At 65.3% G+C, this 57,671-nt stretch carries 51 protein-coding genes and 1 riboswitch (1 of these 52 cut by a window edge); of the genes, 24 read left to right on the forward strand and 27 right to left on the reverse strand.

Annotation, left to right across the window (positions count from 1 at the left end; genetic code table 11):
• A protein-coding gene (locus OK352_RS12905) for a mechanosensitive ion channel family protein (protein ID WP_265141893.1) crosses the window boundary here: on the reverse strand, positions 1 to 727 show its 5' portion. 701 nt of this gene lie to the left of the window's left edge; 727 of the gene's 1,428 nt are visible here — the first part of the coding sequence; the start codon lies at positions 725 to 727; the stop codon falls past the left edge of the window.
• 63 nt (positions 728 to 790) lie between these two features.
• On the reverse strand, positions 791 to 1,411 hold the full coding sequence (locus OK352_RS12910) for a TetR/AcrR family transcriptional regulator (RefSeq protein WP_265141894.1): 621 nt from the start codon (positions 1,409 to 1,411) through the stop codon (positions 791 to 793).
• Positions 1,412 to 1,564: 153 nt separating this feature from the next.
• Here OK352_RS12910 and OK352_RS12915 point away from each other — a divergent pair, with 153 nt between their 5' ends.
• The 7 genes from OK352_RS12915 to OK352_RS12945 all read left to right on the forward strand — a co-directional run bounded on the left by OK352_RS12915 (position 1,565) and on the right by OK352_RS12945 (position 12,736).
• Positions 1,565 to 2,905 carry an ABC transporter substrate-binding protein gene (locus tag OK352_RS12915; RefSeq protein ID WP_265141896.1) on the forward strand — a complete coding sequence of 447 codons (1,341 nt, stop codon included), beginning with the start codon at positions 1,565 to 1,567 and terminating at the stop codon, positions 2,903 to 2,905.
• Entirely contained in the window at positions 2,902 to 3,846 is a 945-nt protein-coding gene (locus OK352_RS12920; protein ID WP_265141897.1) for a carbohydrate ABC transporter permease, read from the forward strand. The genes OK352_RS12915 and OK352_RS12920 overlap by 4 nt, the downstream gene beginning before the upstream one ends.
• A complete protein-coding gene (locus tag OK352_RS12925; protein WP_372338109.1) occupies positions 3,843 to 4,754 on the forward strand; it encodes a carbohydrate ABC transporter permease in 912 nt (303 codons plus the stop codon). Before OK352_RS12920 ends, OK352_RS12925 begins: the two co-directional genes overlap by 4 nt.
• Entirely contained in the window at positions 4,754 to 7,828 is a 3,075-nt protein-coding gene (locus OK352_RS12930) for a glycoside hydrolase family 2 TIM barrel-domain containing protein (protein WP_265141898.1), read from the forward strand. The genes OK352_RS12925 and OK352_RS12930 overlap by 1 nt, the downstream gene beginning before the upstream one ends.
• A 206-nt stretch (positions 7,829 to 8,034) precedes the next feature.
• Entirely contained in the window at positions 8,035 to 8,868 is an 834-nt protein-coding gene (locus tag OK352_RS12935; RefSeq protein WP_265141899.1) for an MBL fold metallo-hydrolase, read from the forward strand.
• Between the two features lie 234 nt (positions 8,869 to 9,102).
• Positions 9,103 to 10,782, forward strand: coding sequence for an HNH endonuclease signature motif containing protein (locus tag OK352_RS12940; RefSeq protein WP_265141900.1), 1,680 nt, complete (start codon positions 9,103 to 9,105; stop codon positions 10,780 to 10,782).
• A 154-nt stretch (positions 10,783 to 10,936) separates the two neighbouring features.
• Positions 10,937 to 12,736 (forward strand): DEAD/DEAH box helicase, encoded by a 1,800-nt coding sequence (locus tag OK352_RS12945; protein ID WP_265141901.1) that lies wholly within the window; start codon positions 10,937 to 10,939, stop codon positions 12,734 to 12,736.
• Between the two features lie 67 nt (positions 12,737 to 12,803).
• Here OK352_RS12945 and OK352_RS12950 read toward each other — a convergent pair whose 3' ends face one another.
• The 9 genes from OK352_RS12950 to OK352_RS12990 all read right to left on the reverse strand — a co-directional run bounded on the left by OK352_RS12950 (position 12,804) and on the right by OK352_RS12990 (position 22,862).
• Positions 12,804 to 14,186, reverse strand: a complete 1,383-nt coding sequence (locus tag OK352_RS12950) for an LLM class flavin-dependent oxidoreductase (RefSeq protein WP_265141902.1) — start codon at positions 14,184 to 14,186, stop codon at positions 12,804 to 12,806.
• A 50-nt stretch (positions 14,187 to 14,236) separates the two neighbouring features.
• Positions 14,237 to 15,967: a dipeptide ABC transporter ATP-binding protein gene (locus OK352_RS12955; protein ID WP_265141903.1), complete on the reverse strand. Its 1,731-nt coding sequence runs from the start codon at positions 15,965 to 15,967 to the stop codon at positions 14,237 to 14,239.
• Entirely contained in the window at positions 15,964 to 16,857 is an 894-nt protein-coding gene (locus OK352_RS12960; RefSeq protein ID WP_265141904.1) for an ABC transporter permease, read from the reverse strand. The genes OK352_RS12955 and OK352_RS12960 overlap by 4 nt, the downstream gene beginning before the upstream one ends.
• Positions 16,854 to 17,897: an ABC transporter permease gene (locus OK352_RS12965; RefSeq protein ID WP_265141905.1), complete on the reverse strand. Its 1,044-nt coding sequence runs from the start codon at positions 17,895 to 17,897 to the stop codon at positions 16,854 to 16,856. The genes OK352_RS12960 and OK352_RS12965 overlap by 4 nt, the downstream gene beginning before the upstream one ends.
• Positions 17,875 to 19,497, reverse strand: coding sequence for an ABC transporter substrate-binding protein (locus tag OK352_RS12970; protein WP_265141906.1), 1,623 nt, complete (start codon positions 19,495 to 19,497; stop codon positions 17,875 to 17,877). The genes OK352_RS12965 and OK352_RS12970 overlap by 23 nt, the downstream gene beginning before the upstream one ends.
• A 177-nt stretch (positions 19,498 to 19,674) precedes the next feature.
• On the reverse strand, positions 19,675 to 21,213 hold the full coding sequence (locus OK352_RS12975) for a carboxylesterase/lipase family protein (protein ID WP_265141907.1): 1,539 nt from the start codon (positions 21,211 to 21,213) through the stop codon (positions 19,675 to 19,677).
• Positions 21,210 to 21,776 carry a DnaJ family domain-containing protein gene (locus OK352_RS12980; RefSeq protein WP_265141908.1) on the reverse strand — a complete coding sequence of 189 codons (567 nt, stop codon included), beginning with the start codon at positions 21,774 to 21,776 and terminating at the stop codon, positions 21,210 to 21,212. The genes OK352_RS12975 and OK352_RS12980 overlap by 4 nt, the downstream gene beginning before the upstream one ends.
• A gap of 61 nt (positions 21,777 to 21,837) precedes the next feature.
• Positions 21,838 to 22,476 (reverse strand): transcriptional regulator, encoded by a 639-nt coding sequence (locus OK352_RS12985; protein ID WP_265141909.1) that lies wholly within the window; start codon positions 22,474 to 22,476, stop codon positions 21,838 to 21,840.
• Complete coding sequence (locus OK352_RS12990) at positions 22,473 to 22,862, reverse strand: SANT/Myb-like DNA-binding domain-containing protein (RefSeq protein WP_265141910.1); 390 nt, start codon at positions 22,860 to 22,862, stop codon at positions 22,473 to 22,475. Before OK352_RS12990 ends, OK352_RS12985 begins: the two co-directional genes overlap by 4 nt.
• Positions 22,863 to 22,945: 83 nt before the next feature.
• Between OK352_RS12990 and OK352_RS12995 the strand changes: the two genes are divergently transcribed.
• The 3 genes from OK352_RS12995 (at position 22,946) to OK352_RS13005 (ending at position 25,944) form a co-directional block, all read left to right on the forward strand.
• Positions 22,946 to 24,076: a PEP/pyruvate-binding domain-containing protein gene (locus OK352_RS12995; RefSeq protein ID WP_265141911.1), complete on the forward strand. Its 1,131-nt coding sequence runs from the start codon at positions 22,946 to 22,948 to the stop codon at positions 24,074 to 24,076.
• Positions 24,077 to 24,100: 24 nt separating this feature from the next.
• Positions 24,101 to 24,700: a histidine phosphatase family protein gene (locus OK352_RS13000; RefSeq protein ID WP_265141912.1), complete on the forward strand. Its 600-nt coding sequence runs from the start codon at positions 24,101 to 24,103 to the stop codon at positions 24,698 to 24,700.
• A gap of 371 nt (positions 24,701 to 25,071) precedes the next feature.
• Positions 25,072 to 25,944, forward strand: coding sequence for an aggregation-promoting factor C-terminal-like domain-containing protein (locus tag OK352_RS13005; RefSeq protein WP_265141913.1), 873 nt, complete (start codon positions 25,072 to 25,074; stop codon positions 25,942 to 25,944).
• 143 nt (positions 25,945 to 26,087) lie between these two features.
• Here OK352_RS13005 and OK352_RS13010 read toward each other — a convergent pair whose 3' ends face one another.
• A complete protein-coding gene (locus OK352_RS13010) occupies positions 26,088 to 28,355 on the reverse strand; it encodes a glycoside hydrolase family 3 C-terminal domain-containing protein (RefSeq protein WP_265141914.1) in 2,268 nt (755 codons plus the stop codon).
• A 120-nt stretch (positions 28,356 to 28,475) separates the two neighbouring features.
• On the opposite strand from OK352_RS13010, the gene OK352_RS13015 reads away from it, so the two are divergent.
• Positions 28,476 to 29,060, forward strand: coding sequence for a TetR/AcrR family transcriptional regulator (locus OK352_RS13015; RefSeq protein ID WP_265141915.1), 585 nt, complete (start codon positions 28,476 to 28,478; stop codon positions 29,058 to 29,060).
• Positions 29,061 to 29,072: 12 nt separating this feature from the next.
• On the opposite strand, the gene OK352_RS13020 is transcribed toward OK352_RS13015, so the two are convergent.
• From OK352_RS13020 to OK352_RS13035, 4 genes are read right to left on the reverse strand one after another with little or no spacing between them, the layout of a single operon-like run.
• The gene (locus OK352_RS13020; RefSeq protein WP_265141916.1) at positions 29,073 to 30,605 is read right to left on the reverse strand and encodes a deoxyguanosinetriphosphate triphosphohydrolase family protein; all 1,533 of its coding nucleotides are present in this window, start codon (positions 30,603 to 30,605) and stop codon (positions 29,073 to 29,075) included.
• 47 nt (positions 30,606 to 30,652) lie between these two features.
• Positions 30,653 to 31,750 carry an AI-2E family transporter gene (locus tag OK352_RS13025; RefSeq protein WP_265141917.1) on the reverse strand — a complete coding sequence of 366 codons (1,098 nt, stop codon included), beginning with the start codon at positions 31,748 to 31,750 and terminating at the stop codon, positions 30,653 to 30,655.
• Between the two features lie 38 nt (positions 31,751 to 31,788).
• Complete coding sequence (locus tag OK352_RS13030; RefSeq protein ID WP_265141918.1) at positions 31,789 to 32,457, reverse strand: NAD(P)H-hydrate epimerase; 669 nt, start codon at positions 32,455 to 32,457, stop codon at positions 31,789 to 31,791.
• Positions 32,458 to 32,490: 33 nt separating this feature from the next.
• The gene (locus OK352_RS13035; RefSeq protein ID WP_265141919.1) at positions 32,491 to 32,994 is read right to left on the reverse strand and encodes a hypothetical protein; all 504 of its coding nucleotides are present in this window, start codon (positions 32,992 to 32,994) and stop codon (positions 32,491 to 32,493) included.
• A gap of 259 nt (positions 32,995 to 33,253) precedes the next feature.
• Here OK352_RS13035 and OK352_RS13040 point away from each other — a divergent pair, with 259 nt between their 5' ends.
• Positions 33,254 to 33,994 (forward strand): SDR family oxidoreductase, encoded by a 741-nt coding sequence (locus tag OK352_RS13040; RefSeq protein WP_265141920.1) that lies wholly within the window; start codon positions 33,254 to 33,256, stop codon positions 33,992 to 33,994.
• Here the strand turns inward: OK352_RS13040 and OK352_RS13045 are convergent.
• Together OK352_RS13045 and OK352_RS13050 are read right to left on the reverse strand one after the other, a co-directional pair.
• Complete coding sequence (locus OK352_RS13045; protein WP_265141921.1) at positions 33,985 to 34,374, reverse strand: DMT family transporter; 390 nt, start codon at positions 34,372 to 34,374, stop codon at positions 33,985 to 33,987. The two genes, OK352_RS13040 and OK352_RS13045, sit on opposite strands and share 10 nt — an antisense overlap.
• A gap of 3 nt (positions 34,375 to 34,377) precedes the next feature.
• Positions 34,378 to 34,692: a DMT family transporter gene (locus OK352_RS13050; RefSeq protein ID WP_265141922.1), complete on the reverse strand. Its 315-nt coding sequence runs from the start codon at positions 34,690 to 34,692 to the stop codon at positions 34,378 to 34,380.
• 16 nt (positions 34,693 to 34,708) lie between these two features.
• Positions 34,709 to 34,772, reverse strand: a riboswitch (guanidine-III (ykkC-III) riboswitch).
• 65 nt (positions 34,773 to 34,837) lie between these two features.
• On the opposite strand from OK352_RS13050, the gene OK352_RS13055 reads away from it, so the two are divergent.
• Entirely contained in the window at positions 34,838 to 36,166 is a 1,329-nt protein-coding gene (locus OK352_RS13055) for an MFS transporter (protein WP_265141923.1), read from the forward strand.
• Between the two features lie 7 nt (positions 36,167 to 36,173).
• Here OK352_RS13055 and OK352_RS13060 read toward each other — a convergent pair whose 3' ends face one another.
• On the reverse strand, positions 36,174 to 36,974 hold the full coding sequence (locus OK352_RS13060) for an alpha/beta fold hydrolase (protein WP_265141924.1): 801 nt from the start codon (positions 36,972 to 36,974) through the stop codon (positions 36,174 to 36,176).
• A gap of 212 nt (positions 36,975 to 37,186) precedes the next feature.
• On the opposite strand from OK352_RS13060, the gene OK352_RS13065 reads away from it, so the two are divergent.
• The 3 genes from OK352_RS13065 to OK352_RS13075 all read left to right on the forward strand — a co-directional run bounded on the left by OK352_RS13065 (position 37,187) and on the right by OK352_RS13075 (position 40,579).
• Entirely contained in the window at positions 37,187 to 38,218 is a 1,032-nt protein-coding gene (locus tag OK352_RS13065; RefSeq protein ID WP_265141925.1) for an LLM class flavin-dependent oxidoreductase, read from the forward strand.
• 201 nt (positions 38,219 to 38,419) lie between these two features.
• Entirely contained in the window at positions 38,420 to 38,818 is a 399-nt protein-coding gene (locus tag OK352_RS13070) for a transferase (RefSeq protein ID WP_265141927.1), read from the forward strand.
• 171 nt (positions 38,819 to 38,989) lie between these two features.
• Positions 38,990 to 40,579 (forward strand): multicopper oxidase family protein, encoded by a 1,590-nt coding sequence (locus OK352_RS13075; protein WP_265141928.1) that lies wholly within the window; start codon positions 38,990 to 38,992, stop codon positions 40,577 to 40,579.
• A 48-nt stretch (positions 40,580 to 40,627) separates the two neighbouring features.
• Here OK352_RS13075 and OK352_RS13080 read toward each other — a convergent pair whose 3' ends face one another.
• The 3 genes from OK352_RS13080 to OK352_RS13090 form a co-directional block, all read right to left on the reverse strand.
• Complete coding sequence (locus OK352_RS13080) at positions 40,628 to 40,918, reverse strand: hypothetical protein (protein ID WP_265141929.1); 291 nt, start codon at positions 40,916 to 40,918, stop codon at positions 40,628 to 40,630.
• Between the two features lie 195 nt (positions 40,919 to 41,113).
• Positions 41,114 to 42,391, reverse strand: a complete 1,278-nt coding sequence (locus OK352_RS13085; protein ID WP_265141930.1) for a M18 family aminopeptidase — start codon at positions 42,389 to 42,391, stop codon at positions 41,114 to 41,116.
• Positions 42,392 to 42,431: 40 nt separating this feature from the next.
• Entirely contained in the window at positions 42,432 to 44,606 is a 2,175-nt protein-coding gene (locus OK352_RS13090; RefSeq protein WP_265141931.1) for a GMC oxidoreductase, read from the reverse strand.
• Positions 44,607 to 44,716: 110 nt separating this feature from the next.
• Between OK352_RS13090 and OK352_RS13095 the strand changes: the two genes are divergently transcribed.
• The 3 genes from OK352_RS13095 to OK352_RS13105 all read left to right on the forward strand — a co-directional run bounded on the left by OK352_RS13095 (position 44,717) and on the right by OK352_RS13105 (position 47,139).
• Positions 44,717 to 44,896, forward strand: a complete 180-nt coding sequence (locus tag OK352_RS13095; protein ID WP_265141932.1) for a hypothetical protein — start codon at positions 44,717 to 44,719, stop codon at positions 44,894 to 44,896.
• Between the two features lie 73 nt (positions 44,897 to 44,969).
• Positions 44,970 to 46,187, forward strand: coding sequence for an MFS transporter (locus OK352_RS13100; protein WP_265141933.1), 1,218 nt, complete (start codon positions 44,970 to 44,972; stop codon positions 46,185 to 46,187).
• 28 nt (positions 46,188 to 46,215) lie between these two features.
• Positions 46,216 to 47,139 (forward strand): NADP-dependent oxidoreductase, encoded by a 924-nt coding sequence (locus OK352_RS13105; RefSeq protein WP_265141934.1) that lies wholly within the window; start codon positions 46,216 to 46,218, stop codon positions 47,137 to 47,139.
• Between the two features lie 30 nt (positions 47,140 to 47,169).
• On the opposite strand, the gene OK352_RS13110 is transcribed toward OK352_RS13105, so the two are convergent.
• Positions 47,170 to 49,398, reverse strand: a complete 2,229-nt coding sequence (locus tag OK352_RS13110) for a heavy metal translocating P-type ATPase (protein ID WP_265141935.1) — start codon at positions 49,396 to 49,398, stop codon at positions 47,170 to 47,172.
• 118 nt (positions 49,399 to 49,516) lie between these two features.
• Here OK352_RS13110 and OK352_RS13115 point away from each other — a divergent pair, with 118 nt between their 5' ends.
• The 3 genes from OK352_RS13115 to OK352_RS13125 all read left to right on the forward strand — a co-directional run bounded on the left by OK352_RS13115 (position 49,517) and on the right by OK352_RS13125 (position 50,699).
• Complete coding sequence (locus tag OK352_RS13115; RefSeq protein WP_265141936.1) at positions 49,517 to 49,819, forward strand: hypothetical protein; 303 nt, start codon at positions 49,517 to 49,519, stop codon at positions 49,817 to 49,819.
• Positions 49,820 to 50,033: 214 nt separating this feature from the next.
• Positions 50,034 to 50,315, forward strand: coding sequence for a metal-sensitive transcriptional regulator (locus OK352_RS13120; RefSeq protein WP_265141937.1), 282 nt, complete (start codon positions 50,034 to 50,036; stop codon positions 50,313 to 50,315).
• Positions 50,316 to 50,348: 33 nt separating this feature from the next.
• Positions 50,349 to 50,699 carry a heavy-metal-associated domain-containing protein gene (locus OK352_RS13125; protein ID WP_265141938.1) on the forward strand — a complete coding sequence of 117 codons (351 nt, stop codon included), beginning with the start codon at positions 50,349 to 50,351 and terminating at the stop codon, positions 50,697 to 50,699.
• Here OK352_RS13125 and OK352_RS13130 read toward each other — a convergent pair.
• Both OK352_RS13130 and OK352_RS13135 read right to left on the reverse strand, forming a co-directional pair.
• Positions 50,696 to 51,583 (reverse strand): alpha/beta hydrolase, encoded by an 888-nt coding sequence (locus tag OK352_RS13130; RefSeq protein WP_265141939.1) that lies wholly within the window; start codon positions 51,581 to 51,583, stop codon positions 50,696 to 50,698. The genes OK352_RS13125 and OK352_RS13130 overlap by 4 nt on opposite strands.
• Before the next feature lie 333 nt (positions 51,584 to 51,916).
• A complete protein-coding gene (locus OK352_RS13135) occupies positions 51,917 to 53,425 on the reverse strand; it encodes an HNH endonuclease signature motif containing protein (protein ID WP_265141940.1) in 1,509 nt (502 codons plus the stop codon).
• A 351-nt stretch (positions 53,426 to 53,776) separates the two neighbouring features.
• On the opposite strand from OK352_RS13135, the gene OK352_RS13140 reads away from it, so the two are divergent.
• Complete coding sequence (locus OK352_RS13140) at positions 53,777 to 54,925, forward strand: PheS-related mystery ligase SrmL (protein ID WP_265141941.1); 1,149 nt, start codon at positions 53,777 to 53,779, stop codon at positions 54,923 to 54,925.
• Positions 54,926 to 54,927: 2 nt separating this feature from the next.
• Here OK352_RS13140 and OK352_RS13145 read toward each other — a convergent pair whose 3' ends face one another.
• Positions 54,928 to 56,019, reverse strand: coding sequence for a VanZ family protein (locus OK352_RS13145; RefSeq protein WP_265141942.1), 1,092 nt, complete (start codon positions 56,017 to 56,019; stop codon positions 54,928 to 54,930).
• Between the two features lie 69 nt (positions 56,020 to 56,088).
• The gene (locus OK352_RS13150) at positions 56,089 to 56,724 is read right to left on the reverse strand and encodes a nucleoside/nucleotide kinase family protein (RefSeq protein ID WP_265141943.1); all 636 of its coding nucleotides are present in this window, start codon (positions 56,722 to 56,724) and stop codon (positions 56,089 to 56,091) included.
• A gap of 163 nt (positions 56,725 to 56,887) precedes the next feature.
• On the opposite strand from OK352_RS13150, the gene OK352_RS13155 reads away from it, so the two are divergent.
• Entirely contained in the window at positions 56,888 to 57,670 is a 783-nt protein-coding gene (locus OK352_RS13155; protein WP_265141944.1) for an SDR family NAD(P)-dependent oxidoreductase, read from the forward strand.
• Position 57,671: the final 1 nt, after the last annotated feature.

The following is a 57,671-nucleotide window of genomic DNA, read 5'->3' on the forward strand; positions in this document are numbered from 1 at the left end:
GCGTCCAGTTGGTGAACGGCTGCGACGTGAAGTAGGTGCACGGCACGATCAGGCGGCGCTGATCCCAGATGTCGACGACGACGTACGCCAGGGTGATCTCGCCGATCCGCCCCCACTCGCCTTCGACGACGACAACGTCGCCGACGCGAGCGGCGTCACTGAAGGCGAGTTGCACACCGGCGATCAGGTTGCCCAGCACGGTCTGCGCGGCGAGACCGGCGACAATGCTCGCAATCCCGGCTGACGCGAGAACACTCGCGCCGATCGTCCGGATGCCGGGGAAGGTCATCAGGATCGCCCCCAGGGCAATCACAACGATGATGACGATCAGTAGGCGCCGCACCATCGTCATCTGTGTACGCATACGGCGCGCGGCGATGGTGTCTTCGGCTCCCTGATACTTCGCGTTTGAGACATCCGCCAGCACGTAGACGCCGCTCACCAGCAGCCAGGCGACGATCCCGACCACGATGATCGAGAACAGGTGCACGAGCCCCGGAATCCAGTCGGTGAGCGGGAACGTGGCGGCAACAACGCCCCAGAGCGCAGCAACGGCGATGAGCGTGCGGAAGGGCAGCTTGCATCGCGCACGCAGGTGCACCACGAAGGGTTTACGGTTCTGCACCTGCGTCAGCACGAGAGCAACAACGATGAGAATGGCGGTGACCACGACGGCTGTCACCACGAAGGCAATGCCGAACGTCAGCCAGGACTGCAGAGGATCCATGCGTCGGACTCCTTTCCTCGAGTGCCCACGATGCCATAGTTTCGTGTGGTTTCGCGCGCTGGATCAGGATGCTGCCCCGCCGTCAGTGTCCGGAAGGATGATGCTGTCGAGGTAGTCCTTCAGACAGGCCGCCATGTCGACGCTGGGGTCAAGCAGCCACTGCAGCTGGATGCCGTCCCACAACGCCACGATCGATGAGGCCGCCCGCTCGGGGTCAACGCCTGGCTTCAGCCGCCCCTGCTCTCTCAGCGCGATGAGCTCCGTCGAGTACTCGTCGCGCAGGCGGGCGAATCGGGAGACGAAATAGTCGCGCCCCGGATAGTCGGTTGTCACAGCCTCGCCGCAGAGCACCGAATACAGCTCGACGAGCCCAGGCACGCCCTCGTTGTACTTCGCCTGTTCGACGAGCGTCGTCTCGAAGTCCGCGTCCATCTGTCCGATAGGCCCGGTGTCTGCCTCGGCGTCGCGCTTGTTCAGCACGGCGACAAGCAGATCGCGCTTGGACGGGAAGTAATGCAGAAGACTCGTCTGACTCAACCCGACTTTGTCTGCAACGTCCTGCAGCGATCCCCCACGATAACCGCGTGATGCGAAAACCTCGAACGCCGCATCCACGATGCTCCGACGGCGCTCAGCCGACTTCGCGTAGGGGCCGCGACGGCGAGAAGGATCCACATTGGTCATGCCGGAAGATTAGCGTGTCTGATCAGTTTCAACGAATTTCGAGTAGTTACTCGAAATTGTGTTATCTTTCCTGACGTCGCCGATTTCACCGCACTCGGCATCGACGAACTGAGTTCACGAACAGACGCTCCAACACAACGAAGTGGAGAACGCATGACACCAGTCACACGACGACAGCTGCTCAGCCTCGGGCTCGGCAGCGCCGCGGTCGGACTGTTGGCCGGCTGCGCGACGCCAGGCACGACCTCCGTCAACGCACAGCCGACTATCGCCCCGGCCGCGAACGGCGAGAAGATCACCCTCACGTACTGGGCCTGGCTCAAAGACCTGCAGAAGGTCGCCGATATCTGGAACGCCAAGAACCCGAACGTGCAGGTCGAAGCCGTATGGATTCCCGGTGGCAACAAGGGCGGATACCAGAAGATGTACTCCGCTCTCGCTGCGGGAGGCGGGCCGGATCTCGCACAGGTGGAGATGCGCACGATCCCCGAGTTCATGCTCGTGAACGGGCTCGTCGATCTCTCGCGATACGGGGCAGACCAGCACGCGTCGAAGTTCGATAAAACGCTGTGGGATCAGGTGACATTCACCGGGAGCGTGTACGGAATCCCCCAGGACTCCGGCCCCATGGCCACCTTCTATCAGCCGGCATTGTACGAATCCGTTGGTGCCGAACCACCGACAACCTGGGATGACTGGGCTGAGCTCGCGAAAGAGCTGCGCGGCCAGAATGTCTACCTCGACTGCTTCCCGATCTCTGATGCGAGCCCGTTCTGCTCGTTCGCCACGCAAGCAGGGGCGCAATGGTTCAGGCCAGGCGACGACGGGTGGGAGATCAACATGACGGACGAGGCGACGCTGAACGTCGCCCGGTTCTTCGACAAGGCGATCGACGACGACCTCGTCACCACAAGCTACATTCCGTTCTCCCCCGCCTGGTTCGCCGCGGCCGCCGATGAGAAGCTCGCCTCGGTGACGACGGCCAGCTGGGGTGACGCACTCGTGAAGGGCGTCGCGGGCGGCGAGGGCAAGTGGCGAGTGTCGCCGATGCCCACGTGGGGCGACACCGGTTACGGTTCCAGCTATCAGGGCGGATCGACGGCCGCGGTGCTCGCGAACAGCAAGCATCCCAAGGAGGCACTCGAGTTCGCCGTGTGGATGTGCACAGACAAGGAGGCGATCGACGCCCTCATCGAGCACTCCGGCATCGGTTGGTCGCCCGCGGCCGACTACATCGGCGCCGAGCGGCAGAAGCCCTCGGACTTCTTCGGCGGGCAGAACTACAACGAGGACGTCTTCGTTCCCGCAACCCAGCAGCAGAACCCCGACTGGTCGTGGTGGCCCGTGACGCAGCAGTCATTCAACATCCTCTCCGATGGCTTTCGTCGCAAGGCATCGGGCGGGACGCTCGTGGATGCTGTCGCATACGCCGAGAAAGAGATCATCGAGGCCTTCACACACAAGGGCCTCAACATCAGGAAGGCGAAGGCATGAGCACCACGACAGAACGCGTGACAACGCCAGAGGCAGCCTCGTCGCCGAAGGCCAGCCGTACCACCGCCACTGCGCGGGCTCCGTGGCTTCTGCTCAGCCCGTTCCTTCTGCTGTTCATCTTCACGTTCATCCTGCCGATCATCGTTGCCATCGGCTCCAGCTTTACGACGGTGAAGCGCAGCGGGCTCTTCGGCGAACAGGGTGTGACAAGCCAGTTCGCCTGGTTCGACAATTACGCCCTCGCGCTCGCCGATGGCAATTTCACCGCATCGATCGGGCGCATGTTCCTCTTCGGAATCGTGCAGGTACCGGTGATGATCGTGGCGGCGACCGTTCTCGCGCTGCTTCTGGAATCAGCATCCGCCCGCTGGCCCGCGCTCTTCCGAGCCGCCTACTTCATGCCCTATGGAGTGCCCGGCGTCATCGCGACGATCCTGTGGTCATTCCTGTACGTCCCCGGCCTCAGCCCGGTCGTTGATGTCGCCAGCTGGGTGGGCATAGACGTCGACTTCCTCGGCGCCGGCAGCGTGCTCTGGTCGATCGCGAACATCGTCACGTGGAGCTACACCGGCTACAACATGCTCATCATCATCGCGCAGCTCAAGGCGATCCCCGGCGAGCTGTATGAGGCGGCACGCGTGGACGGCGCCGGTGCCTGGCGCATCGCGCGCAGCATCCAAATTCCCCTCATCACCCCCGCACTGGTGCTGACTACCGTGTTCTCGATCATCGGAACCCTGCAGCTCTTCGCGGAGCCGCAGGTGCTGCAGACCGTCGCACCCGCGATCGACAGCCAATACACGCCGAACCTGTCGGCGTACACGACGGCATTCGCCTACAACGACTACAACGTCGCCGCTGCGCAGGCGGTGCTCATCGCGGTCGTCGCGTTCATTCTCTCGTTCGCGTTCCTCCGCCTTACGAACAGGAAGAGCAAATGACGACGACAGCTCCGAAGACATCACAGCTAACGGCAGCGAAGCCGGGCATGACCTCGAGCCGCGCAGCGGGCAGACGGCGTTCCTCGACGATCATCGTCACCGCGATTCTCGTGATCGTCGCCCTGTATTTCATTGTCCCGGTGTACTGGGTGCTCGTGGCGGCGACCAAGACGACGGAAGACCTCTTCTCGACGTATGGCTTCTGGTTCGCACCCACCTTTGCCCTGTGGGACAACCTGAGCCAAGTTCTCACCTATGACGGCGGGATCTTCGTTCGCTGGTTTGCCAACTCGATTCTGTACGCGGGTGTGGGCGCGCTGCTCGCCACCTACTTCGCTGCGGCAGGCGGGTACGCGCTGGCGAAGTACCGGTTCCGCGGGAACAACCTCGTGTTCGGAACGATTCTCGGCGGCGTGCTGGTCCCCGCGACGGCGACAGCGCTGCCGCTGTTCCTGCTGTTCAGCCAGCTGGGCATGGCGAACACGTACTGGAGTGTGCTCATCCCGTCCCTCGTGTCACCATTTGGGCTGTTCCTGTGTCGCATCTACGCGCAGGCGACGGTCGACGATGCACTGTTGGAGGCTGCGCGCATCGACGGCGCTGGTGAGATCCGCATCTTCCACACGGTGGGTCTGCGCATTCTGACCCCGGCGCTCGTGACGGTGTTTCTCTTTCAGCTCGTCGCGATCTGGAACAACTACTTCCTGCCGCTCGTGATGCTGTCAGACTCGAAGCTGTATCCCATCACCCTGGGACTCAACAACTGGCTGAGCCAGGTCGACCGCCTCCCGGAGTTCTACGAGCTCACAACGGGCGGCGTTCTGCTCTCGGTGATCCCTCTTGCCATTGCGATGATCGTGCTGCAGCGCTTCTGGCGCGGCGGCCTCACAGAAGGAGCTGTCAAGTAATGACGACGTATCTCACGGACACGGGTCCCGGATCCGGCACACGTTCGCCTGCGCGGTCGTGGCTGCACACGGATGCGCCGACGCTGTCGCTGAACGGCGACTGGCGCTTCCGCCTGTTGCCCGGAGCGCCCGGTGAGCCCGGCTCCGTGAGCGCACTGCCCGCGGGCGAAGGCGCAGACGATGTCGCGGCAGTCTCGTTCGATGATTCGTCGTGGGACAGCATCCGCGTGCCTTCTCACTGGGTGTTGCAGGGCGACGGACGCTACGGCGCTCCGATCTACACGAACGTGCAGTTTCCGTTTCCGATCGATGCTCCGAACGTGCCCGATGAGAACCCGACCGGCGACTACCGCCGCACGTTCGACGTGCCGGAGTCGTGGACGGATGCCGAGCGCATTCTGCTGCGGTTCGACGGCGTCGAGTCGCGCTACAAAGTATGGGTGAACGGTGTCGAGATCGGTGTCGGGAGCGGGTCACGGCTCGCGCAGGAATTCGACGTGACGGAAGCTGTTGCCGCGGGCGAGAACACCATAGCGGCGCGCGTGCACCAGTGGTCGGCCGCCAGCTACGTCGAAGACCAGGATCAGTGGTGGCTTCCGGGTATCTTCCGCGATGTCACGCTGCAGGCGCGTCCCGCGGGCGGCCTGGACGATGTGTGGCTGCGCGCCGGCTTCGGCGACGACGGTTCTGGCGTGATCACGCCGGAGCTGACGGCTCCCGATTCGGCGTTTCCGGTGCGGCTGAGCGTGCCCGAGCTGGGCGTCGACGTCGAGTGGACGAGTCACCGTGACGTCGCACCGGTGAACGTGGATGCTGTCGCGCCCTGGACCGCCGAGACCCCGCGCCTCTATGACGCGACCGTGTCGAGCGCGGCAGAGACCGTCTCGCTACGCCTCGGGTTCCGCACGGTGCGCATCGAGGGGGATCAGTTTCTCGTCAACGGCGAGCGCGTCGTGTTCCACGGGGTCAACCGGCACGAGACGCACCCCGACCGCGGTCGCGTCTTCGATGAGGAGTGGACGCGCGCCGACCTCGCCCTGATGAAGCAGTACAACGTCAATGCGATCCGCACGAGTCATTACCCGCCGCATCCACGTGTTCTCGACATCGCTGACGAGCTGGGCTTCTGGGTGATCCTCGAGTGCGACCTCGAGACGCACGGCTTTGAGCACGGCGGCTGGGTCGGCAACCCGAGCGATGACCCCGCATGGCGCGACGCGTACCTCGACCGCATCGAGCGCACAATCGAGCGCGACAAGAACCACCCGTCGATCATCATGTGGTCGCTCGGCAACGAATCGGGAACGGGCCAGAACCTCGCCGCCATGTCGGCGTGGGCGCATGACCGAGACCCAGAGCGGCCCGTGCACTACGAGGGCGATTACACCGGTGCGTACACCGACGTCTACTCGCGCATGTATTCGTCCGTGCCCGAGACCGATGCGATCGGACGCGATGATTCGCGCTCGCTGCTGCTCGGCTGCACAGCGCCGGAATCGGCGAGGCAGCGCACGAAGCCGTTCATCCTGTGCGAGTACATTCACGCGATGGGCAACGGTCCCGGCGCGATCGACCAGTACGAGGACCTCGTGTGGCAGCATCCGCGGCTGCATGGCGGCTTCGTGTGGGAGTGGCGCGATCACGGACTGCGGACTCAGGATGCTGACGGCACCGAGTACTTCGGCTACGGCGGAGACTTCGGCGAAGTGGTGCACGACGGCAACTTCGTCATGGATGGCATGGTGCTCTCGACGGGCACACCGTCGCCGGGGCTGCACGAGTACAAGCAGGTTGTTGCACCGGTGCAGCTCACGCTGACACGAGCGCACACGGGGGCGGATGCTGCCGCGAACTCCGTCGTGCTGACCGTCACGAACCGGCGGCACACGGCCGACACCGCGGACCTCGAGTTTCGCTGGCGCGTCGAGGCCGATGGCGTCGAGACCGCAGCGGGCACTGCCCAAGTGGAGCCGGTTGCAGCGGGGGCGGCGGAGTCTGTCGCACTGCCGGCGATCGACGTCCCCGCTGACGGCGAAGCGTGGCTGACCGCCTGGGCCGTGCTGCGCGACGATGCCGTGTGGGCGCCCGCGGGGCACAGCATCGTGTTCGCGCAACTCAACCTGGCGCCACAGCGCGCCGGTCTCGCGGCGCCGCGGCTGACAGCATCCAGTGCCGTTGTCGGCGATGAGCCGACCAACGTCGCCGACGTGCTCACCCTCGGGCCGGCTCGGTTCGAGCACGGCGAACTTGTCTCGATGGCCGGGCAGCAGGTGTCGAGCCCGCGACTGGAGCTCTGGCGCGGCCCGACGGACAACGATCGGGGGCAGGGGCGCGGGTCGTATGAGCGCATCGACCCGTGGCTGAACAATGGCAACGGCGAACCGGCACCCGCCTACGACACCATCTGGCGCGAGGCCGGTCTCGACCGACTGACGTCGCGTGTCGAGCTGGTTCGAACGGGCGAGGATGCTGTTCACGTACGCCGCCGCTGGGCTGCCGCGAACTCGCGCGACTCCGTCGTGACGGATGAGCGCTGGCAGCTCGTCGACGGTGAGCTGTGGCTGCGCGCTGACATCGTTCCGACAGCGGGCTGGGACCTCGTGTGGCCGCGCGTCGGGCTGCGCTTCGATCTGCCGGGCGACGTCGAGAGCGCGTCCTGGTTCGGCACGGGCCCACTCGAGTCGTATCCGGACAGCAGGCATGCGGCACGCGTTGGTCGCTTCGAGGCGGTGCTCGACGATCTGACTGTCGACTACTCGCGTCCGCAAGAGACCGGGCACCGCAGCGATCTGCGTTCGCTCACCGTGCAGCGTGATGACGGTGACTGGCTACGCATGGATGCTGCGGCAGACGCGAGCGGTCGGCGACCGGGCTTCACCCTCACGCGCAACACGGCGCAGCAGCTCGACGTTGCGCGACACCCGCACGAGCTGCCGGAGACGGGCGCGACGTACCTGTACGTCGACGCGGCGCAGAACGGCCTCGGCTCGCGCGCCTGCGGGCCGGACGTGTGGCCCGACTTCCTGCTGCGCCCGGAAGCCCGCACGATCACGCTCCGTTTCACGCAGGTGTAGCAGTGTGGGTGTGCAGGTTTGCACGGCGGAAAGCCTGCAGGCCTGCACACCCGAGGCCGTGCGTTCAACCGGAAAAATCCAGCGACACGCCGCCGAACAGGCTGTTTCGCACGGTGCGTCGCCCGGATCTCCGAATTTGTGCGCACCCGAGCCCGAGTTCTTGCCCGATGGGTGACAGCCCAAAGGTTGTGCGCGACACTGAGATCATGAGCGACCAGCATCCGCCTCTCTGGCTCTGCGCGACGTGCGGCGTCGAGTATTCCCCCGCCGTGACGCCTCCCGCGCAGTGCCCGATCTGCGAAGACGAACGCCAGTACGTCCCCGCGACCGGGCAGCGCTGGACGACGCTGGACAAACTGCGCGACACCGGCCACTCGGTTGAGATTACTCAGGTCGATGACCGGCTCTGGGGTATTCAGGCGCCCGGTGTCGGCATCGACCAGCAGGGCATGCTCGTGCAGACGGATGAGGGGAACCTGCTTTTTGACGTTCCGGGTCTCGTCGACGATGCAGCGATCGACACGGTGCGTGGCCTGGGTGGCATCCGGCATATTGTGGCGAGCCATCCGCATATGTACGGTGTGCAGTCGGCGTGGAGCGCCGCTTTCGATGACGCGGTGATCTGGGTCGCCGAGGCCGATGCCGGGTGGCTCGGGCATCGCCCGGATGCTGTCCGCACCTGGAGCCTGCCGTTCGACCTGCTTCCCGGCATCCACCTCGGTCAGATCGGCGGGCATTTCCCCGGCAGCACGATCGCGCATTGGGCAGACGGAGCGGCCGGGAAAGGCGTTCTTCTTGCGGGCGACGCCATCTTCCCCACGCCCGATGGAAACGTCACATTCCTGCGGAGCTACCCCAACCGCATCCCTCTCTCACCCGCTGTCATCCGGCGCATGGCCGACCACGTGCAGCATTACAGCTTCGACGTTCTGTTCAACAATTTCGGCGCGCAGGCGGGTCCGGATGCTGCCGCGATCGTTGCGCGTTCGGCGGACCGCTACATCGCGTGGACGAGTGGGGCGAACGACCATCTGACGTGACGCACGTCTTCGCTGGCGCAGACCTGCCCAGATGCGACCATGGGGACCGCACCGCACCGCACCGCACCGCACCGCACCGCACCGCACCGCACCGCACCGCACCGCACCGCACCGCACCGCACCGCACCGCACCGAGGATTTTGGCACATTCGGCCCGCTAAATACTCGTACATTTCTTCGAAAATTTTACTGTTAAGACTAGTTTTTATGTTCGACTTTCGGTATGCTTGACGCATGGATTCGCGGGACTGGTGTTCACTGACATCGAGTCCGTTGCCGATGGGAGACAGCGGCGACGGTCTCGGCAGTGAGTATTGGATGATCCGGGATGCTGTGGAGGCCGAGGACGAATCAGCATCCCCGGCACCTGAGTTCGGCGACGCGCTCGCAGCGGGCATTGACCTGCTGGGGGAAACCTACGATCGAGCACAGCGCGCCCAGGCGTTCTTCGTTGAGAATCTGTATCGGGCGCACGACACGTATGTGCGTTTGCGTGACGCAGTGTTGGCGCATTCCCCATCCGGGTCTTCTTCTGCCCGCATCACCGATGATCAGGCGATGGAACGTTCCTTCGCCGCAGAAGTGGCGACGAAGATCGGCGTGACCGATCGTGTTGCCGCGACGATGATTCACGAGGCCATCACACTGGTCGACGACCTTCCGCAGCTGATGGATGCTCTTCGCGTTGGGTTCACCAGCTACCAGCATGCTCGCACCGCCGCACGTCAGGCGTGGTCAGTTCCTGCGGAGGCACGGGCCGAGTTCGATTCGGCTCTGGTCGGAGCCGCGCGCACACAGACTCCGACCCGATTCACGCAGACGGCACGAAAGCTGCGAGAGAAGCTGCACCCCGAGTCCATCCAGATCCGCAAAGACGAGGCCTTCGCAGACCGGCGGGTTGAACACGACCCGGCAGAAGACGGCATGGCCTACCTCAGCCTCTATCACTCCGCCGATGTGACCACCTCGATCATGGAACAGTCAGCCACCCGCGCCCGTGCGCTTCGTGCCGCGGGGGATCCTCGGACACTGTCACAAATTCAGGCAGATCTCGTCGCCGATGCCGGGATCACCGGAATCCGCGCCACCAGCGCCACCGGCTCGCCAACGTGTCCGAGCGACGACACGCGCACGCCACTCGGTGATGTGACGGCGAGCACTCCCACCGACGACGTCACGGGCGAGTCCGACGACGTCACGGGCGAGACAGGCGACGTAGCGGCAGGCGGCATGACGGCAGACGAAGACTCCACCAAAGGCACAGCCGATGATGACGTCGTCACCGGAGCTCGCACTGCAACCGAGGTCGAGGCGGCAACTCCCGGCTCGGTTGACCGTTCCGACGATATCCGAACGACGAAAACTGCAGGCTCCGCTGACACCAAGGACCACACGGGCACGACGGACGACACGGGCACTGTGACGTTGTCGCGTGCGCAGCTTGCTGCGTTGCGTCCGGGTGTTGTGGTTACGGTTCCGGCTTTGTCGTTGATTGGGCGTAGTTCTGAACCGGCGGAGCTCGCCGGGTATGGGCCGATCGATCCGGAGACGGCGAATATGCTCGTCGGGCAGGCGACAAGCTTTACTCGTGTTCTTACGGACCCGGTCTCCGGCGCGTACCGGTACACGGATCCGAATAAGTACCGGTTGAGCGAGAAGATGAAACGCGCGATCCGGTTGCGTGATGTCACGTGCGACTTCCTCGAGTGCGATGCGCCCGTGACGTACTGCGATATCGACCACATTGTGGCGTGGGAAGACGGCGGAAAGTCCACAACACAGAACCTACACCTGCTGTGTAAACGACACCACACGCTGAAACACGCCACAAAGTGGACACCCACAAGACTCCCCGACGGACGCGTGCGATGGACATCACCCGCAGGATTCTCCTACATCGTCACCCGAGAATAGGGCCGTCTTCTCGACACCTGTTGCCCGTCTGGCATCAGGCCGCATGCACCGCTGACTGTGAATCTGCCTTGGATGACGCCGTTTTCCGCGCAAAACGGCCCCGCCAGCGGAATCTCGATAAGATCGTGACGATAAGGCGAGTACCGTGGATCTAATGACTTCCACTGACAGCTCTGTATCGCGCGCGGAAGATTCCGCGCAGCCCCAGACGACGTTCGCCGATCTCGGGCTCAGCGATGCTGTGCTGAAGGCCGTGCGCGACGTCGGCTATGAAACCCCCTCCGCCATTCAAGAGGCGACGATCCCCACGCTCCTCGAGGGCCGCGACGTCGTCGGCCTGGCCCAGACAGGAACGGGAAAGACCGCGGCGTTCGCACTGCCGATCCTGTCGCGCCTCGACAAGTCCCAGAAAGCGCCTCAGGCGCTCGTGCTCTCCCCCACACGCGAGCTCGCGCTCCAGGTGTGTGAGTCATTCGAGCAGTACGCGTCGCATCTCGCCGGTGTGCACGTCCTCCCCGTTTACGGCGGGCAAGCATATGGCGTGCAGCTCTCCGCCCTGCGCCGCGGCGTTCACGTCGTCGTCGGAACACCTGGGCGCATCATGGACCACATTGCCAAGGGCACCCTTGACCTCTCCGAACTCAAGTACCTCGTGCTCGACGAAGCTGACGAGATGCTCAAGATGGGCTTCGCCGAAGACGTCGAGACGATCCTTGCCGAGACCCCGGATGAGAAGCAGGTCGCCCTGTTCTCAGCGACGATGCCCGCGCAGATTCGCCGCATCTCAAAGAAGTACCTCTCGGATCCCGAAGAGATCACTGTCAAGAGCAAGACGACGACATCCGCGAACACGACGCAGAGGTACCTCATGGTGTCGTATCCGCAGAAAGTGGATGCTCTCACGCGCATCCTCGAGGTTGAGAACTTCGACGGCATGATCGTCTTCGTTCGCACAAAGAACGAGACCGAGACCCTCGCCGAGAAGCTTCGTGCACGTGGCTACTCGGCTGCCGCCATCAGCGGTGATGTCGCCCAGGCGCAGCGCGAACGCACCGTGGGGCAGCTGAAATCGGGCAAGCTCGACATTCTCGTCGCCACCGATGTCGCAGCGCGCGGTCTCGACGTCGACCGCATCAGCCACGTCGTGAACTTCGACATCCCCATCGACACCGAGTCCTATGTGCACCGGATCGGGCGCACGGGTCGTGCCGGGCGCAGCGGAAGCGCGATCAGCTTCGTCACGCCGCGCGAGCGCCGCCTGCTCGGCGCGATCGAAAAGGCAACGCGTCAGCCGCTCGAACAGATGCAGCTGCCAAGCGTCGACGAGGTCAACGTGACCCGTCTGACGCGCTTTGATGACGCGATCACCTCTGCGCTTGAGCAGACCACGCGCATCGACGCCTTCCGCGACATCATCGGGCACTACGTCAAACACCACGACGTGCCAGAAACTGACGTGGCTGCTGCACTTGCCGTCGTCGCACAGGGCGAGACCCCGTTGCTGCTCTCGCCGCAAGACGAAGTGAAGCTGGCACGCGACGACCGCAAGACGAAGCAGAGGAACGCCGACGGCCCCGAACGCCGCAAGCGCTCGTCGAAGCCGATGGCGCCGTATCGCATCGAGGTCGGTCGTCGGCAGCGTGTCGACCCCCGTCAGATCGTGGGCGCTCTCGCCAACGAGGGCGGCCTCAGCCGTGAAGACTTCGGTGCCATCGACATCCGCCTCGACTTCTCCGTCGTTGAGCTTCCGGCCGACCTCTCACACGACTTCTTCTCACGTGTGGCAAGCACCCGCGTCAGTGGCGTGCAGATCGACATCAAGCCAGACAAGTTCGGGCCCCGCAAGCGCGACAGCGGTCGCAGCGGCTCGTTCGACCGCGGCAACAAGCGTGGACCGAAGCGCGAAGGCAGCTGGAACAAGGACGACCGCAAGGCGCGCAAGCCCCGCCACTGACAGGTGAATGCTCTGCACCGCATCAGCGGAACAGAGCATTCAATGGCGCAGGCCTCGTCACCCCGAGCTAGACGCCCGCGGGCACCTTGCTGAAAGCACCACGGTAACGCGCTGCCGGGTGACGGTCGTTGAGACGCGCCTGACCGAACAGCTTCTCACGCAGCGTCCCCTCGGCGTACTCGCTCTTTGCCAACCCGCGCTCACGGAGCACCGGGAGCACCTTGTCGGCGAAGTCCTCGAACGAGCCGGGAATCACCCAGTTGATCACGTTGATGCCGTCGACGCCCGCGGCCTGCCAGACCTCGAGCTGATCGGCGATTGTCTCGGGCGTCCCGATGATCGTGCCCTCGCGCGCCCGCAATCGGACGAGATCACCGACAACGGGCTCCCGGTCGGTGATGTACCGCGATGCCCATTCAACGAAGCCGCGCGCCGAGTTCGTCTGCACATCCTTCAACGGCGTCTCCGGCGGGTAGACGCGGCCGTCCGGGTCCACAATCGCCGAATGCGCCGCGTATCCCTCGACCGACACATACTCGAGGTATTCGTCAGCCTTCTTCTCTGCCTCTTCCTTGGTCTCACCGATGATGAAGCTCAGCCCCTGGAAGAACTTGATGTCCTCCGGCCTCCGCCCGTATTCCACGGCGAGCGCACGCGTCTCGTCGATCTGCTGCCGCGCGATCTCGGGGCTCGGGGCGACGATGAATGTCGCTTCAGCATTGCGCGCCGCAAACCTGCGCCCGGCGACGGATGACCCTGCCTGGTACAGCACGGGCGTGCGCTGCGGCGACGGCGACGGCAGGTGCGGCCCCTCGACGCTGTACCGCTTGCTCTGATGGTGAATCTTATGCACTTTCGACACGTCGGAGTACGCCCCTGACCGATCTTTCAGCAGTGCTCCCTCGTCCCACGACCCCTCCCACAGTTTGTAGGTGACGTCCACGTACTCCTCGGCCCACTCGTACCTCTCATCGTGGTCGACGAGGCGGTCGAGCCCGAAATTGCGGGCTCCGTTGTCCTGCATACCCGTGACGATGTTCCAGGCGACGCGGCCTCGGGTGATGTGATCGAGCGTCGAGATCTGGCGGGCGAAATGGAACGGATGACTCTGCATCACATTCGATGTCAGAGCGAGACCGAGGTGCGTCGTATTCACGGCAAGCGCAGACAGCAGCACAGTCGGGTCGTTGCTGGGAATCTGCAGCCCTTCATTCACGTACACGTCGTACGGCGCATCAGCGTCGCCGTACAGGCCGGTCACATCCGCAAAGAACATGCCGTCGAACTTCGCGGCCTCCAGCAGTTTGGCCAGACCGATCCACGTGTCGACGTCGTTGAACTCCGTCTGACCGGCATCCGGTCTGCGCCATTGGCCGTGCTGAATATGCGAATTCGTGTTCATCACGAAGGCGTTGAACAGCAGCGGTGTGCTCTGTGCGTTATCGGTCATTGTTGTGCTCCTCTGATGTGGAAAAGGTCTGATGTGGGAAAAGCCTGGTGTCACTCGGCGTCGGTCAGAGTGAGAGATTCCGGATGCTGTCGCGCGGCGACGCTCGTCACCCCCACCAGTTCTGCGGTATACGCGTGTTCGGGTGCCGTGAAGATCTGCTCAACCGTGCCGTGCTCCACGACTCGGCCGTCCTTCATGACGAGCACGTCGTCGCTCATGTGGCTGATCACCCCGAGATCGTGTGAGATGAACAGATAGCTGAGCCCCAGCTGACGCTTGAGGTCGTCAAGCAGGTCGAGAATCTGCGCTTGAACCGAAACATCGAGCGCCGACACGGCTTCGTCGAGGACGAGAATCTGCGGCGACGGCGCAAGCGCGCGAGCGATGGCGATGCGCTGCCGCTGCCCGCCCGACAGCGTCAGCGGGAACCGCTGCAGCACAGCATCCGTGAGGCCCACTTGCTCGACGAGCTCGCGCACCCGCGACTGTCGAATCGCACGCGGCGTACCCGGTGGAAGCGCGTCGAGAAGAATGCGCTCGGTGTTCCACCGTGGATCAAACGAACTCAGTGGGTCCTGATAGACCACCGAGATGCGGCGCCGAAGCGCGCGGCGGCGGCGTTCGCTCACGCGAGACCAGTCTCGGCCGACGAGCCGCACCTCACCGGCGTCCGGTGTCGAAAGTGCCAGCGCGATGCGCGCCGTCGTACTCTTTCCCGACCCTGACTCGCCGACGATTCCGAGCGTCTGCCCGCGCTCAAGCGTGAACGAGACGTTGTCTACCGCTGTCGCCACCGAACCGTCGGGCCGGGGGAAGCGCTTGACAAGGCCTCGTGCCTCGAGCACGGGGCCGGTGTCGCCATCGTCATGGTGCGGGTGACGCTGCGCTGTAACAGGCGCGAGGTCGCTCAGTCGTGCGCCGCGCGTGTGCGGCCCGGGCACCGCGGCAAGCAGACGTCGGGTGTACGGATGCTGCGGATCGCGCAGAACCTGCTCCGCCGTGCCCGCCTCGACGATGCGGCCGTTCGTCATCACGGCGATCTGGTCGGCGAGCTCGGCGACGACGGAGAGGTCGTGGCTGATCAGGATCTGCGAGACGCCGCGCCGTTTGGTGTCGGCGAGAAGCGCCAGCACTTGCGCCTGCACGGTGACGTCGAGCGCTGTCGTGGGTTCGTCTGCGATGATCAACTTGGGGTCGAGCGCGAGCGCCGAGGCGATGAGCGCGCGCTGTCGCAGACCGCCCGAAAGCTCGTCCGGCCGCTGCCTGGCACGCTGCTCCGGCTGCGGAACGCCCACGGAATCGAGAAGCTCAATCGCTTTGCGACGGCGGTCGGCGCGACGGCCCCACCCGTGCAGGCGCAATGCTTCTTCGATCTCATTGCCCACGGGCCGCAGCGGGTCGAGCGAGACAAGGGCATCCTGCAAAACGAATCCGATGCGGCGCCCGCGCAGCCGACGCCACTGAGATTCACGCGTGTGCGCAAGGTCGACACGATCCGTCGTGCCGGGCACGTCAAGACTGAGTTCACCCGCGTCGACGCGTGCGCCCGCGCCCGTGAGCCCCACGAGAGTGCGTGCCGTGACGGACTTACCCGAACCCGACTCCCCCACGATCGCGAGGCATTCACCGCGCCGAAGCTCGAACGAGACACTGTGCACGACCTGATGCTGCTGCCCGGCCCGTGTGAACGAAACAGTGAGGTCTCGTGCGCGCAGCACGACGTCGTCTGCTGCGCGGGGCTGCGCGGCAGCATCCTGCTCGCTGACCAGTGTTGTTGTCATTTCTCTCCACTTTCCAGGGCCCGCTGCAGATGCTGCCCGATCGTCGTTGCGGTGATCGCGATCACGACGATCACGAGTCCGGGGACGACGGTGAGCCACGGCGCGTGTGTGATGTACAGCCGCCCCGCCTCGAGAAGAGCGCCCCACTCAGGCGAGGGCGGCGCAACGCCGAGACCGAGAAACGACAGGCTCGACGCCCACACGATCGACTGCCCGACCGACATCGCAATCACGGCGACCAGGGGGCGCACGGCGTTGGGAATGATGTGTCTGCCGAGGATGCTGCCACGCGAATGCCCGAGAGCTGTGGCCGCCTCGACGTAGCCGCTCGTCTTCGCGGTGAGAATCTGCGCCCGCACCATCCGCGCGTACCCGGGGGCCGTCCCGATCGCGACGGCGAAGACCTGCGACACGGCGGACGGACCGGCGATGGCCACGAGAAGCAGGGCAAGCAGCAGCGTGGGGAATGCGAACTGGATCTCGATGAGGCGCGCGGCGATCGCCCCGACCACGCGTCCACCGAGAGAGGCTGCGGCGCCGAGAATGAGCGCGAGCGTGATGCTCACGGCCGTGGCTCCCGCACCGATCAGCAATGACTCACGTGCCCCGAAGATGATGCGACTGTAGAGGTCACGGCCCTGTTCGTCCGTGCCGAACCAGTGCGCAAGGTTTGGCGGCTGCAGGGCATCGTGCAGCGCGAGAGCGAACGGATCGTGCGTCGCCAGCACCTGCGGGGCGACGAGCGCGACGATGAAGAACACCGTCACGGCGAGCGCCGCGTACAGGCCATACGGATGCTGTCGCCGGCCAGCTCGTGTCGATGGCTGTGCCGGTGGGGTCTGTGGGGCCGGTGGAGTCTGCGGGGTCTGCGACGTGTGAACGGCAGTCATGAGAGAGGCAATCTGGGGTCGATGAGCGTGTAGATGACGTCGACGACGAGATTCGCGACGACATAGAGGGCGGCGATGAGCACAACGATGCCGGTGACAATGGGCAGGTCCTGCGCGTTCACCGCCGTGATGAGCACGGTGCCGATGCCCTGACGTGAGAACAGCGACTCCACGATCACGGCACCCGAGATCGTGGCCCCGAGCGCCCAGCCAGACAGCGTGACCGCGGGCAGCACCGAGTGCCGCAGCACGTGGCGCAGGCGCACGCCGGTTTCGCTCATTCCGCGCATGCGCGCCGTGACGATGAACGGCTGCTGCAGCGTTCGCTCGAATTCTGCCCGCGTGGCCTGCCCCATGAACCCGGCGAGCGGAATCGCCAGGGTCAGCGCAGGCAGAAGCAGCCCGATGGTGCTCGTGCCGCTGATCACGGGAAACCAGCCGAGCCCGAGGGCGAAGACGACAAGCAGGATGCTGCCGAGCCAGTAGTGCGGCAGACCGGCGGCCGTGGTGTCGACCATCGCTCCGAAGGCGCTCAGTCGCGGCCCGCGGCCTGCCGTGAGGGTGACCCAGATGACCATGATCAGCCACGAGAGCACAATCGCGGTCACGGTGAGGGTGAGCGTCGGACCGAGTTGTTCGAGAATGATCTCGCTGACGGGGCGGAACTGCTGATATGACATCCCGAGCGTTCCCGAGACGAGAGCCCGCAGATAGTCGACGTACTGCACGAGCACGGGGTTGAGCAGGCCGTACTGCTCGTTGATCTGGGCGAGCTCTTCGGGCGTGCGCTCGATGGCCTGCCCGGCGCGAATGTTGAAGATCACTGTCGCACGGTCACCGGGAAGCGCGAGCTGCGCGAGAAACGCGACGGTCGCCGCGCCGAAGAGCGTAACGGCGGCACCGAGCAGTTTGCCGACGATGCGTCGGATCAGCGTGATGCGGTTTGCGGTTCGGCGTGCGCTGCCGGCGGCAGCATCCGTCTCATGTCGCGCGTGTGTCGAGCCTGCCTCGTCGATCTCAGGCGGTGAAATGTGCGTCATGGAAGACCGGTCCTCCCTGTGAGTGTTCCTGCCAGATGCCCGCGACAGACGGAGAGATGGCGAGTGTGCTCAAGCGGTCGTAGAGACCGATCGAGAGCGCGTGGTCGGCGATGTATTCTTGCGCCTGGGCGTACAGCGCGTTCTGCTCGTCGATGTCTGACTCTGAGTTGGCACGCAGAATGATGTCCTCGAGTTCTGGCGAGTTGTAGAACGCCGCGTTGTTACCGTTCGGGCTTTCGTCGGTGTCGGCTCTCCAGTTGATCCACATGATCCCCGCGGTCACGCTCGTCCAGTACCCCGCAGCGATGTCCCGTTCGTCGCGCTGCGTGTAGGCACCCGCGAAGTGCTCGCTCGGGGGAACGGGGATGAGCGTGACATCGAAGCCGACCTGCTTCGCCTGCTCGGCGACGCCCTGCAGGATCGATGCACCCTCGGCGTTGATGATGGTTCCCGCACCGTAGGGCAGCGTGACCTCAAGCGCCTTTCCGTCTTTCACACGGATGCCGTCGGCGTTCGTCGAATCCCAGCCCGCCTCGTCGAGCAGGGCCTCCGCCTTCTCGACGTCGTACGTGTATCGGTCTGCGGCTTTCTGGCTGTATCCCGGCGTCGACTGGCTGACAGCACCGTTGCCCTCGTACGGGATGACACCGAGTCCGATTGTCTCGACGAGCGTCTCGCGGTCGAGACTGTAGGTGAAGGCTTTGCGCACCTTCTCGTCGGTGAACGGCCCCTGAGCGGTGTTGAAGGCGAGCTGCTGCGGACGCCCGGGCGTCACGTACTTCTGCAGATCGAACCCGCCCTGCTCCAGGGTCGTCCATTCGACGCTCGGAACATCGTAGATCGCGTCGACTTCGTCGCTCTTAAACGCTGAGGCCCGTGTCGTGCCGTCGGGGACGAATCGCCAGTCGACGGTTTTCACGAGGGCGGGTCCGGCGTGCTTCGCGTTCGCCGGCCACGACGTGTAGTCGTCATTGCGCTCGAGCAGGATGTTCTGGCCCCGATTCCACTCGGCTACGGTGAACGCACCGCTGCCGATTGGCTGCTCGCAGTTCTGCTCATCGGTACGTGTCTCGAGCGCCTGTTGCGATTGAATGCCGAAGTAGCCCTGGGCGAGCGTCTCAGCGAGTCGCGGATACGGTTTGTCGAGATGCACGATGAGTGTGTCCTCATCGACGGGCTCTGCCGACGAGTAGTACCCGTCAAGCCAGACTTTCGCCGTGCTGTTGCCGCCAGCCATCCAGTACTCGATGTTGTACGCGACAACGGATGCTGTCAGAGCGGTGCCGTCTGTGAATGAGACGCCGTCTTTCAACTCGAACGTCCAGTCGAGCCCGTTCTTCGACGTCGCCCACGACTCGGCGAGCCACGCGACGGCGTCCCCGTTTTCATCGAGCGACGTGAGGCTGTCGAGCACTTGATAGCTCAAGTACGCCTGTTCGATCCACCCGCCGTAGACGCAGGGCGGCTCTTGCTGGTGCGCATAGACGAGAGTGCCGCCGTCGCCTTCGTCGGCAGACGAGGCTCCGGCCGCGCACGATGTCAGTGCCATCATCGCGGCAGCGCTGACGGCGAGAGCGGCAAGTGTGGCGTGTCGTGACATGGCAGACCTCGTGACGGGGCGAGTGGATGCCGCGGGTGCGGCGCTGTGATGTCATGACGCTACGGTGCCGTCGTGCCGTCGCCATACCGGCTCCCGTCACAGTTCGTAGCGTGACGAGCTGCGAGCGTCACACGGCGTCATCTGCCGCATCGTTGTCGCCTTCGCGACTGCGAACAGCTACGCTGTGGCAGCTCCCCGGTGATCGGGATGCTTCGAGACGGTGTCGAGTGCCACGAGGGTGAGTTCTCGATCGAAGACCTGCTCGGCGCGCGACGTCCTGTCGTAGCGCTGGCCCCATCGCTCACCGTCTGGGTCAAAGGCAGACCACGGGGCTGAGCCCGTCGAGATGAACCGCACCCACGCGGCATGCATCTCGTCGGCAACGCCCTGCGGTGGGTTCTTTCCCGTACTGGCTTCGACGTTCTCGCCGTCAAGGCAGTCCCACACGAACGGCAGTTCCATGCAGTGCCCGGTGAGGTGGTGCGGGAGCGCAGACGGCAGTCGGAAGTCGTAGGCGTAAACCTCGCCCATCTTCGAGGCGAGCGCACGAGCAACGGTGAAGCGGAAGACGGCGTCCGTCATCGCGCTTCCCAACACCCATCTCGTCCGCCCCGGCGTCAATCGTCTGTAATCCTGAACGTTGCGCCCAAGCCCCGCGAGCCGAAGCGCGAGCGTCGGCGGAAGCAGGTCAAGGGCACCGGGCGCATCGAGAAGCAGCGCAGTAGTCTCTGTCGCATTCGCTCCGATCAGCAACGGCTTGTCGGCCCCGATTCCTCGGTCGAATGCGTCAGCGAGGGTGTACGGAATCAGATCGCCGTCGACAACCGGAGTCCACGGCATCGAACTCGCCCCGTTCATCAGCTGGCGCACCTTCGTCAGCGTCATGCTGTTCTTCTGCACCGTCTGCTGTGCGTCGAACACGTCTCGCTCGGGCACTGCAGCAAGGGCATCACGCGTCGCGGCAATGCCCAGCTGCGTCGCCACCTGCGATGTGTTGACGGCGACTTCCGCACGATCGCCCGTACTCGCACCCGGAGATTCCGCGATCGCCCGCGCGAACAGGGGCTGTGCTCGCGGTGTCGCCAGCAGTGTCAGCACGGCGGTTCCGCCCGCGCTCTGACCCCCGATCGTCACGCGCTCGGGATCCCCTCCGAAAGCGGCGATGTTGTCGCGCACCCACTCCAGCGCCAGCATCCAATCGTGGACAGCCCTGTTTCCCGGAGCCCCATCGATCACGCCGAAGCCGTCGAGTCCCAGACGGTAAGACACCGAGACAACGACGACGCCGTCGCGCGGAAAGCTTCCCGTCTCGTACCAGGGCGATGAGGGCGACCCGCTGGTGAACCCACCGCCGTGGATCCAGACGAGCACGGGCATCGCAGCATCCGGTGTCGTGTCTGGTGTAAAAACGTTGACGGTGAGCGTCTCGTCTCCGGGGTACGACGGTTCGGGAATGAGCGTGATGCCGGTCATGTAGTCGCGCAACGGGGTGGCACCGTACCGTGTCGTATCGCGCACACCCTCCCACGGTTCGTGGGGAACCGGGAGGCCAAAGCGGCGCTCACCCGTGGGAGCCTCGGCGTACGGGATGCCGAGGAAGGCGACCTGGTGCGGCCCGAGCTGCGTGCCCCGCACCGCTCCGGCCGTGGTCTGCACGACGGTGCTTCCGTCACGTTCCGGGGTGTCAGGGTCGGCGGTGCTCGGCGTCGAGGTCATGCCTCTTGCCTACCACGTCTCCCCTGCCACCAGCGACGCCGAGCTGGCCGAGACGGCTCGTCGACGACAGCATCCGATTGCGCGTGCGCGTCACGGCGGGCACGCCAGGCTTGAACATCGGCGTCGATGTCTCGAGTCGGCGTCACGACGGGCGGGCCGCCATGCAGCTGCCGTCGAGCCTCGCGTACGCGCCCGTTGAAGTCGTCGAGGTAGTCGCGCACCTGCTTCTCGCTGGGGAGGGCATCGAGGGTCTCGTCGAGTTTCTCGTGCTCTTTGCGCAGCTGAAAGACCGGCGGCGCGATTCCGGTCAGCTGTTCGGTCTCGATCTTCTGTTTGATCCACCAGTCAGGGTCACGTGGTTTGTCGATCCCCTCGAGCGGTTTGCCGGCACCGGGGAGATTGTCGAAGTCGCCGCGGCGCCTGGCCAGTTCGAGCGCTGTCTCGACGGCGGCCCAGCGCTCTTCTTCTGTATTCCACTTCGGTGGCCCTCCGACACTGCCCGATCCCTCTGCCGGGTCAGGCGTGGCGTGCCGCGGACTCGTCTGTTTGCGCTGGTCGGCCATCGTCGTTCCTCCGCTTCTAGGTTATGCGCCAGCGGGTCCCGAGGAAAAGAGCCGAAATGCGCTAGCCGGCGCTCCTGTCGATGCCGAGAGTTGCAATGAGGTCCTCGTGCAGCTCGAACCAGACGCGATGGCACGAATCGACTTCGCTGCCCGCCACCCACTCCAGCTCTCCGCCTCGCGCACGCCGCAGCGCCGCGGTGAACCGCACGTCGTAGCCGCCGAACCGGTTGAGAATGTTCTCAACCTCTTCGCTGATCGGTGCGAGAGCGTGCTCGATCTCACTCAGTTCTCGGAGCACACGAGCATCCCAATCGGCGTCCGCGTGGTCGTTGGGAATGAGACGTTCGTCATCGTCACCGTTCGGCCGGAGCTGCCAGTCCGTGCAGGCGCGCAGCAGCCTCTCGTTGAGCGGAAGAAACTCGCGATAGACCTCGCGCAGGTGTTCTCCTCCGCCGACACGCTCGAGTTCCTCGGCCAGCAGTCGCTCGTTCTCGATGCGTCCTCGTTCTGTCAGCGTCCAGCCTGAGAGATCCGCGAAGCCCGCGCGGGAGGTCCAGCCGTGCGCTTCGGCATCTTCCAGCGCCTCGGCGACAGCTTCCGCCGGCATTCCCACGCGGCGGGCAACGGCATCCGCATCGGCAAATCCCAGAATCCGGATGCCGTGGAGCACACCGCTCAGTGACGCATCCACGCCTCTCATGACGTCTCGCGACGCTCGAGCAGCCGTGTGAAATGCTGCTGGCAGGCCTGCGGCGATTTGAAGCCCATGGCGGATGCGATCTGGGCCCACGTGAGCCCGGCGCTTCGTGCCGCGAACAGCATCCCGGTTTCAAGCCCCTCCACCTCGGCTTGAGCAGCGGGCAGCAGTGCGAGAGCATCAGCCAGGTCGTCGGGCTCAGCATCTGCCGACTGCCACACAGCGAACTGCACAAGATCGACGGCTGTCGGCGGCACCGATGAGGGGCGCCACGGCTGCGCGGAGATACTGTTCGCCGCGCGCGATGTCAGACGGTCTCGGGCGCGCTGTTCGCGATCCGCCTGCAGCTGCTCGTCGTTCTCGGCGGATGGTTCTGGGTTGCGTGGCATAGCCCCATCGTGCAGTATCAACATAATGTTGTCAATAATTTGTTGATTGGATGCTGATGCTCTGCGATCTTCGATCTGCCTCTGTGGCGACAGCCGGCGCGAAAGCGGCAGCACTCGGCACCATGCTCCGCGCGGGGCTGCCGGTGCCGGAGGGCTTCGTGCTGTCGACCGCAGCGGAGCATCCGGCCGACGGGCCGATTTCAGAAGAACAACGACGCGACGTAGAGCGCGCCTATGCCCGAATGGGATCGCCCGTTGTCGCCGTGAGGTCGTCGGCCTCGAGTGAAGATTCGGCGCACGAGTCCGAGGCGGGCGCATACGAGAGCATCCTGGGTGTCAGTGGAATGGACGCGCTCCTCGCGGCAATACAACGCTGCCGGCTCTCCTTGCACTCCGAACGGGCCAGAGCCTCCCGACTGACAGCGGGCGCCGCCGACACAACCGAGCACCCGACGATGGCCGTCATCGTGCAGCGAATGGTGCACGCTGAGGCCTCCGGCGTCCTCTTCACGCCAGCAACACTCGACGGGGCCGCGCTGATCGAGTCGTCGTGGGGTCTCGGTCCCAGCGTCGTGGAGGGGCGTGTCGTGCCCGACAGGTTTCGCATCGATGGTGACGGCACGTTCCACCGCCGTCTCGGAAGCACAGAGTCACGCGTCGACGTGCAGAATGGAACGCTCGTGACCCGCGCCGTCGGCGAGACCCACCGCAGCGCCTCGACGCTAACCGACGAGCAGGTGGCGAGGATCGCTCGGCTGGGCGCCGAGATCGCGGATCTGTTCGGCGGCCCTCGTGACATCGAGTGGGCGCTCGACGGCGAGACGCTGTGGATCCTTCAGGCCCGCCCGATCACCGCGGCGCTACCGATGCCGGATCGTGCCGGTAAGGCTTGCGCGTCGGATCTCACCGGCGTCGGCGGTAGTTCCGGGCGGGCAACCGGGCCCGCGCGGGTGGTGCTCGGCCCCGCTGATTTCTCGCGCGTGATGCCCGGAGACATCATCATCTGCCCGAGCACGGACCCCAGCTGGACTCCCCTGTTGCAACGCGCTGCCGGAGTCGTCGCCGAACGCGGCGGGATGCTGGCACACGCCGCCATCGTCGCACGCGAACATGGGATCCCTGCCGTTCTCGGCGTTGCCGACGCGACCACGCGTGTCACCGACGGAGCGACCCTCACGATCGACGGGCACCTCGGCACCATCACCGAGGAATGACCACGCGAAAGAACGGAGATTCTCATGGCGGTTCGGCACCTCTTCATAGCGCGTCACGGCGCTGCCGATGCCTTTGGCGAGCTCACGGGCGCGGGCCGGCGTCAGGCTGAGCTGCTCGGTTCCCGCCTGGCGCGGGTCCCCGTCGACGCCATCTGGCATTCTCCGCTGCCGCGCGCCGCAGACACCGCTCTCACGGTTGCCCGGCACATCCCCTCCGCGCCGGTCGCAGAGGCCCCTGAGCTCATCGATCATGTGCCCTGGGTGCCTCCCGCCGATGCGATGCCCGCCGCGATGCGAGGTTTCGTCGACGGCATTGACACGGCCGAGGCTGATGCCGACCACCGCACCGCTGTCTCGCTCGTCAAACGCTTCTGTTCGACTCCAGAGGCCGGGGCCGACACGCACGAGGTGCTCATCACCCATGATTACCCGATCGCCTGGCTGCTCTGCCACGCGCTTGACGCCCCGCCGGGTCGCTGGTTCGGAATCAGCAGCGCGAACACGGCGTTGACCGTGCTGCAGTTCCGCCCTGCACATCCGCCGACGGTGGTCATGTTCAATGATATGTCGCATCTTCCCGACGATCTGAGGTGGACCGGATTCCCGCTGGCCACCCGCCCGTGACGGCCGCAGATTTGTCTGGAGAGCAGAAAAACTCCGCATTCAGGGGATTATGAGCCGCCGGCGCAGAGACACGGACGAGCACGGCGCGCGAGTCGAATTCCGGATGCTGGTGAGCCGACGATCCGCGTCATGGCGGGCGACGTGGCGCATCGCAGCATCCGTTCGCGCCTTGTACCAAACGCGCGCGGCCCGCGCGTGACGCATACGGCTGAGGCAAATTCCCCGTTCACGGTAAGAAACCATTCAGAAACATGCATCAGCCTCGACAGTCGTGCCCCAGACCTCCGGCGCCCGAAGCCGTGAGGAGCGTGCTCCCCGAATGAGCAACGCGCATGCGGCATTGTCCCCTGACCCCGACCCCTCGAGATGCAATGACCTCTGCTGAAACATCCGCGCGTGACGCCGACACCGGCGACGAGCCTCTCACCCCCTTCCCCCGCCGCAACCACCTGGCCCGGATGCGCCGAGCCCGCAATCGTCGGCGCACACGCGCTGGCGTTGGCGCGACACTGGCGCTCACCCTCGCGCTGAGCGGAACCGGCTTGGCCGCGAGCTGGGCGACTCCCACAACGGAGGCTGACCCGGTTGTAGAGTCCGCTGCCGCCGTGGCGCAGGCCAGCGATGAGCTGCGCGCTGAGCAGACGGCGCACTCGAGCGCACAGGAAACTCTCGACAGTGCAAACGGCGTGCTCGATGACGCCGACGAGTCCGTCGACACCCACGACCTCGAAACTCTCGTTGAGCGCCTCGCCGACTACCGCAAGCTCACACCGACATTCACGTTGGGCCTCGTGCAGCAGACCGAAACAGAGACCGCATCTGTGTCTGAAGCCAGCGCCGCGGCCAAGAAGCAGAAGGCTGAGGAGGCCGAGAAGAAGGCGGCCGAAGAAGCCAAGCGTGCCGAAGAAGAGGCCAAGAAGAAGGCCGCAGCGAACACGCCCGAGGGCGCGAAGGCCGCAGCCAAGACGATGGCCGCTGACCAGTACGGCTGGGGCGAGGGCGAGTTCAGTTGCCTCGTGTCGCTGTGGAACAAGGAGTCCGGCTGGTCATACACGGCGTCGAACCCGTCGAGCGGTGCCTACGGCATTCCGCAGGCACTTCCCGGAAGCAAGATGGGAAGCGTTGCCTCCGACTGGGAGACGAACGCGATCACCCAGATCACGTGGGGGCTGCAGTACATCTCGGGAACGTACGGCTCGCCGTGCGCGGCCTGGGGCCACTCGCAGTCGACCGGGTGGTACTGACACCGCCATCCCACCCTGCGCTACCCGTTCGGAACTGCGCTCCAGAATTTTCTGGGGCGCAGTTCCAATTCAGTAGCCCCGCACGAACGGGTGTCGCTGCGGGCGTGGCAGAGGGCCGCGAATCAGGATTCGCAGCTCACAGATCAGGCGTTGGGCGTCTGGCGCTGAGCATTCGCGGCGTCGAGCAGCTGCTGCACACTCTCGGGGTCGACTCCGACGCCGAAGTTCGCGACGCGGCCGATGGGGAATGACGCCATCATCTTATGGATCGAATCCTGAGACGCGATTGCGGCAGCCTCGGTTCCCATGAGCTCGCTCATCGCCTGCTGAATCATGGGACCGGCGACCGGATCGGCACTGAGCTCCCCGATCGAGGACTCCCCGTTCAGCGGAACAAGCACCTCGTCTCCCTCGACAGCCGCTGTGGCGTTGCTACGCAGGTCACGACTCGACGCCCCGACCGAAACGGCGTACTCCCCGCCCTCGACCACAAAGCGATGCGCACGCACGTCCCAGTAGGCGAGGTCCTCGCGCGGCACGACGATCTCGACCTCACGCGATTCGCCCGCCGCAAGGTCGACTGCAGCAAAGCCCTTCAGCTCGCGGGGCGCACGCTGCACCGTTGATTCGGGAAGCCCGATGTACAGTTGCACGACCTCGCGTCCCGCACGTTCGCCGGAGTTGGTCACACGGACGCGCGCGGTCAGGCCCGCAGCATCCGCCGTGACGGCAAAATCGGCATAGGCGAACGTCGTGTACGAGAGCCCGTGGCCGAAGGGGAAGGCGACGTCGGTCTCGCGGGCGTCATACCAACGGTAGCCGACGAAGATCCCCTCGCCGTAGCGAACGTGGCCGCGCTCGCCCGGGAAGTCAAGATACGCGGGAGTGTCCTGCATGCGCACGGGAATGGTCTCGGCCAGACGCCCGGACGGGTTGACATCGCCGAACAGCACGTCGGCCGTTGCGCTGCCGCCGGCCTGACCCAGCAGCCAGCCCTCGAGAATCGCCGGAACCGCTGGGGCGAACGGCAGACGCACAACGCCCCCGTTCGACAGGACCACCACGGTGTTCGAGTTCGCCGCGACGACGCGGTCGATGAGCTCCAGCTGGGCCGCGGGAAGGTCAATGTGCTCACGGTCAAAGCCCTCGGACTCTTCGGCCGCCGGCAGCCCGGCAAAGATGACGGCCACATCGGCGACTGCAGCGGCAGCGACGGCCTCGTCGGCCAGCCCCGCCCCCTCGCTTCCGTCGAGCGTGAAGCCGGGCGCGAAAGTGACGGCATCCGGGTTGTCGTGTCGGGCCCGGATGCTGCTCAGCGCGTCGTCGACTTGTGTGGGGTTGATGAGTGAACTGCCGGCGCCCTGGTAGCGGGGAGTGCGCGCAAATTCGCCGATGACGGCGAGGGATGCTGCCGACGGCAGCGGAAGCAGATCGTTGTCGTTCTTCAGCAGTACGATGCCGCGGCCCGCAACCTCGCGGGCGAGCGCGTGGTGCGCGGAGCTGTCGTACGAGGCGTCGTCGCGCGCGTTCGCGACGGCCTTCTGCACGATCGATACGATGCGCTCCGCCGCCACATCGAGCACAGCTTCGTCCAGGTCGCCCGCGTGCACGGCGGCGACGATCTCAGCATCCGATCGACCGCCCGTCGCCGGCATCTCGAGATCGAGACCTGCGGCGAGACCGTGCGTGCGCACGTTCACGGCGCCCCAGTCCGAGACAACGAGACCTTCGAAGCCCCAGTCATCACGCAGCACCTCGGTGAGCAGCCAGTGGTTCTCTGAGGCGTAGACCCCGTTGATGCGGTTGTACGAGCACATGACCGTCCACGGCTGCTCGGCCGTGACGACCCGCTCGAATCCGCGCAGGTAGATCTCACGAAGCGGACGCTCGTCAACATCTGAGCTGACGCGCAGGCGATCGTGCTCCTGGTTGTTCGCGGCGAAGTGCTTGAGCGATGCGCCCACGCCCTGCGACTGCAGTCCGCGCACGAGCGCGGCACCGAGCTCACCGCTCACGAAGGGGTCTTCAGACAGGTACTCGAAGTTGCGGCCGCACAGCGGGGAGCGCTTGATGTTGATGCCGGGGCCAAGCAGAACCCCGACGTTCTCGGCCCTGGCCTCCTCGCCGAGGGCGATGCCGACGCGCTCAAGAAGCTGCGGATCGAACGTGGCGCCCAGCGCAACGGCGGGCGGAAAGCAGGTGGCGGGGACGCTGTCTCCGATGCCGAGATGATCGGCGCCCGTGGTCTGTTTGCGCACCCCGTGCGGGCCGTCCGTCAGCATGATCGACGGGACATCGCCGACCGCCTTGGTCTCCCAGAAGTTCTCGCCGCTCGTGAGTGCGGCCTTCTGCTCGATGCTGAGTCCGGCGACAACGTCGGCGGCGCTGCGTGTGGTGAATTCAGCGGTCATGGCACTCCTCGAGGGTTCGGGCGATGGCCGTGCACCATCGCGTCACCAAAACCTTATGTCATTCGGTTTTGTTTGCCAAGGGGCATCCGATCAGACGGCGTGCACCGTACGATAGAGCGCATGGCACAGCGGGGCTCATACGCCAAAGGCGTGGCAAAACGTGAAGAGATCCTCTCGACGGCGCTCGAGGTGATCGCACGCAATGGCTATCGACGCACGTCAGTGCGCGAGCTCGCGGATGCTGTCGGGCTCAGTCAGGCGGGGCTGCTGCACTATTTCAGCTCGAAGGAGGAGCTGTTCACCGAGGTCCTGCGCAAGCGCGATGACGTCGATGCCCGCCGCCGCGATCTGGTGTCGGATCCCTTCGACGCCCTGACCGACACGATCAGCCACAATGCCGACGTCGGCGGTCTCGTGCGGCTCTACGTACAACTTTCCGCAGACGCGACGGACGGCGAACATCCGGCAAACCCGTACTTCACCGAGCGCTATGCCACGCTGCGCACGACGTTGACGCAGGCGATCGCGGCGGAGCAGGATGCCGGACGCCTACGCCCGGACGTCAGCGCTGCGCAGCTCGCAACCGTAGTGATCGCGACGATGGACGGGTTGCAGACACAGTGGCTTCTCGACCCGTCGATTGACATGGTGGGCGCTGTCGAGTCGGTGATCGCCCTCGCCACGACGGCGGAGCCGCACCGGTGATCGCCGGCGTCTCTACAGACCGCGCCCGGCCTCCCACAGCCCCTCGGACGTGCCCGTCAGAAGAGCGTTCACGCCAACGGCCTGAGCGTCGGTGAACGAGGCGATGTAGTCGACGATCGCCCGCGAACGGCCGAGACGTTCGACTTCGGCGCCTCCGCCGTGCTCGAACAGCTCCGGTTTCTCGGCGCGCAACTGCCGATATTCGTCGGTCGCAGCCTCGACCGAGTCGAGCAGACGCCGGGGCGCCCGGTCGGCATCGTCGCGGTCCGCGAGCCACGCGTGAAAGCCCTCGGCGAGTGACGCGACAATGCGCGTCTGCCCCCGCTGATAGACGGCGAGGTCTGAGCGATCGAGCACGAAGCGCGAGTGCACGAACTTCAGCACGATCACGTCGTGCCAGGCAGCATCCGCGAGTCTGACATGACCACTGCGCACGGTCGGTGTGCGCTCGACGGCGATGGACGCCTTGAGCCTGTCAATCCAGCGGCGGGTGAACCCCGTCACAGCCCGGTCGGCCTCGAGCCCTCCGTCGTAGGGCACCGCGAGCAGCCCGTCGACAAGATCGGTGCCGACGCGCTCAACTGATTCGCGGAAGGCGTCGGCATCGGCGATCCACGGGTCCTTCGCCTGCACGCGGCGCCACGCGAGTTCGAGGGCGTGGCCGGGCTGACGCGGGTCTAATTCAGTGGAATCGGATGCTGCCAGCTGCGTCCACCCGTCAAGCCACGCGCGCAGCTCGGCAGACACTGTCGTGTACTGCAGGATGCCGGCGCGGTAGAAGTCGTCGAGGTCATGCACGGCGTAGGCGATGTCGTCGGCGATGTCCATCACCGAGCATTCGAGAGTCTGCTGGTGCTCGGCGATGGCGGGAAAGACCGAGAGAGCATCGGCCATGTCGTCGGCTTCGATGTCGTAGGCCGAAAACTTCTGGGCCCCCGACGCCAGCTCGGTGCCCACACCGCGCGGCATCTCCTCCGGTGCCCGACCGGGGATGGTCCGCCACTCATTCCTCGTCCACGGGTACTTCAGCACGGCCGCCCGTACGGCCCGGGTGAGGTTGAGTCCGCGGGCCGTTGCGTCGCAGCTGTCGAGGGCCGTGAGGATGCGGAAGGTCTGCGCGTTGCCCTCGAAACCGTCGGGCAGGCCCAGGGTGTGACGCGCGACGCGGTCGAGCTCTTGCTCTCCGAGGTGGCCGAATGGCGGGTGTCCGAGATCGTGGGCAGCTGCCGCGGCCTGCACGACAACAGGATCGCAGCCGCCGAGTTCGGTCACAAGCGCCTGGGTATCGTCATCGGAGGTGCGCAGGCCGATGGCGATCGACCGGGCGACAGCCGAGACCTTCAGCGAGTGCGTCAGACGATTGTGGATTACCGTTCCCGACCCTGCCTGAGGGATGACCTGCGTCACAGCAGACAGTCTTGAAAAGTATGGTGAGAACCTGATCCGCTCGATATCGTTGCGGAACTCGTCTTCGCCCTCGCGCAGCTCTTCCGTGATTGCTCGTTCACGACCACCGTCGACGTGTGTTCTCTGCCTCGTCACCATAGTGCGGTTCAGCTTAGCTTCCCCGCGTCGCGCACGCGTCGACCCGCTCACACAAGAGCATCCTGCCGCGGAACCCAGATCTGTTTGATGATGAGCAGGGCGGATGCTGTCACGGGCACCGCGATCAGCGCACCGAGCAGCCCGAGCAGGGTGCCTCCGATGAGTGCACCGATCACCACGAGCGAACCGGGAACCGAGACGGCACGGTTCATCACGCGTGGCGTGAGGACGTATGCCTCGACCTGCATGTATACGAGATAGGCGACAGCGAAGATGAGCGCATCGAGCGGACTCGCGAACAGGGCAAGCAGCGAGCCGATTGCCCACAGCAGCACGGAACCGATGAGCGGGATCAACGTGAGCAGAAAGGCCGCTGCGATCATGAGCGGCGGGAACGGCAGCCCGAGCACGAAATACAGGATGCCCGTGAAGACGGCGTTGAAGAACGCGAGGGTCACCATCCCGGCCGTGTACCCGCCGACAGCATCCGTGATCTGCTCCGTCATGTCGGCAAGGCGTGGGCGGTTGCGGGCGGGAGCGAGGCTATACATTGCCGTTTTGATCGTCGGAAGTGAGGCGACGAAGTAGAGAGTCAGCACGAGGACGATAATCGCGCCGGAAATTCCTGTGGCGACGGAGACGCCGACTTTGAGCGCACCCCCGCCGATCGCGGCGATGTTCGCGGGGTCGGCGACAAACCCCTGCAAATCTCCGAGAAGGCCTTCCAGCCCTGCCCCGAAGATTCCCTCGAGCGTATGAAAGAGACTCGAGCTCGAGAAGTCGTCGATGAGAGTCGGCACGGATTGCGCGAACTGCGCGATCTGGCCGACGAGAATTGGGATCGCGAAGCCGAGAATGGCTCCCAGCACGATGAAGACGCCGACGAAGACGATGACAATCGCCCAGGGTCGCGAGATGCCGCGCCGTGAACACCACTTGACGACGGGCTCGATCGCCAGCGCGAGGAATACGGCGAACAGAAGGTAGATGAAGACCGTCGAGAGATTCGACACAGCAACGCCCACAGCAACGGCCAAGAGCACACCGAGCGTCGTGAGGAACCCGGTGCGCAACGGGCGCGCCAGAACAATCATGCGGTGGCGAGGAGCCTCGTTTGCAGCCGGTGGCGCTTCTCGACGTCTCATGCCGGTCACTCTATGTGAGGGCTAAGCGCCCACCCGTGTCACACGGCGGCGATTCGCTCGAGTTCACCACCGAGTCCGATGTCGGCGACCACAAGGCGCCCGACGTAGTCCGATGCGGGCTCACACAGCATCCCCGTCTTTGCTGCCCCGAAGGTGACGGTCACGTCGGCGCGCACGAGGCAGGTGTCGGGAACCTCACCTGTATCCGGGTGGATGCCGCTCGGCAGATCGCACGCGACAATGACCGGATGCTGCGGCTCGTCCAGCTGCGACAGCATCCGCCCTACGACCTCGCGTGCCGTGCCGCGCAGGGCGCTCCCGCTGGCGCCGGTTCCGAGAATGGCGTCGACGATCACGTCGTACGAGCTCGCTTCGACGGACTGTGCATCGATGACACGCGCACCGCTATCCAGCGCGGCGGCGAGCCCGGCGGCATGGATGCGCTCCGACGTGCGAACGATGTCAACGAGGAACCCCTGGCTGGCGACCGTGGCCCCGGCGAACAGCGCGTCTCCCCCGTTGTTTCCCGAGCCGACGACCAGCAAGACGCGAGGTTCGCCAGCAGCATCCCGAGCATCCCGGCTCTCGCGCGCACGCTCACGAATCTCGTCGGCGAGCGCGGCGGCAGCACGCTCCATGAGCGGAACACCCGCATCGAGCAGCGGCTGCTCGGCGGCGCGAACCTGTGCCGCTGTGTACGCCTTCATGACCGCCAGGCTAGTGCTGGCATCATCGCAGCGCTACAGGTAGTCGTTGTGCGAGGCCTCGCAGATCGAGGCGTCGGCGACATCGCGCCACATCAGCGCCGCAGCCGGAGAGCCCTCGTCTGCGGTTGCCGAGGTGACATCCCCCATGATGCGCTTCGCGATCAGGTTCTTGTCGTCGCAGTCCGTGCAGTCGATCACCGTCGAGCTGATCTCAATGCCGTGCGAGCTTCCCGCCAGCATGTGCAGCTTCTCGGCGAGCGTCTCGTAGATCGGCAGCACGCGCGACGATCTGGCGGCACCACCCTTGATCACGACGTACACGTGGGCGTCGCCTTCGAGAAGCGCGCACGAATCGTCGATCTGCCGCTCGATCGTGCGCAGCGAACGCTTCACTTCGCGCACGCGATCACACTCGGACAGGTCGACGCCGACGATCAGCGCCTTGGCCGTGTCTTCACCTTCACGGTGAAGTACGAAGTCTTCAAACTCGCGGGTCAGGACGCCGCGCCCTGAGGCTTCGGCGTCAAGTTCCGTCAAGCAGTCAAGAAAATCACCACGTCGCAGGACGACGGACGATGCACTCAATTCTGTGCTTTCTCTCGTGGGGCCCGCAGGCTGCGGGTGCCGGCCAAGTCGGTCGGGCTTGTGGGGCAGAAATCCGGGACGGATGCCGCGTCTCACTGATCCGCATTGCACACCTCCCGTTTTCAAGCCGCCGACCAATATAACCCCCATGACTGCTTTTGTCAGCCCCGCACCTCTGGCCGGAATCAGGCTTGTCCGAGACAATGGGGGCATGAGTGAAATCTTGGTGACCGGAGGCACGGGAACGCTCGGCGTTCCGACCGTCGATGCGCTGCGTCGGGCCGGGCATTCCGTGCGTGTGCTGAGCCGCCATCCCGGGCCGGACCAGGTGCGCGGGGACCTCCTGACAGGCGCTGGCCTCGCCCAGGCCCTCGACGGCATCGACACGGTTGTGCACCTGGCAACGTCAGGAAGCACCAGAGACGTGGATGCTGCCGGCACGCTGATCGCGGCTGCAGAGGAATCCGCGGTGACGCACATCGTCTACATCTCGATCGTCGGCGTCGACAGCATCCCCCTGCCGTATTACCGTGCGAAGCTTCAGATCGAGCACATGCTCGAGGCCTCCCCGGTGCCGCACACAATTCTGCGCGCAACACAGTTCCACGATCTCGTCACGATGATCTTCGCCTACCAGAAGCGGCTGCCGTGGGTCTTCGTTCCACGCTTCGGCGCTCAGCCGATCGCTGTGGAAGATGTCGCCGAGCGGCTCACCGAGCTGGTGGGCCAGGAACCTGCCGGTCGCGTGGCCGACATCGGAGGCCCCGAGCGGCTCAGCGCCGAACAGATGGCACGACAGTGGAAGGCCGCCGCGCTCTCAACGAAGCGCATTGTGTCGATCCGGCTGCCCGGGGAGATCGTGCGCACCCTGAGGGAACGCAAGAACATGGTGCCCGGAGCGCCGTACGGAACGAAGACCTACAGCGAGTACCTGGCGAAGCGCTACGGCTGACCAGCATCCGCGTCGCTGTCCGCGCTGGTCGCGGCGGTGGGCATCGCGCGCTTCGGCCGCGCGGGCGTGACGAGGGCGAGCCCCACGACGCACGCCACGATTCCGGCGAGGAAGACGACCTTGAGCGTCGAGGCGGCCTCGGCTCCCGTCAGGATCGCCCAGCTGACGGTGAGGGCAGCGCCGACACCCGTCCATACCGCGTACGCGACACTCACAGGTAGGCCTTTCATGGCGTAGCCGAGCCCCAGCATGCTGCCGGTCAGCGCCAGCGCGAAGATGACGATCGGGACGATCCGCGTGAAGCCGTCCGATTCGCCGAGCGCCGTCGCCCAGACGGCCTCGAGCACAGAACTCGCGAGCAGTACAGCCCAGTACTTCATGGCTCAGCTCACCACCTTGATGCCGACGACACACGCCACGAGACCGGCGAGCAGCAGCACGCGTGCGACCGTGGCACGTTCCTTCTTCGTGATCATCGCCCACACAGCGGTGAGCACGGCACCCATGCCCACCCAGACGGCGTACGCGGTCCCGGTTGGGATCGACGTCATGGCGACAGCCAGACCGGCCATGCTCACGCACATCGACATAGCGAAGAGAACGCTGGGCCACAGCTTTTTAAAACCATTGGATGCTGCGAGCGCACTGGCCCAGACGGCCTCGAGTGCACCCGAGACGATGAGAATCACCCACGCCACGACAGCTCACCTTTCCGTGGTCAGTCTTGTCGCTGTGCGGGTACTGCGCCCTCGTCCGCAGGTCCGGTAGGAACCTTGGTTCTATCTTAATCAGGAAGCCTGAGCAGATCTGGAACACGTGATAGTTTCGCCACGTGATCAGCTCGTGACCGACACGAACGCGCCGGAGCCGCCCAGCGAACAGCCGCGCACCGGAATCTTCGCCGACCTGACGCCGCTGAAACACAGCCCGGCGTTCGCACGGCTGTGGGCGGGGAACGCCGTCGCCGGCATCGGCACGCAGATGACGATCGTCGCCGTCGGCCTGCACATCTACGACCTCACGCGGTCGACATTCGCCGTCTCGCTCGTCGCCCTCTTCGCTCTTGTGCCCATGCTCGTCTTCGGGCTATATGGCGGCATGCTGGCCGACGCGTTCGATCGCCGCACGCTGGCCCTCGTCACGGCGGTCGTGGCGTGGTGCGCCACCTTGACACTTGCGCTTCTGGCGTGGCTGCACGTCGACCAGGTGTGGCCGTTCTACCTTGTGATGACTGTCAACACCGTGGCCGCGACCGTGCTGGGCACAACGCGGCAGGCCATTCTGCCCCGACTGCTCCCCGTCGAGCTGCTGCCCGCAGCATCCGCCCTCTCGGGCATCAGCGCGGGCGTCATGGTGACTGTCGGCCCGGCACTCGCGGGCGTTCTCGTCGCCTCGGTCGGCGTGCAGTGGACCTTCACGACGGACGCCGTGCTGTTCGCCTTCGCGTTCGCGGGGATCGCCTCGCTGCCGTCGATCAAGCCGCAGGGTGAGGTGCGCAGCACCGGATTTGCCTCTGTCGTCGAGGGTCTTCGCTTTCTGAGAACCGCCCCGAATATCCGTATGTCGTTCATCGTCGACATTGTGGCCATGACGTTCGGCCAGCCACGCGTCATGTTCCCCGCCGTCGGCATGCTTCTGCTCGGCGGTGGGGCGGTCACGGTCGGCGTGCTCACGGCCGGGCTCGCCGTGGGCGCGTTCATCACGAGTGTCTTCTCGGGCCGGCTCGGGGCGCTGCGACATCAGGGCCGGGCGATCCGCACCTCCATCGCCGTGTACGGCGGCGCGATCCTCGCCTTCGGCGTCGTTCTTCTCGTCACGTCCCTGTCGGGTGGCGTTGCCTCCGAGGCCGAGGTCAACTGGCCGGCACTCATCACCGCCACCCTGTGCATGGTGGTCGCGGGAGGCTCTGACAACGTGAGCTCGATCTTCCGCATGACGATTCTTCAGGCGTCGGCACCAGACGAAATGCGCGGGCGCATGCAGGGAATCTTCACGGTCGTCGTCACGGGCGGCCCTCGCGTCGGCGACCTCGTCGCGGGATCGGTCACCGCGCTCACCGCGCTGTGGGTGCCGCCGCTGGTCGGCGGCATCGTGATCATCGTCGTCGTCTGGATGCTGGTGCGCACCCACCCGCGCTTCGCAGGCTATGACGCCCTCGATCCGCAGCCGTGATCCGCGATTACTCCTGCCCGAACTCCTCAGCGAGCGTCCCAGCCATCACTTCAGCATCCCACTGGTGATACGACGCGACCATGGTGCGTGTCCGTCCGTTCGCGAGGTCGCTCGCGAGCATCTCGGCGGCGGGCGGGAAGATCGGGAGGGTCTCGGTGCCGACGAGCGCAAGGGTCGGCTGCGTCACGTTCGCCCACCGTTCGCTGCGCGGCGTGCCCTGAATAGCGAGCGACGCTGCATCGGCGACGAGCGACGGAGCCAGTTCGACCATGCCGGGCCACGCATCGCTCGACTTCGCTCCCTCGAGCCACGCGGGCGGCATGTCTTTCATGAAGTACTCGACGGCGCCTTCCTTATCTCCCGCAGTGATGCGGCCACGCAGTTCGACGACATTCTCAGCGGCAGCCCCGCCGTCGTCTTCGACCGCGAATGGCACCTCCCACAGGGTGAGGCGTCGGATGGGCAGGCCCTCATTCGCCGCCCACAGGGCGATCGCGCCGCCGGACGAGTTGCCGAAGACGTGGGTCTCACCGCCCAGCATGTCAATGAGCGCAGCGAGGTCATCGATCTCACGCTGCAGTTCATTTCCCGCGTCGTCGGGCTTCACCGGCCCGCTCTCACCGCGACCGCGACGGTCATAGTTGACGACGGTGAAGCCTTGATCGGCGAGCAGCTCTGCCATATGCGACGTCGTTGGATCAGAGCCCCGCACCTGCATGGCCCCGGCGACGAGAATCACCGACGGCCCCGTCCCGTAACGGTCGAAGGCAATCGGGGTACCGTCTGCTGATGTCGCGAACTCGGTCATCGTGTCACTCCCTCGTGATCAGGTCGTGCCTGTGTCCATCCACCTTGCCATCGCGATGGTGCGCGCACCACCCCTCCCTGCAACTCCCCGGCACTCCGCACAATCACCGTGCAGTCGCACTGCTGGAATACTCCGTACTCCACTCTCGTTACACTCCATGCAAATGAATAAATAATTATTCGAGCACCACAACCCACGACCGTGAGGATTCCATGAGCGACATCCAGTTCGGCCTCGACACTTTCGGCGATGTGACCATTGACGATGCGGGCGAGCGCACCCCGGGCCATCAGGTCATCCGCGACGTCGTCACGCAGGCCATCATCGCCGACCAGGCAGGCATCGACGCGATCGGCCTCGGCGAACACCACCGTGACGACTACGCCATCAGCTCCCCCGACATGGTGCTGGCCGCCATCGCGGGGCAGACCAGCCGCATCAGACTCGGCACGGCGGTCACCGTGCTCTCGAGCGACGACCCCGTGCGCGTCTACGAGCGCTTCGCCACACTGGATGCTGTCAGCAGCGGTCGCGCAGAGATCACGTTGGGACGCGGCAGCTTCACCGAGTCATTTCCGCTCTTCGGCTTCGACCTCGACCAGTACGAGATGCTCTTCACCGAGAAACTCGACATGTTCTCGAAGCTGCTCACCGAGAAGCCTGTGAGCTGGCAGGGCTCACACCGACCGCCTCTTTTCGGTGCGAACGTGTACCCGAAGACCGCTGCCGGGCGCATTCCCACGTGGATCGGCGTCGGCGGAAGCCCCGAATCCGTCATTCGCTCGGTGAGATACGAGATTCCCATGATGCTCGCCATCATCGGCGGCGATCCCGCTCGCTTCGCTCCGTACGTGGACCTCTATCATCGTGCCGCCGACGAGCTGCAGATCGAGCGGATGCCGCTGGGCGCCCACTCCCCGGGACACATCGCCGCAACGGACGAGCTGGCCCGCGAACAGCTCTTCCCACACTTCAAGACGAACCGCGACCGCATCGGCGCCGAGCGCGGCTGGCCGCCCACCACCCGCGCCGATTTCGACAACGAGGCAGACAACGGGTCGCTGTACGTCGGCTCACCGGAGACCGTCGCTCGTCGCATCGCGTCGACAATCACAACGCTCGGCCTCGACCGCTTCGACCTCAAATACTCGAATGGGCCGATGCCTCACAGCGAGTTGACAGCGTCCATCGAGCTGTATGGATCGCGAGTCATCCCGATGGTGAAGGACATTCTCGGCCGCTGAACAAGCGTGAATCGGCATCCACGAGTTTTTGCCTTTCATCCGGTATTTGTTACGATTTTCGAGGAGTTAATGCAGAAATGAAAAACTGCTGCGTCCCGCCCCGAGGTTGCCCCGCAATCAGACGTTGCTCCAGTTTCACGCAGGAATCTTTCACCTGCATGCATTGTTATCTCCTCTGAGCCACATTCCCAAGGAGTTTGATTGAGCACACCCGCTGAGGTCGTCGAGACCGACACCGGAACAATCACCCGCTACCGCCGCCACCCACTCGGTCGCGGACTGGTTGCTTCGGGCGCAACGGTCGACCCGACCGCCCACATTGAACGAACAGCCTACGTTGAACCCGGTGCCGTCGTCGGGCGCGGAGCATGGATCGGCGCCACGGCGTGGATCGACCGCGACGCCACGATCGGAGCCGCAGCCGTCGTCGGCGCCAACGTGCACGTCGGCCAGAACTCACACATCGGCCACGGTGCCCGCGTTGGCGGACACTCACGCATCGGCCCGAACGCGCGCATCGGCAACGGCGCCCACATCCCGGGCGACAGCCAGATCGACGCATTTGCCGACATCGCCGGGCCGGGAGACATCCCCGCCTAAACGCTCGCATCATCGTCTTCTTCGGCGAATGGTGGCCCCTCAGGGAGCCGCCATTCGCCGTTTTCGTGTGTGACGCGGTAAACGACCTCAGGGGCACGTCAGGGTGATCCCTCACCACGATTGGGGTGAGACACGGATGCCGCCAAGGCACCCGCTCGCGAGGCTGGAACCATGCCTCGAAATCGACTTCCCCGCACATCGCCGCGTCGTCTGCGACGCCCGCGCGCCGTTCTGGCGACAGCATCCGCTCTCGTGGCCGCAGGGCTCGGCATCGCCGTCGGCATCACCGCGTGCGCCCCGAGCTCTCCCGCCGTCGACACGGTCGGCGCCGTCGACTTCGATACGCCGCTCGCGATCCCGCCTCTCGCGGAGCGCACGGTTGATGATGAGGGCACCGTGCACGTCGACCTGACCGCGGAACGCGGTACAACGGAATTCGTCGACGGCGAGCAGACACCGACGCTGGGCTACAACGGCAGCTACCTCGGGCCCACCATCCGGCTGAAGCGCGGCGAACAGTTCGCGCCCTGCCTCACGAACAACCTCGATTCGGTCACGACACTGCACTGGCACGGGATGCACCTGCCCGCTGCAGCCGACGGCGGCCCGCACCAGCCCGTCGAGCCTGGGGCTGACTGGTGCCCCGAATGGACGATCGATCAGCCCGCCTCAACGCTCTGGTACCACCCACATCCGCACGAAGACACCGAGCGGCAGGTGGGACACGGCCTTCTGGGAATGCTGCAGATCACTGACGACACCGAGCGTGCTCTGCCTCTGCCCCGCGAGTACGGCGTCGACGACGTTCCGGTAGTCATTCAAGATGCCCGGTTCGGTGACGACGGCGAATTCACCGCAACGCAGGATTTCGTCGGCACCCTCGGCGACACGCTGCTCGTCAACGGAACGGTCGGGCCGTACTTCGAAGCCACGACGGACGTCGTGCGCCTGCGCATCCTCAATGCTTCACCCGCTCGTGTCTACGACTTCGCGTTTGACGACGACCGCGAGTTCGCCATGATCGCGAGCGGAGGCGGCTTGCTTGAGGAACCCGCAACACTCGATCACATCCGCCTGTCTCCGGCGGAGCGCGCTGAGATCCTCGTCGCACTCGAGCCGGGCGAGACCGTGACGCTGCGCAGCAACCCTCCCGATCTCGGCGAGAACTTTCAGCCGCTCACAGGAACGGCCGGGCACGAGGACCGCTTCGACGTGCTGCAGCTGCGTGCAGCATCCGATCTCGCTCATGTCGGGGAGGTCCCCGAGACACTGACGACCATCGAGCCGCTGGATCCGGCGAAGGCGTCCGGCGAGCGTTCGTTCACACTCAACGGCCACAGCATCAACGACAAGCAGATGCAGATGGACCGCATTGATGCCGTGTCGACGGTCAGCACGACGGAGATCTGGGATGTCGTCAACGAGATGCCGGCGCCGCACAACTTCCACGTGCACGACGTGCAGTTTCAGGTGCTCAGCATCGACGGAGTGCCACCGCCGCCGGAACTCGCCGGGTGGAAGGACACCATTTATCTGGAGCCCGACGTCGAATACCGCATCATCATGGAGTTCGCCGACTATGCGGATGCGGACAACCCGTACATGTTCCACTGTCACCTGCTGCGCCACGAGGATGCCGGCATGATGGGGCAGTTCCTCGTGGTCGAGCCGGGGGCCGACCTCCCGTCACGGTGGACCGTCGACGAGACACCGGGCGACGATGACGACGCGGATGCTGCAGGAGGTCATGCGCACCACTGAGCGCAGGCGGTGCGGGGCGAAGTCACAAAGTGCGGCCCGTGGCGCTGCTTATGCGACGCGCTTCCAGCGTCCTCCGTCGCGACGAGTGAGAAACCAGCCGTTCACGTCGACGACGGTACTCGCAACGGATGCTGCATGAGCAGCGACCTGCTCGGCGAGCTCATCGTCGTCGCACGTGAATCGCACAACGATCCGCGGGGTGCCGCGCACCAGCTGCACATCGCTCGCCTCGACGGTCACGAGTTCTGCCGCAGGATCCGCCACCGTCGGGATCACGCGGTCGGGCGCGACACCTGAGCGCATGGCCCCGGGCGACAGCGTGATGCGGTAAGAAGGCACGTCGCGATGCTACCGCGCTGGCAGCATCAGTGGTGTTTGGCAGAAACGTTCGGGCGTGTGCCCGCGGCGTCTCGAAGGCCTGCACAATTTCGGAAATCGCGGTACGTTCGCGGCGCACACGCTCCGCGATCCGCGGATTCTCGCGGAACAGATTTTCTGCCGCTCTCAGATTTCCGAAATTGGTGCACGGCTCCCTCAGGCGCCGGCGAAGAATGCTCCGGCCAGGCCGCCCAGCGCCGCGGCGTCGCCCACGTGCACCATCTCGCGCGCCGAGTGCATCGAGAGCAACGGCGCACCGACGTCCACGGTGCGGATGCCGAGACGCGTCGCCGTGAGCGGGCCGATCGTCGACCCGCAGGGCACGGTGTTGTCTGAGACGAACTCCTGGTAGGTCACGTCGGCCGACGCAGCGAGGCGCGCCACCAGTGCTGCGCCAGCAGCATCCGTCGCGTACCGCTGGTTGGCGTTGATCTTGAGCAGTACGCCCTTGCCCGCATACGGCTGGTTTGCCGCGTCGTGCTTCTCGGCATAGTTCGGGTGCACGGCGTGACCGGCATCTGCAGACAGACACCAGGATGCCGCATACGCCTGCTTCTGCTGAGACCGCGTGGCGCCGAGACCCTCGCCGATGCGGGTGAGGATGTCATCGAGGATCGGCCCGCTCGCACCGGAACGAGATTGCGACCCCAATTCTTCGTGATCGAAGGCGGCGAGCACCGAGATGTGCTCAGCATCCCCCGCCGCGTGAGCGTCGAGCAGCGCAACAAGTCCCGCATACACGGATGACAGGTTGTCCATGCGGCCCGCGGCAAAGAATGCCTCGTCGAGCCCGAACCGCCGCGGCTCCTGCGTATCTGCCGTCAGCAGGTCGTAGCCGGCAACGTCATCACGGCTGACGCCCGCGAAGCCGGCGAGTTGGTCGAGCAGGTCAGCCGACCTCGCGTCACCGGTTCCCCACACCGGCTGCACGTGCCGCTGCCTGTCAAGCTTCAGCCCGTCGTTCGTGCTGCGCTCGAGGTGGATCGCCAGCTGCGGAATTCGCAGGAACGGCCCCGTGCGCACGAGCTTCTCTGTGCCGTCTCGCAGCACGAGCCGCCCGGCCAGCTCGAGTTCACGGTCGAGCCACGAATTCAGCAGTGGCCCGCCGTAGACTTCCACGCCGGCCTGCAGCCAGCCCAGCCACCCCGTCGTCGGGGACGGCTTGAGTTTGAAGCCGGGCGAATCAGTGTGGGCGCCGAGAATCCGGTACGGGGTGGTCGGCCCGGATGCTGCGGGCTGCAGCCACGCGATGACAGCGCCGTCGCGCACAATGTAGCGTCCGCCAGACGTGCCGCTCCACGCCGTCTCTTCATCGAGGCGCTGGAATCCTGCCGCGTCGAGACGCCGTGCCACCTCGGCGGCGGCATGGTACGACGAGGGCGATGCGGTGATGAAGCGGGCGAAATCAGAAATGTAGTCGTTCACAGCATCCATTCCTCCATCCAATCATGGCGCGGGCCGGCAGGTCGCTGACTCACGACCCGAAGACATGCCGGAAGAAAAACCTAGCGAAGGCGAGGTACGCCTTCAGCCGCCGCGCCGCTGTGAAACCGATCGGTGTGATCGATCGCCCATTGGCGAGCACATTGCGAGGATGCAAGACGAACGTCGTTGACACATCCGTGCTCTGTTCACCCGCCCGCCGTGCGGTGAGGTGCACTTTCGTGAGTCCCCGATAGCGAGCGATCGGACCGCGGCCGCGCTGACGCTTGATGCCGACAACCGACCACGAGTCTCCGTGACTGTCGGTGAACTCGAGGTCATATTTCATCAGGTAGTCGGCGCCTTCGGGAAACATGCTCAGCTGCCCCGAGACGGCGTGCGTGCCGGGCAGGCGAGCCAGCGTCAGCGTTCCCGAGACCGGCAGGCGATGTCGAGGATCAGCCCGGAAGCTGTCGAGGCTGGGGATCTCCAACCGCACCTGGAGCCGCCCCGCGTGCGCACGGCGCTCCGTGCGCTCGTGCATCGTCTCGTCAAGGTAGATCCCGTCGCCCGCGGTCTGGCGCCGACGATCAGCCATCCAGCGGTACGCGTCGTCTTCCGGAATCGGTACGCGCCTGACACGCGTCCACTCGGGTGCCTTCCAGGAGCGATCACCGGTGACGTCGCGAATGATCCCCTCGATCGCACGCTCCGCGCTGGCGAGGATGGTGGCTGACGGATTCGCACCGGTGGCGGCCGGGATCACCGAACCGTCCATCACGTAGAGCCCCGGATACCCGTGCACCTGGCGATCTGGCCCGACAACAGCCTTCTCACGATCGCTGCCAACCGGAACGCCGCCGAGTGGATGCACGGTGACGGGGCGTCGGAAGATCGACCAGGTGATGGGGGTGCGCACCGGTGATCCGATGATGCGTGCAACGGCGGGGCCGACACGCCCTTCAGCACGGTACAGGCGCGCCTGCCAACGATTGAGCCATCGCAGACGAGCCTCACCCTGCTTGTCGAGTTCCAATTGCCCTGTTCCAGCATCTCGCCCCATCGAGAGCAGCGCCATCGTGCGGCGCGGGTCACGACGTCGTCGGGACCGCCACCATGCGCGAATGCGCGGCAGCGGAAGCATCCGGTCCAGCAGAGCCGTGAGCGCGGGAGGGACAGCGCCGTCTTGCACTTGAAACCACACAGGCTCGGATTTCTCCCACACGTCGAGCACGGTTGTCGTCGTGATGGTCGGCCCGGTCGTCAGGTCTCCGGTGCCCTGCCTGACCGTGCTGAGCGCCAGATAATCCCCGTTTCCGGAGAAGCCGTGGCCGAGCGCCGGCGAAAGCCCCGGAAGCGTTTTGTCGACATCGCGAGAGCGCAGCAGCATCTCGGTCGTCGCCACAGAACCAGCCGCCAGGAAGACCCGGGAAGCAGTTCGGCGCACAAGGCCCGCACCGTTGTCTTCGCGCGACCAGACGGTCCACCCCTCGTCATCCGGCTCGATTCGCACAACCTCCGACTCCGTGATGGCACGGGCACCGTTCTGTTCTGCCACGGCGAGATAGTTGTAATCGAGCGAATTCTTCGCGCCCTGATTACAGCCGAGAACGCACTCCCCGACGAACGAGCAGCCCCGCTGATGCACGTTGTGGCTGTTGGGAGTCCACTCATTCGGTGTTCCGAACCGAACGGCAAGGTTGGGGCGAATTGTCGCGGGGCGAATGCTCATCTTCTGCCCCAGATCCTCAAGAATTGAGGTGCGGGGAGGGACGCGGCCGGTCGCAGGGTCCGCGCCGACGGGTGACACCTCGAGCATCGTCCCGGCCAAGTCGTAATAGGGGTCGAGATCCGCGCGCCGTTCACCGAGCGGCCACTGCTCATCGACAAGGCTCGGAGCGGGGCGCGCGAAGACGTTGGCGTACACGAGCGAGCCACCGCCCCACCCAGCGCCTTGCAGCGACAGCATCGAGTCCAGCCATCGCACATCGTAGAGGCCACGGTCAGAGTTCCAGAGCCAACCGTCGTGAAGCTGGGGTGAGCGGGGAAAGTCTCCCGCCCGCCATCGCCGTCCTCGCTCAAGCACAGTGACAGAGAAGCCCGCCTGCGCCAACCGCGCCGCGGTCACGGCTCCGCCGAACCCACTCCCGACGACCAGAGCATCAACGCGCTGCCCGGTGTCTTCGGAAGACGATGCGCTGCTAACGGTTCGGCTCTCTTCGCTCATATTTCTCTCCCGACAGCACGTTTCTGGTTTCCCGTGTCCCACGGTAGGCGACGTGCGTCTCGCACACCTGATCGACCAGCCTCCCAGGGCAGTTCACCTAGACTTGAGAGGTGCGCCCCTACATCATCCCCCTCGTCGGCGCGACCCTTCTCATCATCGGCATCCTGATCGTCGTGACGAACAAGCAGTTCGCGACCGTCGCCCTCGTCTTCCAAATCGCGGGCGTGGTGCTGCTGGGCTTCTACATGGTCAAAGAGATGCTTCCGGGGCGCTCGAAGCGCAAGCGTTGATGCGGCATCCCCTCAGCGCCCGACCTCCTCGCACGACACCCGAACGATACGCACGCACAGGAGTACGACACTGATGAGCCGCATCGCGCGCGCACCCGCCCGCACACCGGTGAGCCTCACGGCACGTCGCGCGCGCTTCGCCGTCGGAATGCTGTTTCTCACCAACGGAGCTCTGCTCGCCAACATCCTGCCCCGCTACCCCGAAATCAAGGCGGAACTTGGCATGGACAACGCACTGTACGGCCTCTCGCTCGCCGCGTTCCCCACGGGCGCGATCGTTGCGGGGCTTGCCGCTGCCGCGTTGATTCGCCGGTTCGGGTCCGCCCGGCTCGCAACCGCAGGCACAATTCTGACAAGCCTCGGGCTTCTGGGTGCGGCGTTCGCTCCTGTCAGCGCGCTGTTCGCCGCCAGCCTGTTCGCAGCGGGCGCGATGGACGCCATCACCGACGTCGCGCAGAACGCCCATGGTCTGCGGGTGCAGCGCCGGTACGGGCGTTCGATCATCAACTCGTTTCACGCGCTGTGGTCGTTGGGCGCGGTTCTCGGCGGGGCGATGTCGGCTGCGGCGATCGCAGTGCAGCTGCCCGTCAGCATCCATATTTCGATCTCAGCCGCGGTCTTCTCGGTGGTGGCCATCATCGCGCTCACACTCTGCCTGCCCGGGCCAGATGCTGACACGGGCGCTCACACGACCGTGGGCACCGCTTCAGCTCCCCCTCTGAAACCGCGTCGCATCGCGTTGCTGATCACCGCGTTCGTGCTCATCGGCATGGCCGGCGCCTTCATTGAAGACGGCGGAAACTCCTGGGCGACGCTGTATTTGCGCGACAGTCTCGATGCACCGGGAGCTCTCGCGGCGATGGGATTCATCGCTCTCGTCGGAGCGCAGTTCGTCGGGCGGCTCATCGGCGACGGCCTCGTCGACCGTTTCGGCGAGCGCACTGTCGCTCGAGCAGGCGGCATCATCGTCGCCGTGGGCATGGGCACTGCGCTGGCGTTCCCCTCCGTGCCCGGCACAATCGCGGGATTCGCCGCCGCTGGCCTCGGCGTCGCGACCCTCATTCCCGCAGCGATGCACGAGGCAGATTCACTGCGCGGACTCCGGCCCGGCACCGGTCTCACGATCGTCTCGTGGCTTCTGCGCCTCGGCTTCCTCGTCGGCCCACCGCTCGTCGGCCTGGTGTCAGAGGCAGCGGGACTGCGCGCCGGGCTGCTGATTGTTCCGATCTCCGGCGCCCTCGTCATTCTGCTGGCCGGGGCGCTGAAGCCCGCGCGGCTCCCCTCAGCGTGAGAGGCTGAAAGAAGGCGAGAGGAGCATCATGGCACGGCGCGTTCACATCACAGGATTCGGTGGGATCGAGAACTTCGAGGTCGTCGACCAAGACATTCCGGATGCTGGTGAGCGGGAGTTCCTCGTGCGCGTGCTGGCTGCGGGGCTCAACCCTGTCGATGCGAAGATCGTCGCCGACCCGGCGAACGCCAAGCGCCACGGCGTCACACTGCCCGCGGGAAGCGGCAACGACTTCGCGGGGCGGATCGAGAGCATGGGGCGACGCGCCTTCGGCTTTGCGGTGGGCGACCTCGTCTTCGGCGGAGCACGCATGCGGGCGCAGGCCGACTACGTCACCGTCACCGCGGATGCCCTGACACTCATCCCCGAAGGGCTGAGCACGGCCCAGGCGGCGTGCCTGGATATCGCGGGACGCACAGCCATGGCGATGGTGCGCGAGATGGAGATCTCGCGAGACGACACCGTCCTCGTGAGCGCGGCGGCGGGCGGCGTCGGCTACCTCACCGCACAGCTGTGCCGCTTGCGCGGTGCCACGGTGATCGGCACGGCGAGTGAGCGCAATCATGACCTGCTTCGCGCACACGACATCGTTCCCGTCGCCTACGGAGACGGTCTCGCCGACCGCGTGCGCGCGGCAGCACCGCAGGGCGTCGACGTCGTCCTCGACCACGCGGGGCGCGAGACTCTCGAGACCGCGATCGAGCTCGGCGTCCCCGCGAACCGTGTCAATACGATCGCCGACCGCCCGTTTGCCGCGAAGCACGGTTTCAGCGACTACGCCCGCGCCGAGAGCACGCATGATGAGCTGCGCGCGATCGCCGAGCTTGTCGCCGAGGGCACCGTGGATCTTCCCATCGAGGCCACCTACCCACTGGAGCAGGTGCGCGATGCATACGAGCACCTGCTTACCGGTCACGTGCGCGGCAAGATCGCCCTCACGCTGGAAGACTGACCGCACCGAGGGCGTGGCGTGGTTCGAGCGTCAGCGTGATTCGGGCGACAGGTCCAGGCGACGCAGCAGCTGCGCGTTGAGGGCGACGACCACAGTGGATGCTGACATCAGCAGAGCACCGACGGCGACGGGCAGCACGAAGCCGATGGGCGCGAGAACACCGGCCGCGAGCGGTACGGAGATGAGGTTGTAGCCTCCCGCCCACCAGAGGTTCTGCGTCATCTTGCGATACGTGGCGCGCGAGAGCTCGATGACCGACAACACCGAGCGCGGGTCGTCGCTCGCGAGGATCACACCGGCGGAGCCGATGGCGACGTCCGTTCCGGCACCGATGGCCAGCCCAACGTCTGCCTGTGCGAGGGCCGGCGCATCGTTCACGCCATCGCCCACCATGGCCACGCGCCTCCCCTGCTTCTGCAGTCCGGAGATCGTCGACGCCTTGTTCTCGGGCAGCACGCCCGCGTGCACCTCGTCAATGGCGAGCTCGTTCGCGACAGCATCCGCCACCGCCTGCGCGTCCCCCGTGATCATGACGACGCGAATGCCGCGCGCATGCAGCTTCTCCACGGCGATCGCCGACTCGTCGCGCACGTCGTCAGCGAGCTTCAGCGCGCCGATGACCTGCCCGTCGCGTAAAACGTGAAGCACGATCGCACCTTCGTCCGACCACGGGTCCACGGTGTCGAGCGGTTCAGCGTCGGCGTCTCGCAGCATCGCGGGGCCTCCGACGCGAATCACTGCCCCGTCAATGGTTGCCGTCACCCCGAGCGCGGGCTCGGAACGGAACTCTGCCGCGCGCGGCACCATGACACCGCGATGCTCGGCCTCGCGCACAATCGCGCGGGCGAGCGGATGCTCGCTGTCTGACTCGGCCGCGGCCGCGAGCGCGAGCACGTGCGCCTCATCGGTCCCGTCAATGGAAGCGACTTCGCCGACCGCGGGCTCGCCGCGCGTGAGCGTCCCCGTCTTGTCGAAGACGACGGTGTCGATCGTGCGCATCGATTCAAGCGCCAGGCGATCGCGCACGAGCACACCACTGCGGGCGGCACGCTCGGTCGCGATTGACACGACCAGCGGAATTGCCAGACCCAGCGCATGCGGACAGGCGATTACGAGCACCGTGATGGTGCGGATCACGGCGGCGTCCGGCTGCCCGATCAGCACCCAGACGAGAGCGGTGATCACGGCGGCCGAGAGCGCGAACCAGAACAGCAGCGCAGCGGCCCGGTCGGCCAGGCGCTGGGCGCGAGACGATGAGTTCTGGGCGTCGCTCACCAGTTTCCGAATGCCGGCGAGCGCCGTGTCGTCGCCGATCGCGCTCACGCGTACGCGCAGTGCCGTGTCTGTCGCGATCGTTCCGGCGACAACGCGGTCGCCCGGGCCGCGCGTCACGGGAACGGACTCCCCCGTGACCATGGATTCGTCGACAGCCGCCGTGCCCTCTTCCACCGTGCCATCGGCGGGCACACGGCCTCCGGGCCGCACGATCACGAGATCATCAACGACGAGGTCCTCGGGCGAGATCGTTTCGACAGCGTCGCCCGTGACGCGCTCGGCTTCATCGGGAAGCAGCGCCGCAAGGGAGTCGAGGGCGGACGAGGTCTGTGCGAGTGACCGCATCTCGATCCAGTGGCCCAGCAGCATGATCACGATCAGCAGCGCGAGCTCCCACCAGAAGTCCAGTTGATGGTCAAGCAGCCCTAGGCTCGAGCCGAGCGACGCCACGAACGCGACGCTGATGGCCATTCCGATGAGCAGCATCATGCCGGGCTGTCGCGACCGCAGCTCGGACACAGCGCCGGTCAGAAACGGCCTGCCGCCCCACACGAAGATGATCGTGCCGAGCACGGGCGAGATCCAGTCGACACCAGGAAACTCCGGGCGCGCATAACCGAGGATGCTGGCGAACATCGCGCTGAAGAACGCGGTCGGAAGCGACACGACGAGCATGATCCAGAACAGCCGGCGAAACTGCGTGACGTGCGATGAGTGGTCGTGCCCGCCGTGGGCGCCATGCCCCTCATGGGAGTTGTGTCCCTCATGGGAACTGTGCCCCTCATGAGAGCCATGCGCAGAGGGAGCGTGCTCGCCGCTCTCGCCATACGCGGCGCTCGTGCTGTGTGCAGTGTGGCCAGCATGATCGTGGGCGCTCGGCTCGGCACTGTACTCGGCACCGCGGCCGGCACTGTGGTGGGCGCCGTGTTCGGCATGGTCGCGCATTGCCGGGCGCTGTCCGCGTTCTGTCTCGTCGTGTGTCATGTCACTCCTCCTCGGACACTATACCCCCTGGGGGTATAAACACAACCCATGCAGAAGGATTCCTCCCTTGTCAACAGGACGGTCGCGGCGTAAACCTAGACATAAGGAAGTGATCATCATGATGAACAACGATGTTTCACCACAAGAGCACCGCGAGTCTCCGGCCCACCACGGCGATCCGGGCGCAGCATCCTGGACCCGCCCAGACAGCGCGGGAATGAGCGAACATACCGAGGACGGCGGCGATCCCGGGGCGGACTCCGCAGCGCGGCCCGACGAATTCGCACGCGACGATGATCCGCATCCAGGCGGCGATCCGGGTGGCAGTTCGTGGAGCCGGCCAGACAAGCACGCGATCGACGACAACCCCACAGGAGGAGGCGACCCGGGCGCAGGGTCGTCAGACCGACGGCGGCACTGACGCTGATACCGGTACTGACGCTGGCCCGGCCCGGCTGTTGACCCGGCCCGGCCCGGACGCGATCATGCGCAGCGCGATCATGCGCGGTGCGGCCACACCCGGCACTGAAGGCATCGCACAGAGGGCAGTCGCTGACGCCGACGCCGACGCCGACCTGGCAGCATCCGGACCGAATTGATACCGGGAGGGGGTATACTGTGGGCCGGGAGGCATCATGCAACACGGATACGTCGATGACAAAGAGGCTCTGCTTAAGCGCCTCAAACGTGCCGAGGGCCAAGTGCGCGGCATTCAGAAGATGATCGAGAACGACACATACTGCATCGACGTTCTGACGCAGGTGTCTGCTGCGACGAAGGCCCTCGAGACAGTCGCACTGGAGCTTCTCGATGACCACCTCAATCACTGCGTCGCCGAGGCGACGCGCGAAGGCGGCCCTGTCGCAGACGAGAAGCTCAAAGAGGCTTCCGCCGCGATCGCCCGTCTTGTCCGCTGACCGACCAACTCACGCGAAGGAGATCGACACTCAATGGCTTTTATGGACCTCGGACTGACCGATAAGAACGCTGCCAACGACACGTCAGGCGGATGCTGTGGCGGAGGAGCGTGCATGTGCGGACACGGTGAGACGGAGTCGTCGCCGGCGTCGGCAACCGTGGTGGACGGCGCACTTGCCACGTCGTTCAGCGTCTCGGGCATGACGTGCGAGCACTGCGTGAAGGCGGTGACGGAGGAGCTCGCGGCGCTCGGATCCGTGACAAATGTGTCTGTCGAGCTGAACCCGGGCGACGAGTCTCGCGTCACGGTGACGAGCGAGGAGCCGCTGGAGACAGCATCCGTGCGTGCAGCCGTCGAGGACGCCGGCTACACCCTCGCCTAGCCGCTGGCGACGCGATCGCGGGGAGCAAGCATCCACGTCAGGGCATCCGGGAGCAGCACGCCCCCGTGATTCGGACTGTGGCCACCTTGCCCGACAACGAGTCGAAGATCATGCCCCGATTGATCGAGCGCTGCGGCTACTTTGAGGTTCTCGGCAAACCAATTATCGTCATGGCATCCCCAGTTCAGGTCGTGTTGCGCCGTTTGCATAAAGAATCGTACGTCGCGCCGGTCTTCCCGTGGGATGAGAACGGGGTATGGATTCCCGCCTGGCATTTGCGGAAAGCTCGCGAGAAATGAGATAGCGCCGCTGAACCATTCCGGGCGAAGCCAAGCCGCGGTGAAAGCACAGTTCCCACCACTGCTGCCTCCACATATGGTCCACCTGTCGTTGACATTCAGTGTGGCGAGCGTGGGACGCAGCGCTGGAGACACCTCCTCGCGCACGAAACGCGCATAGTCATCGTTGAATGCGTCGTACTCAACGTTGCGGTTCTTACGATGAGCGTTCCCACGACGGATTCCCGGATTGATGAAGATGCCAATCGTCGGTGGTATTGCGCCGCTATCGACAAGGTTGTCGAGAACAGTTCCTGCTCTCACCGGCCCCTCTGGATCCAGATACAGAGCGCCATCCTGAAAAACAACGACATCCGCGCGTTCTGCATCTCGCGCCCGCTTCGGGATCTTTACCCAAACTTCCCGATCCGTATCGGGGTAGATTGCGCTTGACGATAGCGAGTACTCAACGACGTCGCCGTCGGAAACGGTCGGGCTGTCGAGTGACAGAGGCCCCAGGGCATATTCAACGACTCGGTGTGCCGGAGGTTGCTCGGTGTACGGCACAGTCTCGACCACGCCGCCATCGCTCAGACTCGTACTCATGTGCCCACGGTACTCGGTAGCGCCGAGGTGCTTGAGTTCGGCTGCCCGGCTGCTCAACTACTGCGACCTCAAGTACTCGCCCGCTCGACCTCGACTTCAATCTCGATGATCGTGCGCTTTCTCACCCGTCAGCGTCGTCGACAATGCGATTCCTGGTGGTTTGCGCACCGTCGAACGCGGTCGCACTCACGCTCGACATTGCCTATCGATGTGTTCGAGAATCACGTTGTTCTCGTGTTTCAATCGAAAAAGATGTCGCACTCACCCGACATTGGGCGGTTCCTCGCCCGGCGCTGAGGCACGTTCGCCGCTTCTGCGGCAGCACGTCGCAATTCAGCTGCTGTCTGGTGGGTCGGTGCCGCGTTCGCCGGCGCGCGTGCCGCGTCGTTTCCTTCGGGTGTCGCGAGCTCGGGTGACTTGTCGTGGCCTGTTTTGGCCGAGACGGATCGGCTGGTGTGATCTCGATATGAACGGTGGTGGTGTCAGGTACGGGATGCCGCTCTGCATGAAAATGTGCCAGTTCTGGGCGTGCAGCATGTGGTGGTGGGCGCTGCAGAGCAACATCCCGTTGTCGATGTCTGTGGGTCCACCCTGGCTCCACGGGACGGCGTGATGAACGTCACACCAGTCGGCGGGCATGTCGCATTCGGGCCAGGCACAGGTCTCGTCGCGGACAGCGATGGCGAGCTTCTGCTGGGGTGTGAACGCCCGCTGCGTCGCGCCCATCCAAAGCGCTTCTCCGTGTTCTCCGTGCAGCAGTGGCCGATAGCCGGCGTCGCAGATGATTCTCTCTGTCGTGACCGGGCCGGCAGGTTCGTCCGCCCCATTGATCCATCCGACGGCGTTGCCGTTGGTGAGGTCTTCCACGGTCGCGGTGACGATCACCTGCGTCATCGCGCGTCGGCTGCCCCCGTCGGTGACTGAGGCCCGGTGCCCCGAGCTGATCAGGCCATCAAGGATGTCGTGCAGCTTCTGCCCATGGGTTCGGGGATCGAGATCGCGGGTGCCGACACCGGCAGCATCCGCGCTGGTGTCGCCGTTCTCTGGCGCGCCGTCACCGGCTGTGTTCGTGCTGTTCTCGGTTGGAGCGAACGTGACGCGGGCGCGCGGGTTGGTGTGCGTGGAGATCGCTGCGTGAAGGTGCGCTGCGGCGTCCGGGGTGAGCAGCCCTTTCACCGGGGTCATGCCCTGCTGATCGGTCCGGCCAATGCGGAAGAACCTCGCCCGACGCTGTGCTTCTTCACGCGGCCTGGCTCCGTCGGGGTCGAGGGCTTCTTTCCACACCCGCATCTGCTGCCTCGAATATTCCGGGGTGGACCCGGCAGCGATCCGCATCATGCCGTCCTCTGCCACGTCCAGCAGCTCCGGGTCGGCCGACAGACGTACCTCGTCAAGGTGTCGGACCACGGGAACAACGGCCTCAACATCGACGGTTCCGTCAAACGCAGCGTCGGCAATGTGGCCCCACCGGGGAGGCAACGGTGCACCGGACATGCTCGAGTCAATGGTGATGGCTTCACCGTAGGCAAGGGCGCGGCGTGCGGCGCTCTGCGAGATGCGGGCGGTCGATTGCAGAAGACCCGCCGCGGTGCGCTGCCCGTTCCGAGTTGCGAGTGTCTGCGCACCCTCAACCTTCACCGACCGTGTCGCGACTTCCGCGGCGACAACGGCAAGAGCGGCCTGCTGGGCCCGCCCCAGCTCACCCAGCGCAGCAACAGCCTCAAGCAACACACCATCGCTCGCCGCGGCAGCCGATCGCGGCAACACGTCGAGCACGCCCGAAGCCGCAGCCGACGCGATGCCCGCGACGGCCTCGATGCTGCGTTCGACGGGTTTTTCCATGCCCGTAGTCTTCCAGCAGCCACCGACATTGATCCGGCATAAACCCCCGGTCACACCACGGTTGTGGATAACTCGCCGAACGTCATTCCTGTGGACGACGAATGGTTACCTCGCATACCTCGGTGGCCAACGAGAACACTGCCAACGACGCCGCGGCGAATGCGACGACGGAGGTCCGGAGCGAGGCACGTGCGTACTCGGTCAGCCGGAGTACACTGTCACCATGCTTCACACGCGCCGATTTCTCAGCCCTCGACCGATCACCGGTCGCTGGGCTCTCCTGAGGCGCGCCTAGTCAGACGGGTCCGGTCGAGGGGTATCCCCCGCACACTTCGACCGAAAGACTCCGTCATGACTTCTGACTATCTGACCCCAGCTCAGCTCCACGACGCGCTCAACGTCCGTGATCTCAGCAACCCCGCACATGGACAGCATGCGATGCAGCTGATCCTCGCCGATGTGGTGACAGCTCTCACGAAAATGTGGCATGTTCCCGCTCGCGAACACCGCACCAGCCCACTGACGAGTGTCGACGACAATTACGACAGGCTCGGGTACAGCCCGGATGCGGTCACACGCGACCGCCGCTACTCGCGCTACGTGAGCCCCACGGTCATGCTGCGCAGCCACACCACCGCGGCCATGCCGCAGATTCTCGCCGACCTCGCCCGTGCCGAGCGGGCGAGAACGCTCAGCGCGGCCGACCGCGACTCGCTTCACGTCGTTCCCGGCCTCGTGTATCGTCGCGACTCCATTGACCGCACGCACGTGGGCGAACCGCACCAGGTCGACCTGTGGCGTATCGCGCGAAGAACTCCCCTCGGTGCCGACGATCTGCAGCGTCTCGCCGCGACTGTCGTCGAGGCTGTCCTCCCCGGTGCCACCTGGCGGGCGGTGCCCTCGCCGCATCCGTACACCGTGGCCGGTCTGCAGGTCGATGTGCTGTCAGAAGGCGAATGGCTGGAACTCGCCGAATGCGGCATCGCGGACCCGGCCGTGCTCCAGCGCCGACAGCTCAACCCCGGGCGATGGACCGGGTTGGCGCTCGGCATGGGCCTCGATCGAGCGTTGATGCTTCGCAAGGGAATCTCAGACATTCGCATTCTGCGATCTGACGACCCACGAGTCGCCGAGCAAATGCGCGACCTTGCCCCGTGGCGCCCGGTCTCAACGCTTCCTCCGATCCGCCGTGACCTCTCTGTCGTTGTCGGCGAGGGCTCTGATGAAGAGACAATCGGCGATGCGGTGCGAAGCGCCCTGGGGTCGAGCGTGGATGCTCTCGAGTCGGTCGAGCTTCTGTCGTGGACCGCGTATGCGTCGCTTCCTGCGGCAGCACGTGAACGCCTCGCTCTCCAACCCGATCAGGCAAACGCGCTGCTGCGCATCACGCTGCGGCCACTCTCGGAAACGATGACGGATGCCGAGGCGAACGCGATTCGTGACACTGTCTATCGCGCCGTTCACGTCGGGCCCGTGCTGGAGTTGATCGGCGCCCCGTGACGTCAGCGCTCCGATGCGGGCCGGGTCGCGGGCGACCGTTCCTCGACCCGCTCCGCGCGGGCATCGACGACGTCCATCGTCGCGGCTGAATGCGCAAGCCCACGATGCTCGCGTGTGGTGAACACCGAGATGAACGAGACGATGACAAGCAGACCCAGAAGAAGGCCGCCGAGGCCCGACTCCCATTCGAGAAGCAGCATGTACCCACCGATACCGAGCACGAATCTGATCGGCCGGGCGACTGCCGCGGGCGTCACGCGATGCACGGCTCGGATGAGCACGATTCGCTCGCCAAGCGTCACCCCGCCGATCAGCACAGACAGCAGTTGAGCCACGAACGGCAGCGCAAAAGCCGCAGTATCGAAGACTGTCATCGGAACTGCGAGCTCCGGTCGGCCGTCGAGCAGCGCGATCACGAGGCTGATGGCCACGACGACCCAGCTGGCGATCCAGTACAGCGCGACGTCGCAGAGCATGCCGAGCAGACGGCGCATCGCGGTGATGGGGCGTGGCGCACCAGCATCCGGATTCTGCCGTGACCGCCTCCACAGCAGCATCCCGACAATGGAGCCGATCAGCGCACCCGCTGTATTCGCGATGAGGTCGTCGACGTCAAACACCCGGTACGCGCACGAATAGAGCCCCCAAATGCCAGTCACCTGCGTCACCTCGATCAGCATCGACACGGCGAAGCCCGAGAACGTGGCGACCACGACGCCCCGCCCGCCGAGCCGGCGGAGGAACCAGCCGAGCGGCATGAACAGCACGACGTTGAGCGCGACCTGCACCGCCGCAGGGTTCTGCACGAGCGCACCGACGCTGCCGACGCCGAAGCTCTCGATGTCGTTTACGAACATGAACGGCACCGTCTGCAGCGGAACGCACGTCACGTCGTGGCTTTCAGGGAACGGCAGCAGCGTGTACGTCCACAGAGCCATTGCGTAGATAAGGGCGGCAAACCACAGGATGCTGCGCCAGAACGTCATCTCACCACGACGACGAAAGCTGAGGGCAACGAACGGAACGAAGGCGATGACAGCGATCGCGAACCCCGCGAAGACCGCAACAAGGGCGGGAGTCAGTGCACTACTCACCCGACGATGGTACCGAGCAGGCGGACCGGGGAAATGGATGTTGGCTGAGCCACCGCGGCAGCGAGTGGCTCACGGCCGAGCGGGAAGCAGGCTCCCGAGCTCGATCACGCGATCCGCGCGAGCGACACTTCGCTCAATGAGGTGCGCGTTCGCGTCGTCGACGCGCGCGACCCAGGCTCGCGCAGCATCCGGAGTCTTGCCGAAGGCAATGTGGCGCGCGATGAGGCGTTCGCGGCGCAGCGTCTCGTTTTCGCGCACGAACCAGATCTCGTCGAGGCTCGCACGTGCATCGTCCCAGCCGTCGAGAAGCAGATAGTTTCCCTCGGTCACGACGATGTCGACGCTCGGGTCAACGGCGATCGCCGCGGCGATCGGTTGCTCGATGTCGCGCTCGAAACCCGGTGCGTACACCGTGTGCGGCGGGCGGCTCGCCAGTGCCTCGAGCAACCGTGCATAGCCATGATTGTCGAAGGTCTCCGGCGCCCCCTTGCGATCGCGGATTCCGAGCGCGTCGAGCGTCACGTCGGCGAGATGGAAGCCATCCATCGGCACGTGCGCTGCCGAAGGCCCCAACTCGGCCACGAGCGCTCGCGCGAACGTCGTCTTGCCCGAACCGGGCGCGCCGGCCACGCCGAGCATGATGCGCGTGCCCGAGGGGCGGATGCTGCGGGCCGCCGCCGCGAGATCTGAGAGTGCGTCTGCCACGCTTCGAGTCTGGCACGGTTCTCGGAACGGGCACGGTGCGGCACACGGCCGCTTCACTCGCTGCACTGCTGGCATCGCCGCACGGATTGACGCACCCTGCTCCCCGATGCAACCGTTGAGCATGGCAACGGCGAGCGTCGTCGCCCTGCACCGAGGAGAGCACATGCCCCAGACCGCCGCTTCTGCACGAACCGTTCTCGTCACCGGGTCATCGGGCGGAATCGGCGCCGCCGTGGCGCACCGGTTTGCCGCGGCCGGCGATCGCGTGGCGATTCACTACTCCCGCAATCGCGAGGGCGCCGAGGCCACACGTCGGGCTCTTCCCGGCACGGGACATGCGCTGGTCTCGGGTGACGTCGGAACTCCGGACGGGGCGGCAACGATCGTCACCGAGGCTATTGATCAACTCGGCACCGTCGATGTGCTCGTCTGCAATGCGGGAATCGCGCCCACAGCGCAGAACAGGCACGTGATCGGCGAGACGTCATACGAAGACTGGACGGCAGCGTTTCGCCAGATGGTCGATGTGAACCTGCTCGGCGCTGCGAACCTCGCCTGGGCCGTTGCCTCGCGACTCATCGAGCGCGATGCTCCCGGATCGATCGTCACCATCGGATCCCGCGGTGCGTTTCGCGGCGAGCCGGAGCATCCGGCCTATGCCGCGAGCAAGGCAGGGCTCCACGCGCTGGGGCAGTCTCTCGCTGTGGCGCTCGCACCGCACAACATCTCGGTCACGTCCGTTGCGCCGGGCTTTGTGGCAACCCCGCGTCAACTGCCGAAACTCGACGGGCCGGAGGGCGATGCCCTACGCGCGCAAAGCCCGTTCAGCAGGGTCGGCACGGCGGAAGAGATCGCCGCCGCGGTCTTCTGGCTCGCGTCCCCCGAGGCAGCGTGGTGCTCGGGCACGATCCTCGATGCGAACGGCGCATCGCACTTGCGCAGCTGAC

Source organism: Microbacterium sp. MPKO10 (assembly GCF_026107415.2).
Lineage (GTDB): Bacteria > Actinomycetota > Actinomycetes > Actinomycetales > Microbacteriaceae > Paramicrobacterium.

Bases quoted from the DNA above. Each gene is read 5' to 3' on its own strand.
- OK352_RS12910 (WP_265141894.1), bottom strand. From the start codon at position 1,411: ATGACCAATGTGGATCCTTCTCGCCGTCGCGGCCCCTACGCGAAGTCG.
- OK352_RS12915 (WP_265141896.1), top strand. From the start codon at position 1,565: ATGACACCAGTCACACGACGACAGCTGCTCAGCCTCGGGCTCGGCAGC.
- OK352_RS12920 (WP_265141897.1), top strand. From the start codon at position 2,902: ATGAGCACCACGACAGAACGCGTGACAACGCCAGAGGCAGCCTCGTCG.
- OK352_RS12925 (WP_372338109.1), top strand. From the start codon at position 3,843: ATGACGACGACAGCTCCGAAGACATCACAGCTAACGGCAGCGAAGCCG.
- OK352_RS12930 (WP_265141898.1), top strand. From the start codon at position 4,754: ATGACGACGTATCTCACGGACACGGGTCCCGGATCCGGCACACGTTCG.
- OK352_RS12935 (WP_265141899.1), top strand. From the start codon at position 8,035: ATGAGCGACCAGCATCCGCCTCTCTGGCTCTGCGCGACGTGCGGCGTC.
- OK352_RS12940 (WP_265141900.1), top strand. From the start codon at position 9,103: ATGGATTCGCGGGACTGGTGTTCACTGACATCGAGTCCGTTGCCGATG.
- OK352_RS12945 (WP_265141901.1), top strand. From the start codon at position 10,937: ATGACTTCCACTGACAGCTCTGTATCGCGCGCGGAAGATTCCGCGCAG.
- OK352_RS12950 (WP_265141902.1), bottom strand. From the start codon at position 14,186: ATGACCGATAACGCACAGAGCACACCGCTGCTGTTCAACGCCTTCGTG.
- OK352_RS12955 (WP_265141903.1), bottom strand. From the start codon at position 15,967: ATGACAACAACACTGGTCAGCGAGCAGGATGCTGCCGCGCAGCCCCGC.
- OK352_RS12960 (WP_265141904.1), bottom strand. From the start codon at position 16,857: ATGACTGCCGTTCACACGTCGCAGACCCCGCAGACTCCACCGGCCCCA.
- OK352_RS12965 (WP_265141905.1), bottom strand. From the start codon at position 17,897: ATGACGCACATTTCACCGCCTGAGATCGACGAGGCAGGCTCGACACAC.
- OK352_RS12970 (WP_265141906.1), bottom strand. From the start codon at position 19,497: ATGTCACGACACGCCACACTTGCCGCTCTCGCCGTCAGCGCTGCCGCG.
- OK352_RS12975 (WP_265141907.1), bottom strand. From the start codon at position 21,213: ATGACCTCGACGCCGAGCACCGCCGACCCTGACACCCCGGAACGTGAC.
- OK352_RS12980 (WP_265141908.1), bottom strand. From the start codon at position 21,776: ATGGCCGACCAGCGCAAACAGACGAGTCCGCGGCACGCCACGCCTGAC.
- OK352_RS12985 (WP_265141909.1), bottom strand. From the start codon at position 22,476: ATGAGAGGCGTGGATGCGTCACTGAGCGGTGTGCTCCACGGCATCCGG.
- OK352_RS12990 (WP_265141910.1), bottom strand. From the start codon at position 22,862: ATGCCACGCAACCCAGAACCATCCGCCGAGAACGACGAGCAGCTGCAG.
- OK352_RS13000 (WP_265141912.1), top strand. From the start codon at position 24,101: ATGGCGGTTCGGCACCTCTTCATAGCGCGTCACGGCGCTGCCGATGCC.
- OK352_RS13005 (WP_265141913.1), top strand. From the start codon at position 25,072: ATGACCTCTGCTGAAACATCCGCGCGTGACGCCGACACCGGCGACGAG.
- OK352_RS13010 (WP_265141914.1), bottom strand. From the start codon at position 28,355: ATGACCGCTGAATTCACCACACGCAGCGCCGCCGACGTTGTCGCCGGA.
- OK352_RS13015 (WP_265141915.1), top strand. From the start codon at position 28,476: ATGGCACAGCGGGGCTCATACGCCAAAGGCGTGGCAAAACGTGAAGAG.
- OK352_RS13020 (WP_265141916.1), bottom strand. From the start codon at position 30,605: ATGGTGACGAGGCAGAGAACACACGTCGACGGTGGTCGTGAACGAGCA.
- OK352_RS13025 (WP_265141917.1), bottom strand. From the start codon at position 31,750: ATGAGACGTCGAGAAGCGCCACCGGCTGCAAACGAGGCTCCTCGCCAC.
- OK352_RS13030 (WP_265141918.1), bottom strand. From the start codon at position 32,457: ATGAAGGCGTACACAGCGGCACAGGTTCGCGCCGCCGAGCAGCCGCTG.
- OK352_RS13040 (WP_265141920.1), top strand. From the start codon at position 33,254: ATGAGTGAAATCTTGGTGACCGGAGGCACGGGAACGCTCGGCGTTCCG.
- OK352_RS13045 (WP_265141921.1), bottom strand. From the start codon at position 34,374: ATGAAGTACTGGGCTGTACTGCTCGCGAGTTCTGTGCTCGAGGCCGTC.
- OK352_RS13060 (WP_265141924.1), bottom strand. From the start codon at position 36,974: ATGACCGAGTTCGCGACATCAGCAGACGGTACCCCGATTGCCTTCGAC.
- OK352_RS13065 (WP_265141925.1), top strand. From the start codon at position 37,187: ATGAGCGACATCCAGTTCGGCCTCGACACTTTCGGCGATGTGACCATT.
- OK352_RS13075 (WP_265141928.1), top strand. From the start codon at position 38,990: ATGCCTCGAAATCGACTTCCCCGCACATCGCCGCGTCGTCTGCGACGC.
- OK352_RS13085 (WP_265141930.1), bottom strand. From the start codon at position 42,391: ATGGATGCTGTGAACGACTACATTTCTGATTTCGCCCGCTTCATCACC.
- OK352_RS13090 (WP_265141931.1), bottom strand. From the start codon at position 44,606: ATGAGCGAAGAGAGCCGAACCGTTAGCAGCGCATCGTCTTCCGAAGAC.
- OK352_RS13100 (WP_265141933.1), top strand. From the start codon at position 44,970: ATGAGCCGCATCGCGCGCGCACCCGCCCGCACACCGGTGAGCCTCACG.
- OK352_RS13105 (WP_265141934.1), top strand. From the start codon at position 46,216: ATGGCACGGCGCGTTCACATCACAGGATTCGGTGGGATCGAGAACTTC.
- OK352_RS13110 (WP_265141935.1), bottom strand. From the start codon at position 49,398: ATGACACACGACGAGACAGAACGCGGACAGCGCCCGGCAATGCGCGAC.
- OK352_RS13115 (WP_265141936.1), top strand. From the start codon at position 49,517: ATGATGAACAACGATGTTTCACCACAAGAGCACCGCGAGTCTCCGGCC.
- OK352_RS13120 (WP_265141937.1), top strand. From the start codon at position 50,034: ATGCAACACGGATACGTCGATGACAAAGAGGCTCTGCTTAAGCGCCTC.
- OK352_RS13125 (WP_265141938.1), top strand. From the start codon at position 50,349: ATGGCTTTTATGGACCTCGGACTGACCGATAAGAACGCTGCCAACGAC.
- OK352_RS13130 (WP_265141939.1), bottom strand. From the start codon at position 51,583: ATGAGTACGAGTCTGAGCGATGGCGGCGTGGTCGAGACTGTGCCGTAC.
- OK352_RS13135 (WP_265141940.1), bottom strand. From the start codon at position 53,425: ATGGAAAAACCCGTCGAACGCAGCATCGAGGCCGTCGCGGGCATCGCG.
- OK352_RS13140 (WP_265141941.1), top strand. From the start codon at position 53,777: ATGACTTCTGACTATCTGACCCCAGCTCAGCTCCACGACGCGCTCAAC.
- OK352_RS13155 (WP_265141944.1), top strand. From the start codon at position 56,888: ATGCCCCAGACCGCCGCTTCTGCACGAACCGTTCTCGTCACCGGGTCA.